This is a genomic window from Roseibium aggregatum (assembly GCF_014692675.1).
Lineage (GTDB): Bacteria > Pseudomonadota > Alphaproteobacteria > Rhizobiales > Stappiaceae > Roseibium > Roseibium aggregatum_C.
The window spans coordinates 115,343-172,169 of record NZ_JABFCZ010000001.1 but is presented as its reverse complement, the minus strand read 5'-3'; the positions used below and the strand labels follow the sequence as shown (position 1 = coordinate 172,169).

The 56,827-nt window shown below is 62.0% G+C and carries 54 protein-coding genes and 1 tRNA gene (2 of these 55 cut by a window edge); 37 read left to right on the top strand and 18 right to left on the bottom strand.

What is annotated here, in order from left to right:
- Positions 1-435, top strand: partial view of a GNAT family N-acetyltransferase gene (locus tag HK439_RS00575; RefSeq protein WP_190289416.1) — the 3' portion only. It extends 105 nt beyond the left edge of the window; 435 of the gene's 540 nt are visible here — the last part of the coding sequence; its start codon lies off the left edge, out of view; its stop codon occupies positions 433-435.
- A gap of 7 nt (positions 436-442) precedes the next feature.
- Positions 443-1,246, top strand: a complete 804-nt coding sequence (gene truA, locus HK439_RS00570) for a tRNA pseudouridine(38-40) synthase TruA (RefSeq protein WP_190289415.1) — start codon at positions 443-445, stop codon at positions 1,244-1,246.
- A 4-nt stretch (positions 1,247-1,250) separates the two neighbouring features.
- Here truA and HK439_RS00565 read toward each other — a convergent pair whose 3' ends face one another.
- Complete coding sequence (locus tag HK439_RS00565; protein ID WP_190289414.1) at positions 1,251-2,069, bottom strand: DUF2189 domain-containing protein; 819 nt, start codon at positions 2,067-2,069, stop codon at positions 1,251-1,253.
- Between the two features lie 213 nt (positions 2,070-2,282).
- Between HK439_RS00565 and HK439_RS00560 the strand changes: the two genes are divergently transcribed.
- The 3 genes from HK439_RS00560 to HK439_RS00550 are packed head-to-tail and all read left to right on the top strand — an operon-like array spanning position 2,283 to position 4,526.
- On the top strand, positions 2,283-2,711 hold the full coding sequence (locus HK439_RS00560) for a DUF805 domain-containing protein (RefSeq protein ID WP_190289413.1): 429 nt from the start codon (positions 2,283-2,285) through the stop codon (positions 2,709-2,711).
- A gap of 39 nt (positions 2,712-2,750) precedes the next feature.
- A complete protein-coding gene (dapE, locus tag HK439_RS00555; RefSeq protein ID WP_190289412.1) occupies positions 2,751-3,932 on the top strand; it encodes a succinyl-diaminopimelate desuccinylase in 1,182 nt (393 codons plus the stop codon).
- 3 nt (positions 3,933-3,935) lie between these two features.
- Positions 3,936-4,526 carry a hypothetical protein gene (locus tag HK439_RS00550; protein WP_209011473.1) on the top strand — a complete coding sequence of 197 codons (591 nt, stop codon included), beginning with the start codon at positions 3,936-3,938 and terminating at the stop codon, positions 4,524-4,526.
- Here HK439_RS00550 and HK439_RS00545 read toward each other — a convergent pair.
- Positions 4,492-5,361 carry a LysR family transcriptional regulator gene (locus HK439_RS00545; protein WP_190289411.1) on the bottom strand — a complete coding sequence of 290 codons (870 nt, stop codon included), beginning with the start codon at positions 5,359-5,361 and terminating at the stop codon, positions 4,492-4,494. The two genes, HK439_RS00550 and HK439_RS00545, sit on opposite strands and share 35 nt — an antisense overlap.
- Positions 5,362-5,455: 94 nt before the next feature.
- Between HK439_RS00545 and HK439_RS00540 the strand changes: the two genes are divergently transcribed.
- The gene (locus HK439_RS00540) at positions 5,456-6,067 is read left to right on the top strand and encodes a cysteine hydrolase family protein (protein WP_190289410.1); all 612 of its coding nucleotides are present in this window, start codon (positions 5,456-5,458) and stop codon (positions 6,065-6,067) included.
- A 55-nt stretch (positions 6,068-6,122) separates the two neighbouring features.
- Here HK439_RS00540 and dapD read toward each other — a convergent pair whose 3' ends face one another.
- Together dapD and HK439_RS00530 are read right to left on the bottom strand one after the other, a co-directional pair.
- On the bottom strand, positions 6,123-6,971 hold the full coding sequence (dapD, locus tag HK439_RS00535) for a 2,3,4,5-tetrahydropyridine-2,6-dicarboxylate N-succinyltransferase (RefSeq protein ID WP_190289409.1): 849 nt from the start codon (positions 6,969-6,971) through the stop codon (positions 6,123-6,125).
- A 179-nt stretch (positions 6,972-7,150) separates the two neighbouring features.
- A complete protein-coding gene (locus HK439_RS00530) occupies positions 7,151-7,345 on the bottom strand; it encodes a hypothetical protein (RefSeq protein WP_190289408.1) in 195 nt (64 codons plus the stop codon).
- Positions 7,346-7,498: 153 nt separating this feature from the next.
- Between HK439_RS00530 and HK439_RS00525 the strand changes: the two genes are divergently transcribed.
- The gene (locus HK439_RS00525) at positions 7,499-8,404 is read left to right on the top strand and encodes an EamA family transporter (RefSeq protein WP_190289407.1); all 906 of its coding nucleotides are present in this window, start codon (positions 7,499-7,501) and stop codon (positions 8,402-8,404) included.
- A gap of 36 nt (positions 8,405-8,440) precedes the next feature.
- Here HK439_RS00525 and HK439_RS00520 read toward each other — a convergent pair whose 3' ends face one another.
- The 9 genes from HK439_RS00520 to rpmH all read right to left on the bottom strand — a co-directional run bounded on the left by HK439_RS00520 (position 8,441) and on the right by rpmH (position 15,510).
- Positions 8,441-8,821 carry a hypothetical protein gene (locus HK439_RS00520; RefSeq protein WP_209011472.1) on the bottom strand — a complete coding sequence of 127 codons (381 nt, stop codon included), beginning with the start codon at positions 8,819-8,821 and terminating at the stop codon, positions 8,441-8,443.
- 120 nt (positions 8,822-8,941) lie between these two features.
- Positions 8,942-9,829, bottom strand: coding sequence for a LysR substrate-binding domain-containing protein (locus HK439_RS00515; protein WP_190289406.1), 888 nt, complete (start codon positions 9,827-9,829; stop codon positions 8,942-8,944).
- Between the two features lie 93 nt (positions 9,830-9,922).
- Positions 9,923-10,669: a pyrimidine 5'-nucleotidase gene (locus HK439_RS00510; RefSeq protein WP_190289405.1), complete on the bottom strand. Its 747-nt coding sequence runs from the start codon at positions 10,667-10,669 to the stop codon at positions 9,923-9,925.
- Positions 10,666-11,553 (bottom strand): acetylglutamate kinase, encoded by an 888-nt coding sequence (gene argB, locus HK439_RS00505; RefSeq protein ID WP_190289404.1) that lies wholly within the window; start codon positions 11,551-11,553, stop codon positions 10,666-10,668. Before argB ends, HK439_RS00510 begins: the two co-directional genes overlap by 4 nt.
- 88 nt (positions 11,554-11,641) lie before the next feature.
- Entirely contained in the window at positions 11,642-12,289 is a 648-nt protein-coding gene (yihA, locus tag HK439_RS00500) for a ribosome biogenesis GTP-binding protein YihA/YsxC (RefSeq protein ID WP_190289403.1), read from the bottom strand.
- A 51-nt stretch (positions 12,290-12,340) separates the two neighbouring features.
- A complete protein-coding gene (locus HK439_RS00495) occupies positions 12,341-12,994 on the bottom strand; it encodes a CatB-related O-acetyltransferase (protein WP_190289402.1) in 654 nt (217 codons plus the stop codon).
- A gap of 70 nt (positions 12,995-13,064) precedes the next feature.
- A complete protein-coding gene (gene yidC, locus HK439_RS00490; protein WP_190289401.1) occupies positions 13,065-14,897 on the bottom strand; it encodes a membrane protein insertase YidC in 1,833 nt (610 codons plus the stop codon).
- A 5-nt stretch (positions 14,898-14,902) separates the two neighbouring features.
- Positions 14,903-15,346 carry a ribonuclease P protein component gene (gene rnpA, locus HK439_RS00485; RefSeq protein WP_209011471.1) on the bottom strand — a complete coding sequence of 148 codons (444 nt, stop codon included), beginning with the start codon at positions 15,344-15,346 and terminating at the stop codon, positions 14,903-14,905.
- A gap of 29 nt (positions 15,347-15,375) precedes the next feature.
- Positions 15,376-15,510, bottom strand: coding sequence for a 50S ribosomal protein L34 (rpmH, locus tag HK439_RS00480; RefSeq protein WP_067220180.1), 135 nt, complete (start codon positions 15,508-15,510; stop codon positions 15,376-15,378).
- A gap of 377 nt (positions 15,511-15,887) precedes the next feature.
- Between rpmH and HK439_RS00475 the strand changes: the two genes are divergently transcribed.
- From HK439_RS00475 to HK439_RS00460, 4 genes are all read left to right on the top strand, one after another.
- Positions 15,888-16,694 carry a TVP38/TMEM64 family protein gene (locus tag HK439_RS00475; RefSeq protein ID WP_190289400.1) on the top strand — a complete coding sequence of 269 codons (807 nt, stop codon included), beginning with the start codon at positions 15,888-15,890 and terminating at the stop codon, positions 16,692-16,694.
- A 59-nt stretch (positions 16,695-16,753) separates the two neighbouring features.
- Positions 16,754-18,184 (top strand): dihydrolipoyl dehydrogenase family protein, encoded by a 1,431-nt coding sequence (locus HK439_RS00470; RefSeq protein WP_190289399.1) that lies wholly within the window; start codon positions 16,754-16,756, stop codon positions 18,182-18,184.
- Positions 18,185-18,229: 45 nt separating this feature from the next.
- A complete protein-coding gene (locus HK439_RS00465) occupies positions 18,230-19,696 on the top strand; it encodes a sensor histidine kinase (protein WP_190289398.1) in 1,467 nt (488 codons plus the stop codon).
- A 231-nt stretch (positions 19,697-19,927) separates the two neighbouring features.
- Positions 19,928-20,004: transfer RNA gene (locus HK439_RS00460), tRNA-Arg, on the top strand.
- A gap of 544 nt (positions 20,005-20,548) precedes the next feature.
- On the opposite strand, the gene HK439_RS00455 is transcribed toward HK439_RS00460, so the two are convergent.
- Positions 20,549-21,730, bottom strand: coding sequence for a 4-hydroxybenzoate 3-monooxygenase (locus tag HK439_RS00455; protein ID WP_190289397.1), 1,182 nt, complete (start codon positions 21,728-21,730; stop codon positions 20,549-20,551).
- A gap of 750 nt (positions 21,731-22,480) precedes the next feature.
- On the opposite strand from HK439_RS00455, the gene HK439_RS00450 reads away from it, so the two are divergent.
- From HK439_RS00450 to HK439_RS00405, 10 genes are all read left to right on the top strand, one after another.
- On the top strand, positions 22,481-23,599 hold the full coding sequence (locus tag HK439_RS00450) for an HD domain-containing phosphohydrolase (RefSeq protein WP_190289396.1): 1,119 nt from the start codon (positions 22,481-22,483) through the stop codon (positions 23,597-23,599).
- Positions 23,596-25,320 carry a hypothetical protein gene (locus tag HK439_RS00445; RefSeq protein ID WP_190289395.1) on the top strand — a complete coding sequence of 575 codons (1,725 nt, stop codon included), beginning with the start codon at positions 23,596-23,598 and terminating at the stop codon, positions 25,318-25,320. The genes HK439_RS00450 and HK439_RS00445 overlap by 4 nt, the downstream gene beginning before the upstream one ends.
- Positions 25,321-25,498: 178 nt before the next feature.
- A complete protein-coding gene (locus tag HK439_RS00440; RefSeq protein WP_190289394.1) occupies positions 25,499-25,756 on the top strand; it encodes an STAS domain-containing protein in 258 nt (85 codons plus the stop codon).
- The gene (locus HK439_RS00435; RefSeq protein ID WP_190289393.1) at positions 25,753-26,121 is read left to right on the top strand and encodes a response regulator; all 369 of its coding nucleotides are present in this window, start codon (positions 25,753-25,755) and stop codon (positions 26,119-26,121) included. Before HK439_RS00440 ends, HK439_RS00435 begins: the two co-directional genes overlap by 4 nt.
- Positions 26,118-28,226: a chemotaxis protein CheA gene (locus HK439_RS00430; RefSeq protein ID WP_190289392.1), complete on the top strand. Its 2,109-nt coding sequence runs from the start codon at positions 26,118-26,120 to the stop codon at positions 28,224-28,226. The genes HK439_RS00435 and HK439_RS00430 overlap by 4 nt, the downstream gene beginning before the upstream one ends.
- The gene (locus HK439_RS00425; RefSeq protein WP_190289391.1) at positions 28,223-28,735 is read left to right on the top strand and encodes a chemotaxis protein CheW; all 513 of its coding nucleotides are present in this window, start codon (positions 28,223-28,225) and stop codon (positions 28,733-28,735) included. The genes HK439_RS00430 and HK439_RS00425 overlap by 4 nt, the downstream gene beginning before the upstream one ends.
- Positions 28,736-28,761: 26 nt before the next feature.
- Positions 28,762-30,480, top strand: a complete 1,719-nt coding sequence (locus HK439_RS00420; RefSeq protein WP_190289390.1) for a methyl-accepting chemotaxis protein — start codon at positions 28,762-28,764, stop codon at positions 30,478-30,480.
- Between the two features lie 2 nt (positions 30,481-30,482).
- Positions 30,483-30,977 (top strand): chemotaxis protein CheW, encoded by a 495-nt coding sequence (locus tag HK439_RS00415; RefSeq protein ID WP_190289389.1) that lies wholly within the window; start codon positions 30,483-30,485, stop codon positions 30,975-30,977.
- Positions 30,974-31,831 (top strand): protein-glutamate O-methyltransferase CheR, encoded by an 858-nt coding sequence (locus HK439_RS00410; protein WP_328804053.1) that lies wholly within the window; start codon positions 30,974-30,976, stop codon positions 31,829-31,831. Before HK439_RS00415 ends, HK439_RS00410 begins: the two co-directional genes overlap by 4 nt.
- Positions 31,832-31,973: 142 nt before the next feature.
- Positions 31,974-33,059, top strand: coding sequence for a protein-glutamate methylesterase/protein-glutamine glutaminase (locus HK439_RS00405; protein ID WP_190289388.1), 1,086 nt, complete (start codon positions 31,974-31,976; stop codon positions 33,057-33,059).
- A gap of 30 nt (positions 33,060-33,089) precedes the next feature.
- Here the strand turns inward: HK439_RS00405 and HK439_RS00400 are convergent, their stop codons facing one another.
- Positions 33,090-33,872, bottom strand: coding sequence for a FadR/GntR family transcriptional regulator (locus tag HK439_RS00400; protein WP_235987473.1), 783 nt, complete (start codon positions 33,870-33,872; stop codon positions 33,090-33,092).
- 452 nt (positions 33,873-34,324) lie between these two features.
- Between HK439_RS00400 and HK439_RS00395 the strand changes: the two genes are divergently transcribed.
- The 7 genes from HK439_RS00395 (at position 34,325) to HK439_RS00365 (ending at position 42,614) form a co-directional block, all read left to right on the top strand.
- On the top strand, positions 34,325-35,122 hold the full coding sequence (locus tag HK439_RS00395) for a 1-deoxy-D-xylulose-5-phosphate synthase N-terminal domain-containing protein (protein ID WP_190289387.1): 798 nt from the start codon (positions 34,325-34,327) through the stop codon (positions 35,120-35,122).
- Positions 35,115-36,119 carry a transketolase family protein gene (locus HK439_RS00390; RefSeq protein ID WP_190289386.1) on the top strand — a complete coding sequence of 335 codons (1,005 nt, stop codon included), beginning with the start codon at positions 35,115-35,117 and terminating at the stop codon, positions 36,117-36,119. The genes HK439_RS00395 and HK439_RS00390 overlap by 8 nt, the downstream gene beginning before the upstream one ends.
- A gap of 29 nt (positions 36,120-36,148) precedes the next feature.
- Positions 36,149-37,054 carry an NAD(P)-dependent oxidoreductase gene (locus HK439_RS00385; protein ID WP_190289385.1) on the top strand — a complete coding sequence of 302 codons (906 nt, stop codon included), beginning with the start codon at positions 36,149-36,151 and terminating at the stop codon, positions 37,052-37,054.
- 39 nt (positions 37,055-37,093) lie between these two features.
- The gene (locus HK439_RS00380) at positions 37,094-37,954 is read left to right on the top strand and encodes an enoyl-CoA hydratase/isomerase family protein (RefSeq protein WP_190289384.1); all 861 of its coding nucleotides are present in this window, start codon (positions 37,094-37,096) and stop codon (positions 37,952-37,954) included.
- Positions 37,955-38,119: 165 nt separating this feature from the next.
- A complete protein-coding gene (locus HK439_RS00375) occupies positions 38,120-39,205 on the top strand; it encodes a C4-dicarboxylate TRAP transporter substrate-binding protein (RefSeq protein ID WP_190289383.1) in 1,086 nt (361 codons plus the stop codon).
- An 88-nt stretch (positions 39,206-39,293) separates the two neighbouring features.
- The gene (locus tag HK439_RS00370) at positions 39,294-41,246 is read left to right on the top strand and encodes a TRAP transporter large permease subunit (protein ID WP_190289382.1); all 1,953 of its coding nucleotides are present in this window, start codon (positions 39,294-39,296) and stop codon (positions 41,244-41,246) included.
- Between the two features lie 9 nt (positions 41,247-41,255).
- Positions 41,256-42,614: an amidohydrolase family protein gene (locus HK439_RS00365; protein ID WP_190289381.1), complete on the top strand. Its 1,359-nt coding sequence runs from the start codon at positions 41,256-41,258 to the stop codon at positions 42,612-42,614.
- A 78-nt stretch (positions 42,615-42,692) separates the two neighbouring features.
- Here HK439_RS00365 and HK439_RS00360 read toward each other — a convergent pair whose 3' ends face one another.
- Positions 42,693-43,103, bottom strand: coding sequence for a DUF5615 family PIN-like protein (locus HK439_RS00360; protein WP_190289380.1), 411 nt, complete (start codon positions 43,101-43,103; stop codon positions 42,693-42,695).
- Positions 43,100-43,744: a DUF433 domain-containing protein gene (locus tag HK439_RS00355; RefSeq protein WP_190289379.1), complete on the bottom strand. Its 645-nt coding sequence runs from the start codon at positions 43,742-43,744 to the stop codon at positions 43,100-43,102. Before HK439_RS00355 ends, HK439_RS00360 begins: the two co-directional genes overlap by 4 nt.
- A 625-nt stretch (positions 43,745-44,369) precedes the next feature.
- Here HK439_RS00355 and HK439_RS00350 point away from each other — a divergent pair.
- The 8 genes from HK439_RS00350 (at position 44,370) to HK439_RS00315 (ending at position 55,158) form a co-directional block, all read left to right on the top strand.
- On the top strand, positions 44,370-45,692 hold the full coding sequence (locus tag HK439_RS00350; RefSeq protein ID WP_190289378.1) for an enoyl ACP reductase FabMG family protein: 1,323 nt from the start codon (positions 44,370-44,372) through the stop codon (positions 45,690-45,692).
- 261 nt (positions 45,693-45,953) lie between these two features.
- Positions 45,954-47,390 carry an NAD-dependent succinate-semialdehyde dehydrogenase gene (locus tag HK439_RS00345; protein WP_190289377.1) on the top strand — a complete coding sequence of 479 codons (1,437 nt, stop codon included), beginning with the start codon at positions 45,954-45,956 and terminating at the stop codon, positions 47,388-47,390.
- 232 nt (positions 47,391-47,622) lie between these two features.
- On the top strand, positions 47,623-48,738 hold the full coding sequence (locus HK439_RS00340) for a LacI family DNA-binding transcriptional regulator (RefSeq protein ID WP_209011470.1): 1,116 nt from the start codon (positions 47,623-47,625) through the stop codon (positions 48,736-48,738).
- Positions 48,735-50,081, top strand: coding sequence for an ABC transporter substrate-binding protein (locus tag HK439_RS00335; RefSeq protein ID WP_190289376.1), 1,347 nt, complete (start codon positions 48,735-48,737; stop codon positions 50,079-50,081). Before HK439_RS00340 ends, HK439_RS00335 begins: the two co-directional genes overlap by 4 nt.
- A 352-nt stretch (positions 50,082-50,433) precedes the next feature.
- Positions 50,434-51,654 carry a carbohydrate ABC transporter permease gene (locus HK439_RS00330; RefSeq protein ID WP_190289375.1) on the top strand — a complete coding sequence of 407 codons (1,221 nt, stop codon included), beginning with the start codon at positions 50,434-50,436 and terminating at the stop codon, positions 51,652-51,654.
- A complete protein-coding gene (locus tag HK439_RS00325; RefSeq protein ID WP_190289374.1) occupies positions 51,651-52,853 on the top strand; it encodes a carbohydrate ABC transporter permease in 1,203 nt (400 codons plus the stop codon). The genes HK439_RS00330 and HK439_RS00325 overlap by 4 nt, the downstream gene beginning before the upstream one ends.
- A gap of 5 nt (positions 52,854-52,858) precedes the next feature.
- Positions 52,859-54,112, top strand: coding sequence for an MGH1-like glycoside hydrolase domain-containing protein (locus HK439_RS00320; protein ID WP_190289373.1), 1,254 nt, complete (start codon positions 52,859-52,861; stop codon positions 54,110-54,112).
- The gene (locus tag HK439_RS00315) at positions 54,112-55,158 is read left to right on the top strand and encodes an ABC transporter ATP-binding protein (protein WP_190289372.1); all 1,047 of its coding nucleotides are present in this window, start codon (positions 54,112-54,114) and stop codon (positions 55,156-55,158) included. Before HK439_RS00320 ends, HK439_RS00315 begins: the two co-directional genes overlap by 1 nt.
- Here the strand turns inward: HK439_RS00315 and HK439_RS00310 are convergent.
- On the bottom strand, positions 55,155-56,117 hold the full coding sequence (locus HK439_RS00310) for an acyltransferase domain-containing protein (protein ID WP_268956855.1): 963 nt from the start codon (positions 56,115-56,117) through the stop codon (positions 55,155-55,157). The genes HK439_RS00315 and HK439_RS00310 overlap by 4 nt on opposite strands.
- Between HK439_RS00310 and HK439_RS00305 the strand changes: the two genes are divergently transcribed.
- Positions 56,116-56,827 carry the 5' portion of a 4'-phosphopantetheinyl transferase family protein gene (locus tag HK439_RS00305; RefSeq protein ID WP_190289370.1) on the top strand. Its footprint extends 98 nt past the window's final position, so the window shows 712 of its 810 coding nt (coding positions 1-712); the start codon lies at positions 56,116-56,118; its stop codon lies beyond the right edge, outside the window. The genes HK439_RS00310 and HK439_RS00305 overlap by 2 nt on opposite strands.

The window sequence follows — 56,827 nt, the reverse complement described above, 5'->3', positions numbered from 1 at the left end:
GAGGCGCGGCTCGTGCATACCCTGCGCCATTGCGGCGCGCTGATCCTGGAACAGGTGGCGGTGACGCCGGAAGGCAAGGTGGTCGGTCATATCGCCTATAGCCGTGTCACCCCTGCAGGTGTCGGCGCCGGTCAGGATCTTTCCATCGCCTGCCTGGCGCCCGTTTCCGTCTGGCCGGAACTGCAGCGGCAGGGCATCGGCTCCGCGCTGATCCGGGCGTCGCTGGAAACCATGAAGGACCTGGGCGAAGACCTGGTTCTGGTGCTTGGACCGCCGGCCTACTATCCCCGTTTCGGCTTCGATGCGGACCTGGCCAGAAAGGTTCAGGGACCCTATGCGGGCGCCGCCTTCATGGCGCTCGCCCTGACGGAGGCCGGACAACGGGATCTTCCCGTCGAGGTGTCCTTCGCCACGCCCTTTCAGGAATTCGAGTAGGGCCGGAATGCCGCGCTACAAGCTGACAGTGGAATATGATGGCCGGCCGTTTGTGGGCTGGCAGCGCCAGGCGAACGGGCCGTCCGTCCAGGCGGTGCTCGAACGCGCAATCAAGGCCTTTTGCGGCGAGGAGATCACCGTCGGCGGCGCCGGGCGGACGGATACCGGCGTGCATGCCCTCGGTCAGGTGGCCCATGCGGACCTGACCAAGGACTGGCCGGCCAAGACGGTCATGGGCGCGCTGAATTTCCATTGCCAGCCTGATCCGGTCGCCATTCTGGCCTGCGAGAAAATGCACGATGGTTTCGACGCCCGGTTCTCGGCCATCCGCCGGTCCTACCGCTACAGGATCTTCAACCGCGTGCCGCCGCTGACCCATGAACTGGGCCTGGCATGGCATGTGAAGGCGGAGCTCGACGCCGACGCCATGCATGAAGCCGCCCAGGTGTTCGTCGGCCACCACGACTTCACCACCTTCCGTCATACACGCTGCCAAGCCAAGAGCCCGGAAAAGACGCTTGAAGCCTTCTCGGTGCGTCGGGAGGGGCAGATGGTGATCGCCGAGTGTGCCTCCCGGTCTTTCCTGCACAATCAGGTCCGCTCCATGGTCGGCACCCTTCGCCTTGTGGGCGACGGGCGCTGGACCGCGGAAGACGTCCGCGCCGCCTTGGCCGCGCGCGACCGCACGGCCTGCGGCCCGGTCGCACCCGCCGACGGTCTGTATCTCACCCGGGTCGACTACCGCAGCCCCGAAGAAGACATCGCCCGCGCCCGGCAGGCGAAGCGGGATAAGGCGGAAGCTGAGAGCTAGGCGGCTACGAAACGTCCTCCGGCGGGGCCACGCATTTCTTGTAGAGATGCCAGGTCGTGTGTCCGAGCACGGGAAGGGTGATCACGAGACCGGCAAAGGCCGGCGCGATCGAGATGATCAGGGTCACCGTGACCACAAGCGCCCAGCCGATCATCGGTACGGGAGAGGTCACCACGGATCGCACGCTGGTGATCATCGCGGTAATGAAATCCCGGTCGTCCTCCAGTAGCAGCGGGAACGAAATCACCGTCAGCGAAAACAGGATGAGCGACAGGATCGCGCCGACCGCATGGCCGACGGCGAGGAACAGCAGCCCTTCCGGCGTGCTGATCACCTCGGTGACGAATTCGTTGAAGGAGGCAAACGAGCGTAGCCCCATGAACAGCGCCAGGAGCAGCCGCACCTGATACATCCACATGATCAGGATGAAGAGTACCACGAAGGCCATCCAGGAAATCTCGCGTCCCTTCTGCTGCCACATGACGCCGAAAAAGGAAGACCAGCCGAGAGGCTCGTTTGCCGCAAGCCTGCGGCTGACCTCGTAAAGGCCGACGGCGGTGAACGGGCCGATCAGGGCAAAGCCGGCCGCGAGCGGATAGGAAAGATAGCTCATCTGGAGGGCCGATGCGGTCAGGATGACGAGCATCCCCCCAACGGCGAAGAAGATGCCGATGGCCAGTCCGTATTGCGGAGCGGCCTTGAAATCACGCAGGCCCGCGGCAAGCGCATCGATAACGTCATTTCCGGTGATCCGCCGAACGACAGGATCCTTGCGCAGCACCGGACGCGCCGGTACCGCCGTATTTTGCGTATTTTCTGTCATTTATGTCCTCCCAGGCTTTCGTCCCACGGAAAGCCGGGGAACATCATGACCTGTGAAATTGATCTGTCCAATCGTAAAAACCACTACTTTCCGCAGCAGATTGGCAGGGATCGGGAGATTCGCGCGGCATAACGACTGCTTGATCCGGAGCGCGGTTGCCACTAACTCCTAGGCCACGGCACATCACACAAGACCGATAACCACGGAGCCTTCATGGCGATCAACGACCGCCCCGCAAATCTGACCCCAAGCGTTGCCTGGGCGTTGCTGAGCCCGATCGGGCGGATTTCACGACAGGCCTACTGGCTGGGCATGTTCGTGGTCTGGATTGTCATCCTCATCGCCATGAACATGTGGTGGGGTTCCCTCGATCCGTCCACGCCGCTCAGTGAGGTGGACATTAACGGCTTTGCCGAATCCAATCCGCTGTTTCCCCTGCTCTTTTTCGCCCTGCAGTGGGTTGAGCTGGCTTTGGTGATCAAGCGTTGTCAGGATATCGGCGTGACCGGGTTCGTGGCGCTTTTGATCCTTGTACCCCTGGTCAATGTTATCACCGTGCTTGTTCTGGGTTTTATTCGCAGTGTGCCGGGACCAAACCGGTACGGCCCTGAGCCGAACAGCTACTACCGGCGGAAAGCCTGACCCTCCTTCCGCACCTGTATTCCAAAGACAAAGATCTCAATGACCGACCAGCTTTCCTCCGCCACAGCCATAGCCCGCGATCTCATCCGCTGTCCGTCAGTTACCCCCGCCGAAGGTGGCGCGCTGACCGCCCTTGAGGCGCACTTGAAGGCAGCCGGGTTCAGGGTCGACCGCGTCGTGTTTTCCGACGAGGACACACCGGATGTGGAAAACCTGTTCGCCTCCGTCGGCTCCGGACACCCCCATTTCGTCTTCGCCGGCCACACGGATGTGGTTCCTCCCGGAAACGAGGCCGACTGGGCTCACGGACCCTTCGAAGGGACCATTGCGGACGGTGTCCTTTTTGGCCGCGGCGCGGTCGACATGAAGGGCGGCATTGCCTCTTTCGCCGCCGCCGCGCTCGATTTCGTCAAGGACAGGGGAGCGGACTTCGGCGGAACGATCTCGTTCCTGATCACCGGCGACGAGGAAGGTCCGGCAGTCAACGGCACGATCAAGCTACTGGAATGGGCCGAAGCGAACGGCCACAGGTTCGACGCCTGCATCGTTGGCGAGCCGACCAATCCGGACAGGCTGGGCGATGCGATCAAGGTCGGCCGCCGCGGTTCGCTATCCGGAACGGTAACGGTGAAGGGCACCCAGGGCCATGTCGCCTATCCGCATCTGGCCGACAATCCGATACCCGGCCTGTTGAAACTTCTGGCCGCGCTCGATGCGCTCGTTCTCGATCAGGGCAACGACCGGTTCCAGCCTTCCAACCTGGAGATCGTGACGATCGATGTCGGCAATCCGGCGTTCAATGTCATTCCGGCGCGGGCCGAGGCGCGGTTCAACATCCGCTTCAACGACGAATGGTCCATCGAGAGCCTCAGAGCGAAAATCCTGGAGACGCTTGAAGCAGCGGCTCCGGATGGGCTGGACTGGTCGATCGAGTTCAAGCGCGATGCAAGCGAATCCTTCCTGACCCGCGACGATACCCTGATTAAGGCCCTGAAGGCCGCCGTCGAAGCGGCAACCGGCCGGGTCCCGGACCTCTCCACCGGCGGCGGTACCTCCGATGCCCGGTTCATCAAGAACTATTGTCCCGTGGTGGAATTCGGTCTCGTCGGCCAGACCATGCACAAGGTCGACGAGTGTGTCGCCGTTGACGATCTGGACCGCCTTGCCGCCATCTACCGCCGCTTTCTGGACAGTTATTTTTCAAATACCGGGACGCTCTGAACCATGATCACCGGGCAGGAAATCGCACGGGCTCTGACCGGGTCGTGGCTTTTGTTCCGCAACCGGCCCGAAGGGATGCTCTGGTTCGACCGGAGCATTGAAGGCTTCTGGCGGTCCTTCGGCGTGATTTTCCTGCTCTTGCCGTTTTTCTGGATCAACGAGCTGGCGGAAAAGAAACAGATTCTGGAAAATGCCGAACTCGCGGCGGAGTTTTTTCCAAACGGCACCTTTTGGGCGGTGCAAATGACCACCCTGGCTTTGGACTGGACCGTTTTTCCGATCGTGCTGGCCTCCCTGGCTGGCCCGGTCGGGATATCAAAGAACTACGTATCCTTCATCGTAGTGCGCAATTGGTCGAGCATTCTCGTGTCGATTGCTTACATGCTGGCTGGACTGCTTTACCTTTCCGGTATCGTTTCATCGGAATTTCTGGATCTGATTACCCTGTCTCTTATGGGCGTTGCGCTTTGGTACAGCTTCAACATTGCGCGTATTGCGCTGCAAACGGGTCTCAGCGTGACACTCGGTGTTGTGGTTCTCGAATTAGTGCTTTCGTTTGTTATCTTTGGACTGGTGGTGCGGGTGTTGGGCTAGGTCCTGACCCGGGCCTGCTCAGAATTTCCGAAAGCCAGGTCAGCACTGTCCGGATAACAGGTCTTTCGGTGAGATCTTCGTGAACGGCGATCCACAATTCGCGGGTTGCCCTGACCGTCGGGTCGATCTCTGTGAGATCCGGATCCCCGCTGATGAGCCAGTCCGGCAGCATTGCCGCGCCGGCACCCGCCTTGACCGCCTGCAAAACGGCGGAAAGGGTGCCGAGCCGCAGGCGCGGTTCGCCCTTGAAATGGGACCTGATGGCGGAAATTTCCGGCAGCTTGTCGAGGCCGCTGTCATAGGTGATGAAGTTGGTGAGTGCGCCGGGAGCCCGGTGCCGGCGGCTGACGGCGAGACGAAGGTCGATGTCCATCACCTTCCGGATGATGAGCTTGCCGTCCGTCGGGCGGGCAAGGCGCAAGCCGATATCCGTTTCCCGTTGCGCCAGGCTCGCCGTTCCGGTCGCCGCCGCGCATTCAAGGGTGAGGCCGGGAAAGCGTTCGCAAAATTCCGGCAGCCGTGGCGCGATCAGGTAATCCAGCACGAAGGGAACCGTGCTGATCCGCACATGTCCGGTTTGCGTGTTGCGGTCCGCGGTCTGTTTGAGAAGGGCGGTTTCCATGGCCTGCGCCGCCTGCAGCAGAACCCGTCCGGCTTCGGTCGGCACGAGCTTCCGGCCGTCCCGCCGGAACAGGGTCGCGCCCTGATCGCTCTCTGCTGTCGAAAGCCGGCGCGACACCGTCGTCTCGTTGACGCCTAGTTCCCGCGCGGCCGCACCCAGGGTTCCGGTCCGGCTCAGTGTCAGGACAAGATGATAGGCGTTCCAGTCACTCATGCCTGCGATTATGCAGATTTATCCTGCAATAACGAGCGTTTTTGCAAGATGCGGAGTCGGTTATTGTCCCCGTCAAACGACAGGAGAAAACGCAATGACCGACCCGGATCTCAACCGTCCGAAAACCCTGCTGGAACTCGCCGGTGTGCCCGGCTGGACGACCCCGGCCGCCGGCGAAGCCGCCGTCATTCTGATTGATGCCCAGAAGGAATATGTCTCCGGCGCCCTGCCGCTGGAGGGAATTGACGACGCGCTTGGCGAGGTGAGCCGCCTGCGCGACAGGGCCGACGAACTCGGGCTGCCCGTCATCCACGTCCGCCATGTCGGCCGCTCCGGTGGGCTGTTCGATATCGAGGCGGAGGGCGGCAAGTTCTGCGGTGCCGCGGAGCCGGGGGACGGAGAAATCATTGTCGGCAAGGCGCTGCCCAATGCCTTTGCCGGGACCGACCTTCAAGACCGGCTGACCGGACTGGGTGTCCGCAAGCTGATCGTGGCAGGCTTCATGACCCACATGTGCGTTTCAAGCATGGTCCGGGCCGCCCTCGATCTGGGGTATTCGTCGGCGGTGGTGGCAAAGGCCTGTGCCAGCCGGGCCCTGCCCGTGCCGGGCGGCGGTGTCCTGAGCGGGACGGACGTTCACCGCGCGGCCCTGACGGAACTCGCCGACCGTTTCGCGCTCGTACTCGAAGATGCCCGGGCGGTATGAACAAGAAAGGCCCGCTCCGGCGGAGCGGGCCTTCGAATGATGTGTTGCGAACTGATCAGTCGCGCAGGAGGTCGTTGATCGAGGTCTTGGAGCGGGTCTGCTCGTCGACGCGCTTCACGATGACGGCGCAGTAGAGGCTCGGGCCCGGCGTGCCGTCCGGCAGCGGCTTGCCCGGCATGCTGCCCGGCACCACGACCGAATAGGCCGGAACCTCGCCGATGAAGACTTCGCCGGTGTTGCGGTCGATGATCTTGGTGGAGGCGCCGATGAAGACGCCCATGGAAAGCACAGCGCCCTCGCGGACGACAACGCCTTCCACGACTTCCGAACGCGCGCCGATGAAGCAATTGTCCTCGATGATCACCGGACCGGCCTGCAGCGGCTCCAGAACGCCGCCGATGCCGACGCCGCCGGACAGATGAACGTTCTTGCCGATCTGCGCACAGGAGCCGACGGTCACCCAGGTATCGACCATGGTGCCTTCGTCCACATAGGCGCCGAGATTGACGAAGGACGGCATCAGCACCGCGCCCTTGCCGATGAAGGCAGAGCGGCGGACGACGCAGTTCGGCACGGCGCGGAAGCCGGATTTCTCGAAGTCGACGGCGCTCCAGCCATCGAACTTGGACGCGACCTTGTCCCACCAGACCGCATCGCCGGGACCGCCCTTGATCACTTCCATCGGGTTGAGGCGGAAAGACAGGAGCACGGCCTTCTTGGCCCACTGGTTGACGACCCAGTCCCCGCCTTTCTTTTCGGCAACACGGACCTGGCCGTTGTCGAGCAGGTTCAGGGTCCTCTCGACGGCATCGCGGACATCGCCGGTCGTTTTCGTGTCGATGTTGGCGCGATCCTCGAATGCCGCGTCGATGGTTTCGGCGAGTCTGGCAAGATCGATGGTCATCTTGGGTCTTGTCTCCGGCAAAGGCAGTTGAAACGGTTGCCGGACCTAAGCCGCGAGACGGCGGAGTGTCAAGCTTGCCGAGGTCGAAAACGGCTGTGACCGATTGGCAATAATCCTTCGTCCGGCCTTTTATTGTAGCCGGCCGGTTATCCTGTCGCTCTCGATGAGCAGTCGATCACCTATGCCGCCTCGCAGGCCATGTCCTGACCGCAACACATCGGCGACTTGATCTTGCCGTGGCCGTTCGGGCATTTGGAAATCTGCACGTCCTGGCCGTTGTCCAGGGTTAGCGTGTCGTTTACCAGCTCCGCGCCGCACTTGCCGCAGGTGGCATTGACGCTCATTCCGCAGACCTTGCATTCATATGTTGCCATCTGACCGACTCCGTCTGTTACGGGAAAACACGTATAACGATAACAATCGGGAACCGTTGAGCACAAGTCAATTGCGCCTTCGCGCCGGCGCACTAAACCTTGCACCTGTCTTCAAGGCGGGAAACCGCACAGGAAAAGGTACAAGGCCGCGGAATGGAACTCTGGATCCCGATCACCATCTTTGCCGCCTTCTGCCAGAACCTGCGCTCGGCCCTGCAAAAGCACCTTAAAGGGGCGCTTGGAACCACTGGCGCCACCTTCATCCGGTTCGGATACGGCTTTCCCTTTGCGCTCATCTATGTGACCGGCCTGCACGTCGTCGGCGGATATGAACTGCCGCACATAAACGGGCAGTTCATCCTGGCGGCGGCCTTCGGCGGCCTGGCGCAGATCGTGGCGACCTTTCTGCTGGTCCATCTGTTCTCCTACCGCAACTTTACCGTCGGAACCGCCTATTCCAAGACGGAGCCGGTTCAGGCAGCCCTGTTCGGGCTGATCCTGCTGGGCGAAAGCGTCACGCCGGCTGCGGCCGTCGCGATTGCAGTCGGCGTTCTCGGGGTGGTAATGATCTCTCTTGCCAAGACGCCGTCGAACCTGCGCGAACTCGGGGCCGCTCTGATCGGCAAGCCGGCGCTGATCGGTCTGGCATCGGCCGCCTTTTTCGGCGCCTCCGCAGCCTCCTACCGGGTCGCATCCCTGGCCCTCGGCGGTCCGGGGTTCCTGATGCAGGCCGCCTTTTCGCTTGCCTGCGTGACCCTGTTCCAGACCGTGGTCATGGCGCTCTGGATGGCCTGGCGGGAGCCCACGCAACTTGTCGCCAGCCTGCGGCACTGGAGGATATCGGTCTGGGTCGGCCTGGCGGGAGTGGCAGGCTCGGCCGGCTGGTTCACCGCCATGACCCTGCAGCAGGTTGCCTATGTCCGCGCGCTCGCGCAGATCGAGCTGGTGTTCACGCTCGCGGTGTCCTGGTTCGTTTTCCGCGAGAAGATCAACCGCGCCGAACTGGCCGGTTGCCTTCTGATCGTCGGCGCGATCCTGCTGCTTCTGCTTGGGCGCTGAAGCCCCCGGCAGGTCAGCCCGTTATCCGGGCTGCCGTCAGGGATTGAGGACGATGATCTTCGTCTGTCCGCCGTTGCAGGTGTAGCAGCAGCTCCGGCAGCGGTTTCGGTTGTTGTAGCCGACGCCCCAATAGGAGCGCTGCCGGTTGCGCACCCAGGCGCCGTAGCAGATCTTTTCCCCGGACCGGCAGGAAATCCGGATGGTCTTGGTGCTGTAATCGTTCAGCACGTAGACCTTGTTGTTGCCCGGCCAGACGTGTCCGCGTCTGGATTCGGAATAAAGCTCGACATCCACGACTTTCGGATGCTCGCTCCGGAACTGCCATTCCAGGGTTTCGGCATGCGTGACCGTGACCGGCGCTGTAAAGAACAAGGCAGCAATAAACAGGAAGAGCCAACGGCTCAGGAAATATTTCATGGTTCGCCCCCGCGATTGATCGGAAGCGGTCAAATGTTTCGAAGATTATCGGATGAACGCTTCCACTGCCGAAGACTATGAAATCAAAAACGTAAATGCGCAACAAGGAACCGGGCAGGATTATTCCGGCCCCGGCCGTCCATCCAGCGCAGCACTTTGCAGCCAGTCCCGGAAAGCGGCGACCGGGCGGGACAAGGGCCGCACCGGCGACCGCACGAACCAGTAGCCGGTTTCCAGCTCGATCACCGGCCAGTCGGGCATGACCAGATGGCCGGCTTCCAGCTCCGACATCACGAACCGCTTGTCGATGACGATCGCGCCCATGCCGGCGATCGCCGCCTGGATGGCAAGGTCCCGGCTTTCAAGCAGCGTGCCGGAGGTCATGTCCGGATGGGTAAGGCCCGCCTTTGACATCCACAGCGGCCAGTCGCCACGCCTTGCGGCGCTGTGCAGCAGGCGGAGCCTGGCGAAGGTTTCCTGGCTGAGCACTCCGCCTTCCGGCAGAAGTCGCGGCGCCATGGCGACCGCCAGATGTTCCTGCCACAGGAGCGCGCTTTCCACGCCCTGCCAGTTGCCCTTGCCGAGCCGGATCGCGCAGTCGTAGTTCTCCCGGTCCAGGTCGACCATGCGCGTCGATGCGGACAACAGGATCTCCACATCCGGCTGGATCGACTGGAAGTCGGGCAGCCGCGGAATAAGCCAGCGGGTGGCGAATGTGGAGACGGTGCTGATCCTGAGTTCGGTGCGGCTCCGGCGTTTGAAGCTGTCGACGGCGTCCTCGATCCGCTCGAAGGAGTCTCCCAGTCCGAGCGCAAGCCGCTGGCCTTCCTCGGTCAGGGTCAGCCCGCGACCGTCCCTCAGTACAAGAGTTGCCCCCAGTTCCGCTTCCAGCTTGCGCATCAGATGCGACAGGGCGGACGGCGATACGCCCAGGATCTCGGCCGCAAGCGAGGCCCGGCCATGGCGGGCCAGGAGGGAAAAGGCATGAAGGGCGCGCAGGGAGACCATGGTGCGGATTTGTTCGTTTGAGTTTTTCTCAAACTAGATTCGCGCGTTTCCGGAAGCCAGAAGTTTTTTTATCTAAACAGGTGGGCCTTGTGATCACATCGCCGACAGCTGGCCGTTCACCGCATTCAGGAAACCGGCGAGATCGTCGGTGACGAAATCCACATGGGCGGCGTTGTCGCCCTCCAGCTCCCAGTCGTCGCGGAAAATGTCCCGCGTTCCCTTCGGCACGATCAGCGCGGTGCGCATGCCGAGATGATGCGGCACTTCCAGGTTCCGCTGCAGGTCCTCGAACATGGCCGCCCGGACCGGCGACACGCCGGTCCGCTCCAGGAAGCGGTCGTAGGTTTGCCGGTTCGGCTTCGGCATCAGGTCCGCCGCGACGATATCGAAGATGTCCTCGAAATGATGGGAGATGCCGAGCGCCGCAGCCGTTCGCTCCGCGTGCGGCCGGTCGCCGTTGGTGAAGATGTACTTGCGGCCGGGCAGCGCTTCGATGGCCTTGCCGAGCGCGGGATCCGGCTTGACGTTGGAATAATCGATGTCGTGGACGTAGCGCAGGTAGTCGTCCGTATCGATCTTGTGCTCGATCATCAGCCCGCGCAGGGTCGTGCCGTATTTCTGGTAATACGCCCGGCGCTGGGCAATGGCGTCTTCCTCGCCGACATTCAGCGTCCGGGCGATATAATCCGCGATCTGCCGGTTGATCTGGCTGAAGAGATCGACCTCGGCCGGATAGAGCGTGTTGTCGAGGTCGAAGATCCAGGCCTCGACGCCCCGGAACACCCTCAGGTCCTGGCTGTGCGCATGCGGGCCTTCGGCGGGAAGGGGGATGTCGCTCACGGCCGGATCAGGGTCCCGGCGCCACGGTCGGTGAAGAGTTCCAGAAGAACCGCATGGGGCACCTTGCCGTCCAGGATGACGACGCCTTCCACGCCCTGGTCGAGCGCCTCGATGCAGGTTTCCACCTTCGGGATCATGCCGCCGGAAATGGTGCCGTCCGCGATCAGTTCGCGGGCCTTGGCAACGGTGAGCTGCTTGATCAGGTTGCCTTCCTTGTCGAGAACGCCGGGGACATCGGTCAGGAACAGGAGCCGCTTGGCGTTGAGCGACCCGGCGATAGCGCCTGCAAAAGTGTCGGCGTTGACGTTGTAGGTCTGGCCGTCCGTGCCCGGTGCGACCGGCGCCACGACTGGGATCAGGTCTTCCTTGAGAACGAGCTTCAGGACGGTCGGGTTGACGTCCGCCGGCTCGCCGACGAAACCGAGATCGACCACCTTCTCGATGTTGGAATCCGGATCGACCATGGTGCGGCGGACCTTTTCCGCGGTGACCATGTTGCCGTCCTTGCCGCACAGGCCGACGGCGCGGCCGCCTTCGGCATTGATCGCCTGGACGATCTCCTTGTTGATCGATCCGGCCAGAACCATTTCGACGATCTCGACCGTTGCCTTGTCGGTGACGCGGAGGCCGCCCTTGAATTCGCTGACGATCCCGAGCCGGGTGAGCATCTTGCCGATCTGAGGGCCGCCGCCATGGACCACCACCGGGTGAACGCCGGACTGGCGCAGCAGCGTGATATCGCGGGCAAATGCCTGGGCGAGATCCGCGTCACCCATGGCATGACCGCCGTATTTCACGACAACGGTGCGGTCGTCGTAGCGCTGCATGTAGGGCAGGGCCTGGGCAATGACATGGGCGCGGCTGGAATGCTCCGGAGTGGTCATGATGGTACTTCTACTCGCTCTTGGCTCGTTCATGCGGAAATCAGGCTATACCCTTTTAGGCTGGCCCGCTCAATCGCCGAACGTCGGATCAGTAGGAGGTGAGCCTATGGATTTCGGCCCGCAATTCGTCGAGGCCGATGCCTTTTTCCGATGACGTGGCAAGGATTTCGGGGAAGGCTGCGGGCCGTCTCGACAGGGTTTTGGAGGTTTCCTCCATCAGCCGCGCGAGCTGTCCCGGCTTGATCTTGTCCGACTTGGTCAGCACCACCTGGTAGATCACGGCGGCCTTGTCGAGCAGGTCCATGGCTTCCAGGTCGTTGTTCTTGATGCCGTGGCGGCTGTCGATCAGCAGAAACACCCGTCTGAGGGTCGGCCGTCCGCGCAGATAGGCAAACACCAGCTCGGTCCAGGCGGCCACCAGTTCCTTCGGCGCCTGGGCGTAGCCGTATCCGGGCATGTCGACGATGGTCAGCTCCGTCTCGGGGGCGACGAAGAAGTTCAGCATCTGGGTCCGTCCCGGCGTGCTCGATGTCCGCGCCAGTCCCTTGCGCCCGGTCAGCGCATTGATCAGGCTGGACTTGCCCACATTGGAGCGCCCGGCAAAGGCGATTTCCGTGCGCGTGGCGTCCGGCAGGTTGGACATGTCGGTGACGCTGGTCAGGAAGGTCCAGGGCCTGGCAAAAAGCAGGCGGCCGGCTTCCAGTTCGTCTTCGGAGAATTTTTCTTCGTCGCTCATGGCTGGGCTTTTATCCCGCATCTGGGTCCGCGTCGAGTGTGGTGAAGGGCGTTATCTCTCGTCGCGCCAGGCCGATGCGAGTTCGTCGAGGTCCGCGCCGCGAATGGCGTTCAGGTGCCGGACGATCCTGGTAATCGGCCAATCCCACCAGCCGATCTCCAGAAGCGCATCGATCGTGGCCCGGTCGAAACGATGGCGGATGACGCGGGCCGGGTTGCCGGCGACGATCGCATAATCGGGAACGTCCGACGCAACCACAGCCTTGGAGCCGACAATGGCGCCGTGTCCGATCGTGACACCCGGCATGATCGTCGCGCCGGTTCCGATCCAGACGTCGTTGCCCACAACGGTGTCGCCGCGCAGGCCCTGTGCGATCGTGTCGAAATCGAAGCCTTTCTCCCATCCGTTTTCGAAAATGTGGAACGGGTAGGTGGAAAAGCCGGTCATGGCGTGATTGGCGCCGTTCATGATGAACTCGACCCCGGTCGCCAGGGCACAGAACTTGCCGATGACAAGCCGGTCGCCGAGAAATTCGAAATGGTAGCGGACACATTTTTCCTGAAACCGTTCGGGTTCATGCGTGTCGTTGTAGTAGCTGTAGTCTCCGGCACTGATGTTGGAACCGGAAATCACGTTCTTGATGAATACGGTGTGGGTGGCGGCGCCCGGAAACGGATAACGGGCATCGGGGTCGGGACCGTGCATGGACACCTCCTGAAAGAAAGGGCCCCGCGTGCGGCGGGGCCCTTGATGCGTGGTCTTTTCGGTCTGGCGGTCAGCCCTTGCTCTGGGTCGCCGCCTTTTTCCGTTTGAACGTGCGTCTCAGGTTGTCCCAAAGCTCGATCTTCACGCCCTGGCGGCGCATGATCACATACTGCTGGGTCACCGACAGGGTGTTGTTCCAGGCCCAGTAGATCACGAGGCCGGCCGGGAACGACGCCAGCATGAACATGAAGATCAGCGGCATCCAGGTGAAGATCATCTGCTGAGTCGGATCGGGCGGCGCCGGGTTCATCTTCATCTGGACGAACATGGTGATGCCCATGATCAGCGGCCACACACCCAGCATCAGCATCTGCGGCGGATCCCAGGGAATGAGCCCGAACAGGTTGAAGACCGTGGTGGGATCCGGGGCGGAAAGATCCTGGATCCAGCCGAAGAACGGCGCATGGCGCATTTCGATGGTGACGAACAGCACCTTGTAGAGCGAGAAGAACACCGGGATCTGGATCACCACCGGCAGACAGCCCGCCAGCGGATTGATCTTCTCCTTCTTGTAGAGCTCCATCAGCGCCTGTTGCTGCTTCTGCCGGTCGTCGCCGTATTTCTCCTTGATCTCCGCCATCTGCGGCTGCACGAGCTTCATCTTGCTCATGGAGACGTAGGACTTGTTGGCGAGCGGGAAGAAGATCAGCTTCACCAGAACGGTGACCGCAAGGATGGCGAGGCCGAAGTTGCCGACCAGGTGGTACAGGTGGTCGATCACCCAGAACATCGGCTTGGTCAGGAAGAAGAACCAGCCCCAGTCGATCATCAGGTTGAACTGCTTGATCGACAGGCCGTCCTGATAGGAGTCGAGCAGCGACTTCTGCTTCGCACCGGCGAAGAAGTAGGAGCTCGTGTCCGCGCTGCCGCCGGCAGGAATGGTCACACCGGTGCCGAGGAAATCCGCCTGGAAGTTGTCGGACGCCTGCGTGTACTTGAAGCTCGGCTGGAAGGTCGAACCCGGCATCGGGATCAGCGCCGTCGCCCAGTACTTGTCGGTCACGCCGAGCCAGCCCTGGTCGACCTCGGGAGGCTTGACCTGGTGGTCTTCCTCCAGCGTCGAGTATTTGACTTCCTTGACGCCGTTGTCGCCGAAGACGCCGATCATGCCTTCATGCAGGATGTAGAAGCTCTTCTTGTCCGGTTTGCCGTGGCGGACGACAAGGCCGTAAGGGTAAAGCTTGACCTCCGAGCCGGTGTTGTTTTCGACCGACTGATCGACGGTGAACATGTAGTTCTCGTCGATCGAAAACGTCCGCTTGAAGATAAGGCCGGCGCCATTGTCCCAGGTCAGCGTGACCGGCGTCGACGGTGTCAGCCTGGCGCCTTCGGGCTTCGACCAAACCGTATCGGCTCCCGGTACGACGATGTTGGTTCCCGAACCGGGGGCCCAGCCATAGTCCGCGTAGTAGGCCCTGGGGCTGCCTTTCGGCGACAGCAGGACGACCAGCGGGCTGCTCTTGTCGACGGTCTCGTGGTAGTCCTTCAGGCGCAGGTCGTCGAGGCGGCCGCCGGTGAGGTTGATCGAACCGGAAACGCGGGGCGTGTCGATGTCGACCCGCTCGCTCTTGGCCAACGCTTCCTCGCGCGTCATCGCTGCCGTCTGGCCGGCAGCGCCGGAGGTCGGTGCGTTCGCCTGGCCAGGATCCGTGCCGGCCGGTGCGGGCGTCTTGGCATCCTGGGCCGTGCCGCTTCCGCCTGCCTGAGCGGTCTTGTCCTGCTGGGCCTGGATTTCCGCCTGCTGACGCTCCAGTTGGGGCTTTGCAATGAAATACTGCCATCCCAGCAGAACCACCAGGGACAGGACGATTGCAAGAATCGTATTGCGATTTTCGGAGAACAACTGGATTACCCCTGTTTTCTGCTCGGAACGGTGTCTGTCTGTGCTGCGCCCTTCGCCCGATGCGGTTTCCGGCCGCGATGCGGCGAACCGGGCTTCAGTGCCTGCGGTAGTCCCGATTTAAGGTCCGAGACCAGGTTTTGAAAGGGAAGCGTGAGGGCGGCCTCGCGTCCGATCAGCACAAAATCGGCGAATTCGGGAATTTCCTCCCGGCGAAGGGCTGCGACGGCAGCGCGCAGACGGCGCTTGATTCGATTCCGCACGACGGAGTTGCCGGTCTTTTTCGTGACCGTGTAGCCGATACGGGGTTCGCCGTCGCGTTGGCGCTTGAGGCCCTGCAACACAAAAGCGCGCCGATTCACCCGTCCGCCTTTGGCAACGGCAAGGAATTCGGAGCGCTTTTTAAGTGTTTCCATGAGCGGCGGCGTGGGCTGTGTTGCTGGAACAGACATCACCGGCAGCGCCGCATGCGTTGGCCCGATCAGGCGCTGAGACGCTTGCGACCCTTGGCCCGGCGGCGGGCGAGGACCTGACGGCCGTTTTTCGTCGCCATGCGCGAACGGAAGCCGTGACGGCGCTTGCGGACAAGACGGCTCGGTTGATACGTACGCTTCATTGTTCCTAATCCGCGCAACTGGGCGCGGCCCTTGTTCTTAAAATTCTTTTGGTGGAAGCATTCGAAGCGCCGCCAGAGCGCACCTATTCATAGGCTTGGGTTCGAATGCGTGTCCCGGTCGAGCGCGCTTATAAGGGGGACGAGCCTGCAAGTCAACGATACCCGGCTGCATTTCTCACATGCCTTCGGTCCGCTCCGCCGGGTAATCACATCGAAGTGAGGCCGCGCACCTGGCGGGTCACTTATCGGTGAGACCGGCTTCTTCTTAACCGGGATCATGTACACCTGATTATCAACCGATCCGGTCTGTGCCTGATACAATAGAAAAACAGGTAGGCCGGAACGGTAAGAACAAGGGCGTGGGCAGTGGGAGTGCTATGAAGGAAAACGGCCAGGACAGGCCGGCCGGTGCGCCGGCGGATTCGTCCGCTGAAAATACTTCGACAAATGAATTCAGGCGCTGGATTCCGATCGTCCTGCTGGTGGCGGTCATGGCCATCGGCTATGCCGAAGGCTGGTACAAGTATCTGTCGCTGGCCAACCTGATCCGGGAACGGCAGGACCTGACGGAATTTGTCGACGCCTATCTGCTGCTGGCGCTTGCCGCTTACGTGGCCATCTATGCGGTCTCCGTGGCGCTGTCGTTTCCCGGCGCATCCTTTCTGACCATTGCCGGGGGCTTCCTGTTCGGTTGGCTCACTGCCGGCCTTGCGACCATCTTTGCCGCGACCCTCGGCGCCACAATCGTTTTCCTGGCCGCGCGCAGTTCTCTTGGAACCACTCTGAAGGCCCGCGCCGGTCCCTTCCTGTCCCGTCTGTCGAGCGGTTTCAGGGAAAACGCCATGAGCTATCTGCTGTTCTTGCGGCTGACGCCCGTCTTTCCCTTCTGGCTCGTCAACATCGCGCCGGCGATCTTCCACGTTCCCGTCGGCACCTATGTGTTTTCCACCCTGGTGGGCATCATCCCGGGAACCTTCGCCTTCGCCTTTATCGGCTCGGGCCTGGACAGCGTGATCGCGGCCCAGGAAGCGGCCAATCCCGGCTGCGCCGCCGCCGGCAGTTGCGAGGTGGACGTCGGGGCGTTCGTGACCCCCGAACTTCTTGCCGCCCTTTTCGTGCTCGGATTTGCCAGCCTTATTCCGGTCGTCCTCAAACGGCTGCGGAAAAAAAGCACGACCGGGTAAGCTGTCGGCCGATGATTCTTGTTTGCCCGTGATTCTTTTTTGCAGGGCCGGAGCCTGAAATGACCTCAGTTTTAAAACCGGACATATGCGTCATCGGAGCCGGGTCGGCCGGCCTGTCCGTGGCCGCCGCGGCAGCGGCCTTCGGGGTCGATGTGGTCCTGGTCGAACAGGCGAAAATGGGCGGCGACTGCCTGAACAGCGGCTGCGTCCCGTCCAAGGCCCTGCTCGCTTCGGCAAAGGCGGCCGCCGCCGAAGCGGCAGGAAAGAAGGTCGGCGTCGACCTCGGCCCCGTGGGTGTCGATTTCGCCCGGGCAAATGATCATGTGCATGCGGTCATCGCCGCGATCGCCCCCCATGATTCGGAGGAACGCTTCGAGGGGCTGGGCGTCACCGTCCTCAAGGAGCATGCCCGTTTTACCGCGCCCGACCGTGTCCTTGCCGGAGAGACGGAAATCCGCGCACGGCGGTTCGTTGTCGCCACAGGGTCGCGTGCGGCCGTGCCGCCGATCTCCGGTCTCGACACGGTGCCCTATCTGACCAACGAAACCCTGTTCGACCTGCGCCAGGCGCCTGAGCACCTGATCGTTATCGGCGGCGGTCCGATCGGCATGGAAATGGCCCAGGCGCATCGCCGCCTCGGCAGCAGGGTCACCGTCCTCGAGGCGCAGAAGGCGCTCGGCAAGGACGATCCGGAGCTGGCGGCCGTCGTGATCGACGCCTTGCGCGCCGAAGGGGTCACGATCCTGGAAGACACAAAGGTCGCCGGCGTTGAAAAGACGGGGTCAGGGGTGAGCGTCACCACCGAGACGGCCGACGGCGGCCGGAATTCGGTGGAAGGATCGCATCTTCTCGTGGCCACCGGCCGGACGCCCACGGTCGACGGTCTGGACCTGGAAAAGGCGGGTGTCGCCTATGACCGAAGGGGCATTAAGGTCGACCGGGGCCTGAGGACCGGCAATCGCCGGATCTACGCGATCGGCGACGTCACCGGCGGTCTGCAATTCACCCATGTGGCGGGTTATCATGCGGGCCTGGTGATCCGCTCCATCCTGTTCCGTCTGCCTGCGAAGGAAAACCGGGATCTCATTCCCTGGGTCACCTACACCTCGCCCGAACTTGGCCATGTCGGCCTCACCGAGGCCGAAGCCCGGAGCCGTTACGGCGACAGGATCAAGGTTCTCCAGGCCGATTATGCCGGCAACGACCGGGCGCAGGCGGAAGGCAAGACCACTGGCCGTCTCAAGCTGATTGCCGGGCCGGGCGGGCGGCTCATTGGCGCGGACATCGTCGGCACCCAGGCCGGCGAGATCGTCAACCTCCTGTCCCTTGCCATTTCGCAAAAGTTGACGATGAAGGCGCTCGCCGGATTTGTGGCGCCTTACCCCACACTCGGGGAACTGGTGCGCCGGGCCGCAATTTCCTATTATAGCGAAGCGCCGAAAAATCCCTGGGTGCGCCGGGTCGTGCAATTCCTGAGATTTTTCGGTTAGATAGTAGGCGCGACCGTCCAGCCAGACCGATTGGAAGTTAGCCAGATGAAGCATGAAGGCGTGCCGCAAGGCAAAGCCGAACCGCCTGAAGTACGCGCTAGGAGAGTGCTGTCCTTCTGGGGCAAGGGGTATCGTCTGGGCGGCCTGTCGGGCAAGCTGCTGCTGCTGACGATCGTCTTCGTCATGCTGGCGGAAGTCTGCATCTATGTGCCTTCGGTCGCCAACTTCCGCAACAACTGGCTGCAGGACCGGCTGACCACGGCGGGTGTGGCCGCCTCCGTGCTTGCCGAGACAAACACGATCGCGCCGCGTCTGCAGCAGGAACTCTTGCGCACCACCGGCGCCGTCGCCATTTCGCTCGACCAGGGCAGCCGGCGCAGCCTGATCGCCATGGGCGACACGATCCCGGTGGTCGAGTTCGTCGTCGACATGGGCGAGATGTCGCCGCTGCGGGCGATCCTGGAGAGCTTCCACACGCTCGCCTATTCCGGCGACGGCCTGATGCGCGTGGTCGGCAAGGGCCAGATGGGCTACGTCAAGCGCGTCGACATTGTCCTGCCGGTGAAGCTCCTCCAGGCGGACATGCTCGCCTTCTCCTGGCGCATCCTCGGATTGTCGCTGGTGATTTCGATGATCACCGCCGCGCTCGTCTATGTCAGCCTGCGCGCCCTGTTCGTGCGCCCGCTCCAGCGGCTGACGGAATCCATGGATAATTTCGCCGAAACGCCGGAAGACACCTCAAGGGTTATCAAGATCTCCGGGCGTCAGGACGAGATCGGCGATGCCGAGGTCCGTCTCGCGGCCATGGAAGAGGCGCTTTCGCGCACCTTGAACCAGAAACAGAGGCTGGCCGACCTCGGCCTCGCGGTGTCGAAGATCAACCACGACCTGCGCAACCTTCTGGCCTCCGCCCAGCTCTTCCTGGAGCGCCTGGAGCATGTGCCCGACCCGACGGTCAACCGGCTCGCCCCGAAGATCCTGGCCACCCTCGACCGTGCGGTCGGCTATACCCAGGCGGTCATGGCCTACGGCAAGGCCCAGGAGGAAGCGCCCAAACGCCGGCTCATCGAGCTGCGCCGCGTCGGCGAGGACATCGCCGATGTCCTGGGTCTGTCCGAACACTCGGCCGTCACCTTTGAAAACCGGGTGCCGGAAGGCCTGGAGGTCGATGCGGATCCGGAGCAGATCTTCCGGGTGCTTTTGAACCTGTGCCGCAATTCCCTGCAGGCGCTGGAGGCGGAAAAGGACACGACCCTTGTCCGGCGCATCATCCTTGACGCCAGGCGGGAGGGATCGTCGGTTCATATCACCGTCGCCGACACCGGCCCGGGCATTCCGGAAAACATCCGGAAGGCCCTGTTCAAGGCCTTCCACAGCGGCTCCAAACAGGGCGGCGTCGGTCTCGGTCTCGCCATTGCCGCCGAACTCCTGAAGGCCCATGGCGGCCGGATCGAACTGGACGCAACCCGGCCCGGCGCGTGCTTCAATATCGATCTTCCCGACCGCAGCTGAACGCACGATGTCAACAGGCCGGAACCGGGCGTTTTACCGGTTTCTCGGGCTTGCCGTGCGGCAGATTCAAAAAAAATGAAATTGCCCTTGCATTCCAAAACGGACGGCATTAGGAGTAGCGCCCTGTCCGGGAACGCGACCCACGCGGCCCGCACATGACCCAGCCAGGTCAGGCACGACAGACTGCGCGGCTTATCCGCAAGACCGTCCCCGCCCGACCGTTGGCCTTAAGCACCGGTAGCTCAGCTGGATAGAGCACCAGACTACGAATCTGGGGGTCGGGGGTTCGAATCCTCCCCGGTGCGCCATTCCCCAAAAAAAATCAAATGCTTAGACGGACAGTCGAGCGGATCAACGACACCGCAGAATTGTCCGGCGACGAAGAACTCTGCTCCAAGCACGCCTTGAGAGGGCGTGTTCCAAAAACCGTTTTGCGAATATCGGTCGAGGAAGTGATGTCGTACTGCGGAAAAGCGGCAATGAGAGCAGGACTCATGGAGCGTTCAAGCTGGCCCCGGGAACGGACCGTCGCAAACCTGTCTCAAATCGTCTGGGATCATTCAGGAATGAACATAGAGATCTTGAGCGAGACCGAATTCGAACGCCGGTACCGCGCGCAGCTTTAGCGGCGTTCGTATGCGAAAAGTCCTGCATTATGTTCGTTATTCGACGCGGATCGGGCTTTCGCTGCCGGATGAATGAAAACCGGCTCCGCGGATGAAGATGTCTTTGAGCCCGTCCGGCTCGGAGCTGACATTTGCTGCGCAAAGCGCCAGCGGCGGTTATGGACCGAAAGCCGCGGCTTCAGCCAATAAGAATTGGTCTTTCCCCCATGCCCTGTTGAGGCCGCGATCACTCCTCGAATGGCAAGCCGAGATATTCGTGGGCGAGCGCTTGCTGGGCGGGCTCGGACCCCAGCAATAGATCGTAGTCACTTTCACGTATTTTTTGGTCAAACGGGACTTCATCAGGGAAAACGTGCAACAATTTCGTCAGCCGCCAACTTATGTTCTCCGAGGCCCAAATCCGGCGTAGCGCCATTTCTGAGTAGGTCTCAAGATAGTGATCTGATCCTTCGAGATAGTGAGAGCGCAGGGCCCGACTGAGATAAAAAACATCCGAGAATGCAAGGTTCAGCCCTTTGGCGCCTGTGGGCGGTACGATATGGCCTGCGTCACCTGCCAGAAACAACTTCCCCCATCTGAGCGGCTCGGACACGAAGGAACGGAGCGGAGCCATCGATTTCTCGATAGAGGGTCCCGTCTGGACCTGGCTTGCCAGGTTTTCCGGGAGCCGGCGCAACAAGGTCGCCCAAAAGCGATCGTCCGGCCAATCTTCAATTCGGTCTGAAAGTGGAGTCTGGACATAGTAGCGGCTGAGCATCGGATTGCGTTGGGCAGCCATCGCCATTCCATCCGAATGGTAGGCATAGGTGAAGTTCTCCAACGGCGGGCGCTCGACCATGATGCCTAACCACGCAAACGGATAAACCCGCTCGTATTCGCGTCGAACATCTAAAGGGATAGCTTGACGGGAGGGACCATGAAACCCGTCGCAACCGCAAATAAAGTCGCATTTCAATTGGTGCCGAACACCGTCCTTCACGTATGTTACGGACGGGTCGTCCGTAATATCATGAAGTGCAACATCGGCTGCTTCATGGATCATTTGTGCTCCGGAAGCGGTCAACGCAGCATGCAGGTCTTCCTGAATGTAGGTCTGCCCCCAGGCCCACATCTGCTTTCCCGTCCATTTCTTCAAATCGATGAAGAAGTCCGGACGATTTTCCCACACGATCAGGGCACCATTTTTGGCTTTCCCGTCGCGCAGCATTCTTTCGGCAAGCCCATGCTCTTTCAGGAGTTGAGCCGTTCCATATTCCAACACGCCGGCACGAATGCGTGACGCCACATGTTCCATGCTATGTCGTTCCACCACGGCGTTGTCGATGCCATAGCGGCCAAGAATGTGACTGAGCATGAGACCGGCAGGTCCGCCACCAACAATTACGACCTTTGTCTTGGACGTTTTCATGCGCAGCCTTCGAAATGCCCCTGTAATGCGTGAGTGCCGACCCATTGCAGCTCACGAGAACACATTGGTCTTTTTGATACTAGAAAATTTGCACGGGCCTGCCCGTCTCATCGTCGCAATTCCCAAAATCGTGATCCGTGTCGCTGATCAATGAGATCCGATCGTCGATATGTCTGCTGCAGGCCGCATGATTTGCAGGAACCTGGTTGATTTCGGATTTTTGTTTGAACCGGGTGAATCTGCAGGTGGCAACGATGGCATATCGGTCACGAAATCCGTTTTTATGCCTGCGCGGTGCTTGAAAAACTACTTAAGCGAATTTCCGGATCGGTTAGCGGCAGGGGTCGAAACCAAGCTTTCGCCGAGAGTGACTCTCCGTCAAATATTTAAAATTTTATCTATAGAAATATTTTTGAATGAATAGGGCGTGGAATATGTATCAATGGTTGAGGTGTATGACTCTGTATTTACATATTATAAATAAATATTTCAGTTAAAATTCTATATTATTAAAATTTGTTTCTAATAACGCTGCCAAATTAGACTCAGAGCTTAAATAAGGTTCGTATTTCTCTATTAATGTATTTGGAGGTACAACCGGGCGTTAGGAAAATCTCAACACTATCGTCATCCAATATATTCGCCTTGAGGTGAAAATCTACAGGCTTGTTTGAGTAGGGCGCATCGACACGCAGGGGGCAGCGGATGCGGGCGCAGAGCGAAATATCCCAGGATGCATGGCCGCATTTGATGCGCGTTCTGATCGTCGATGACAGTATTTCTGCATTGGCGTCGATGAAGAATGCAATCGCCGAAGGGCTCGACGTTGACATCGAGACCTGTGCGGACCCTGTAGTCGCCTGCGGGAAATGCGCTGATCAGGCCTATGATCTGGTCCTGGTCGACTACACCATGCCGAAACTCAATGGCATCGAACTCATCACCAGGCTGCGCCGGCAGGAGGGCTACCAGACGGTTCCGATTGTCATGGTGACGTCGGAATCGGATCGCAGCACGCGCCTTGACGCGATCCGCATGGGCGCCACCGACTTTCTCAACAAGCCGTTCGATCCGCTGGAGTTGCAGGCGCGCGCCCGCAACCTGCTCCGGCTCAGGCAGGTGCAGCTGGAGCTGGCCAGGCACAATGACGTTCTCGAAGATGCGGTTGCGCGCGCAACCGAGGAAATCGCCGCTCGTGAGGAAGAAATCATCTGGCGGCTCGCCCGGGCGATCGAAACCCGCGATGGCGGCACCGGGGCGCATGTCTCGCGCGTCGCGCTGATCGCCTGTCTCCTGGCCGATGGTCTCGGGCTGAATCCCAAACATTGCCGGATGATCTACCTGGCAACGCCGCTGCACGATCTCGGCAAGATCGGCATTCCCGACGAACTCCTGGGCAAACCCGGAAAGCTGACCGACGAGGAAATGGCGCGGATGCGCGAACATGTCACCGTCGGCGTGCAGATGCTGGAAAACGGCTCGTCCGAACTGGTCCGGATCGCCGCCATGATTGCAGGTGGCCATCACGAACGCTGGGACGGAAAGGGTTATCCGAACGGCCTTGCCGGCGAAGACATTCCCATCGAGGCGCGGATCGTGGCCGTGGCGGACGTGTTCGACGCCCTGTGCTCGGACCGGCCGTACAAACGTGCCTGGCCTCTCACCAAGGCCTATGACGAGATCGTGGCCAACGCCGGCACCCAGTTCGACCCGTCATGCGTCGCCGTCTTCCGGCAGAGGTGGCTGGAGATCGTCGACGTGATGCGCCATGCGGACATGTCTCCCGTTTTGCCGGGCCTGGAAGGCATCGTCATTCCGGCCGCCGGCCGGGCGCCGGATTTGCAGCCCAAAAGCGGGAGAGCGCATTGAACTTCGTCGCCTCCCACAACAATCAGCTTGCCCTTGCCGCCGACCGGCTCGAGGTGGCGCGGTCCGGGATCGAGGAGCGTTTCCTGAAGGGCGGCGAGGCGCTGATGTCCGTCAACGACATCCTGACCCGCCTGATCGAGGCGATCAGCCAGATCGCGGGCGCGCTCGATGCAGGTGCAGCCGACGGCATGTCGACCGACCTCAAGGCGATGGTGCAGCAGTTGCAGGGGCTTGCCGATGCCGAGCAGGCGCGACAGGACAACCTTGCCGTCATCCTCTCCGAGAGCTCCGCCGCCTATCCCGTCGTCGGAATGATGAACAAGGCGCTCAACTACCTGAGCACCTGTGCGACGGCCACCCGGATAACAGGCGCCGGGCTCGGTGAGCTCACCGGGTTTGCCGACGACATCAGTTCCTATGTTGACTCGGCATCGCAGCAGATCGTGAATTTCTCCAAAAAGGTCGAGCGCCTGAACGGGCAGCTGACGCAGGCCTGTGCCGACGGCCAGCAGATCACCTCGTCCTATGTCGACGTGGTTCCCCATGTTTCCGGAACCCTCACGGCGGCGACCGATTCCATCGGGTCCCGCCGGGCCGAGCTTGCGCAGGTCGCAACGCAGGTCGGAACGCTCGCGGAAGGCATACGCTCCAAGGTCGCGAGAGTCCTGTCGGCCCTGCAGATCGGCGACGTGACGCGCCAGCGGATCGAGCATGTCCAGGCCGGCATCGAAATCATGGAGGAACTCGCCGCGCCGTCCTTCGGCGACGGTGCTTCGGACCACTTCGAGGTCACGGCCCAACGTCTGCTGCTGGCCCAGGTCCAGGCGCTTGCTGCCGACTTCGATCAGCAGACCCGCGATATCGTCGCGATCATTCACGGCTTTGCCGAGGACGGGGACGCGATCCTTGCCCTGCGCGAGCGCGCCGCCGGTGCGGGAGAAAATGCGGACGGCAACATTATGGGCGAGGCCGAAAAGGCGATCGGAACGGCCCGCTCGCTGGTGAAGGATATGGAAGCGACCGGCCGGAAGGCGCGCGAGGCGCGCACCGCGACGCTCGAGATTGTGTCCGATCTTCTCGGCAATGCCGGCAGCATCGGCAATCTGCGCGATGTGAGGGACGATATTCGCTGCCTGTCCATCAACGCGTATCTGCGTTGCCACCGTCTGGGATCCCAGGGCCGGTCGGTTGGCGTGATTGCAACGGAGATCGGCCTGTTCGCCGAGAAACTCGGGACCTTCGCAGACGACATTCTCCGACAGCTCAGCGGGATGGAGCAATCCGCCAGCCGGCTTGAGGATACCGATACGGACGAGCGCGGCGCCCTGAGCAACGGGCTCGATGAGGCGATCGTCTTTCTGCGCCGGGCAAACGAGAAGATGGAGCACCATCTCGCCGAACTCTCGCGCCACGGCGAGGCGGCTGCCGGGACAATCAGCCGGATTGCCGGAGAACTCGACTTCAACAGCGACCTGGGCACCTTGCTGCAGGAAACCGCGACATTTCTCAAGCCGCAGTCCGGTTCGGCAAGCGCGTGCGAGGCGGAGGCTGATCCGCGCCTTGCCGAATTCTCCGAACGTCTCTTCGCCCTCTACACAATGGCCTCGGAACGCGACGTGCACCAGTCGGTCATCCCGGTGGATGCGGCTTCAAATCCGGAGCAGGCCGGCCACGGGTCGGAGCAAAGCGATGAGGATCTCTTCGAAGATGCTCTTTTCTGATCGAAAAAGAAAATGGAGTAATATTTGAAATAATAATCTAGATATAATTCTTATATCATTAATAGATATAGGCAATTGTACATATTAAGAATGAAAAGTTGGGTAAATGGGTAGTTAAAATAAAGAAGTTGCAGAAGCAAAACTTCCGGATGCACTGTGCGTTCGTGAAATTGCGGCCGTGCACAGCCTGCTTCTCGATGCCCTCGCCCAGCAGGCGGAGGTGGTTCTCGATATTCCCGACGGCGCGATGATCGATCTCAGCTTTTTGCAGCTCGTCCAGTCGGCAAGGCTCCAGGCAGACCTGTCCGACAATACCATCCGCCTTTCAAAAGGAGCCGGCGATGAACTGCGGTCCGTTCTGGACCGCGCCGGCTTCCTGACAAACATGCGTCCCGAGGACGCGAAATTCTGGCTTCATGAGGAGTTTCAGCAGTGAGCGCGAACATTCTGACCGTCGACGATTCCAGCTCCGTGCGCATGACGACCCGCATGGCCCTTACCGGCGCCGGCTATTCCGTGACCGAGGCCGTCGACGGCAAGGACGGTCTGGAGAAGGCCAAGAGCGGCCGTTTCGACATGATCGTCACCGACCTCAACATGCCGAACATGAACGGCATCCAGATGATCGAGGAACTGCGGCGCACGCCGTCCCAGCTCGGTGTGCCGATCCTGTTCCTGACCACGGAATCGGATTCGGACATGAAGAGCCGGGCGAAAGCCGCCGGCGCCACCGGCTGGCTGACCAAGCCGTTTGAGCCGGATCAGCTCGTCAAGCTCGTCAAGAGGGTTCTCGGCAAATGACCATGCCCGATCCGGTCGAGGTGTTTCGAACCGAAGCTGCTGAACTGCTCGAGCAGATCGAGCAGGGGCTGCTCGATCTGGAGCATCAACTCGACGATGCCTCGCTGATCGATGCGGTCTTCCGTGGCCTTCACACGCTCAAGGGATCGGGAGCCATGTTCGGCTTCGACGCCCTGGCTTCCTTCACCCACCACTGCGAGACGGCCTTCGACCGCGTGCGCAAGGGCATGGCGCCCGCGACGCCGGAACTGGTCCACGCGGTGCTTGCCGCCCGTGACCACATGCGTTCCCTGGTCGAACAGCCGGACCAGGAGGATGACGAAACGGGTCAAAGGCTGCTGACACAGCTGCAGCAGGCCGTCGCCGATGGCGGCGGAGCGCCCGAAGAAACCGCTGAAAGTGCGCCGGAAGCAAATTCCGGGGCGCCTGCGGAAGCTGAAACCGTATCCGCCGCGCCTGCCGCCGAGCCCGTCACCTGGCGTATCCGCATGACCTTGCCGGAAAACGCCATGGCCAACGGCACCAACCCGCTCGCCCTGCTCGACGAGCTGCGCGATCTGGGAGACTGCGAGATTTCGGTCGACACCGGCAACGTGCCGCCGCTCTATCGCATCGAGCCGAGTGAACTGCATCTTTCCTGGAACGTGCGGCTGACGACCGACAAACCGCGTGACGACATCGAGGATGTGTTCATCTTCGTGATGGACGACATGGAACTGTCGATCGAACAGGAAGAACCCGGCGGCGCGCCAGCGCAAGCGACGCCGGCAGAGCCGCAGTCCGCTGATCCGGAACCGATCGCCGCGGCGGAACCCGCCGCCGTCGCCGAGCCAGCGCCTCAGGCCTCTGCGCAGTCACCCGCTCAGGCCCCTGCCGAGGCATCCGCCCCGGCTGTAAACGCACCGGTGCAGGAGACCCGCCAGAAGCGGGCGGCCGAGAACGTGCGCGTTCCGGCCGAACGCCTGGACGAACTGATGGACCGGGTCGGCGAACTGGTGATTGCCAAGTCCCGCCTGTCGCAGATCGCAGGCAACAGCATCGATGTTCAGCTGCGCTCCGTCAGTGAGGACGTCGAAAGGCTCGCCAGCGAATTGCGCGACACCATGATGGTGCTGCGCATGGTGCCGGTCGCCACCCTGTTCGGACGGTTCCGCCGGCTCATTCACGATCTGGGACGGGAAACCAGCAAGCAGATCGAGCTCGTCACCGAAGGCGAGGCGACCGAAGTCGACAAGACCGTCATCGAACGCCTCGCCGACCCGCTGGTGCATCTCGTTCGCAATTCGGTCGATCATGGACTGGAACTCCCGGGCGATCGCGCCGCGGCCGGAAAGGGCGAGGCGGGACGCGTCACCCTGTCGGCGCGCCAGTCCGGCGGCGAGGTCATCATCTCGATCAAGGATGACGGCCGCGGGATCGATCGCGACCGGGTGCGCGCCAAGGCGGAGGCCTCCGGTCTCGTCAGCCCCGGGCAGCAGCTCACCGACCAGGAGGTCATGCAGCTGATCTTCGCTCCGGGCTTCTCGACGGCGAACGCGATCACGAACCTCTCCGGCCGGGGCGTCGGCATGGACGTGGTGAAGAAGACCGTGGAAGCCCTGCGCGGTACGATCGACATCGAGAGCACCCTGGGCAAGGGCTCGGAAATCTCTCTTCGAATTCCGCTTACGCTTGCAATCATCGACGGCCTGCTCGTGCGCGTCGGCTCCGGGCGCTACGTCATCCCGCTTTCGGCGGTGGAAGAGTGTCTGGAATTGTCGAGCGAGGACGATGTCCGCTCCGAAGGGCGCAGTTTCATCTCCTTGCGCAACAGCCTCGTTCCGTTCCTCCGCCTGCGCGAACTCCTCAGCACGGGAACCGAGCCCGATCCCTACCAGAAGATCGTGGTGGTCTCGACCGGTGTGGAACGCGTCGGCCTGGTCGTCGACCAGATCATCGGCGACCACCAGACGGTGATCAAGTCGATGAGCAAGCTTCACAACGATGTGGCGACCTTTTCCGGCGCCACCATCCTCGGCGATGGCAGCGTCGCCCTCATTTTGGACGTCGGTCACCTCGTGGCCGCCGGCCAGCAGCAGGAGGCGCAATTGCGCAAGGCAGGATGAGCGCACTCGCAACCGAACAGGCCGTCGGCCACTGGAAACATGCCGACGAAATCGAAGTGCTGACCTTCGACATGGGCAGGGAAACCTTCGCTCTCGAAGCCGTTATCGTGCAGGAGATCCTTGACCTTCTGCCCGAAACACCGGTTCCGGGCGCAAGGCCTTTCGTGGCCAGCGTCATCAATTTCCGCGGCAAGGTCATCCCGCTTGCAGACCTGCGTCTGGCATTCGGCATGCCCGCGGCCGAGGCCACGATCGACAGCCGTATCGTCGTTATCGAGTTGCTGCTGGACGGAGAGCCGACCCTGGTCGGCCTGCGTGCCGACAAGGTGAACGAGACGACGACGCTGACGAAGGAGGCGAGCGAGCCGCCGCCCAGCCTCGGTATGCGCTGGCGGCCGGACTACATCGACTGCGTCGTCAAGCGCGGCTCGGATTTCATCATCATCCCGAATTTGAAGGCCCTGTTTTCCGGAGCGGATTCTCGCGCTCCGGCGGCAGAGGCGAACTGAATTTTCTCCAGAAGGAGGCTTTAGTAATGCGTGCCACAATCAAACTTAAACTCGCCGCCACATTCGGCTTTCTGGTCCTGATGCTGGTCGGCCTTGCCGGCTACGGCATCTTCAACCTGGCAGGTCTCAACGACAGCCTCAGCCAGGTCCTGAACGGTCCGGCCAAGCGGCTGGAACTGGCACAGGAGCTGGATATCGCGGCTCTCGAACAGATCCGGCAGCAAAAGGAGCTGATCTCGGCCGAGAGCACCAGCGAAATGCAGGGCTACATCGACAAATCCGATGAAGAACGCGAAGAGTTCGACAAGGTCTTCGATCGGGTGCTGCAACTGGCGACCGCGGAAGGCAAGGCCCTGTGGGACAAGCTGGGTGCGGCGAGCAAGGAGTTCCGTCGTGAGGACGATCGCATCCGTCAGATGATGCTCTCCGGCGACACGCAGGGCGCCGAACGGACGTCCAAGGTCCGGGCCGATCGGATCGCCAATGAGATGGACGAGATCCTGGCCGAAGTTATCAAGCTGGAGGCCGCCCGTCTCGACCAGGCCGATGTTCAGGCCGAAGCGCAGTATCAGGAAGCCCGCACCGTCAGCCTGGCGATCGCGTTCGCAGCCCTCATCGTCTCTGTCGGTGCGGGGTTCTGGATCGCGCTCACGATCAGCAAGGGACTTAAGACAGCCATTGGGGCGGTTCAAAGGGTCTCCGAAGGCGACCTGACGTCGATGGCCGAGATCAAGACCCGTGACGAGATCGGTGAACTGCTCGGTCATGTCAACACGATGATCGAACGTCTGCGCGGCATTGTCGGCGACGCGATTTCGGCCTCCGACAACGTATCGGCCGGCAGCCAGCAGCTTTCCGCAGCTTCCGAGCAGATCGCCCAGGGTGCGACCGAACAGGCTTCCTCCGCTGAGGAAGCTTCGGCCTCGATGGAGGAGATGGCCTCCAACATCAAGCAGAACGCCGACAACGCCGCCCAGACCGAAAAGATCGCCCGCCAGTCGTCCAAGGATGCCGAGGCAAGCGGCGATGCGGTCGCCAGCGCGGTCCAGGCGATGCGCACCATCGCGGAAAAGATCTCCATCGTGCAGGAGATCGCCCGCCAGACCGACCTGCTCGCCCTGAACGCCGCGGTCGAGGCCGCACGTGCCGGCGAGCACGGCAAGGGCTTTGCGGTCGTGGCCTCGGAAGTGCGCAAGCTCGCCGAACGCTCCCAGGCGGCTGCGACCGAGATCAGCGCCATGTCGAGCGACACGGTGGCGTCGGCCCAGGACGCCGGCGAGATGCTGAACCGCCTGGTGCCGGACATCCGCAAGACGGCGGAACTGGTCGCGGAGATTTCCGCGGCCTGCCGCGAGCAGGACATCGGCGCCACGCAGATCAACGAGGCGATCCAGCAGCTCGACAAGGTGACCCAGCAGAACGCCGGGGCATCCGAAGAAATGTCGGCCACCTCGGAGGAACTCGCCGCCCAGGCCGAGGAACTCCAGGCGTCCATTGCCTTCTTCCGGGTCGATACGTCCGGCGACGGCATGATGCGGACCGCGGTTGGTGCCACGCCGGTTGCCCGTCCCGCGGCGCCGAAGGCCGGCGCCGGCAAGCCGGTCAACGGAACGGCGGCATCGGCCAGGCCGGCCATGAAAAAAGCTTCGGTCGCCGAACAGCAGGAAATGGCGCGCGGCTTCGCCCTCGATCTGTCCATGGGCGGACCGGACGCCGAAGACGAAAACTTCAAGGCGAGTGCTTGATCATGGCCACATCTTCAACCGAAGCCCAGTACGTCACGTTCAGCCTCGACAAGGAAGTCTTCGCGGTGCCTGTCACGGTGGTGCGGGAAATCCTCGATCACGAGGAGAGTTTCCGCATCCCCAACGGCCCCGCCTACATGTTGGGATTGCGGGATGTGCGCGGCCAGGGGGTGCCGGTCATCGATCTGCGCCTGCGTCTCGGCATGACGGCAACCGTCGCCACGCCGAACACCCGGGTGCTGGTGATCGACATCCCGCTTGAAGAGCGCACGTTAACCCTCGGTCTTGTCGCCGATCGGGTGTTCGAGGTCGCCGCCTTCAACAGCGATGAAATCGAATCCGCTCCGGAAATCGGCACACGCTGGCAATCCGGCTATATCGAGGGCGTCGTCAGGCGCGACGGCGGTTTCGTGGTCATCATCGACCTGGCCCGCCTGCTTTCGGAAGGCGAGATCTCCACGCTTGCCAATACCGCCAGGGATACCGCAGCAGCGTGACCAGACAGAAGATTGCTCCTCCCCAGACGGCGTTCGATCATCTGGAGCCCAGGGAATTCGAGCGCCTGGCGGCCTATATCAACGATTACAGCGGCATCAAGATGCCGCCGACCAAGAAAACCATGCTGGAGGGACGCCTTCGCCGCCGCCTGCGGGCGACGGGTATCGCGACCTTCTCCAACTATTGCAGCTACCTTTTCGACGAGGACGGGCTGGAAAGCGAAGCCATTTTCCTCATCGATGCGGTCACCACCAACAAGACGGACTTCTTCCGGGAAGCCAAGCACTTCGATGTACTCCGCGAGGTCATGGTGCCCGATCTGGCGGAGCGCGGCGTTGAGGATCTCAGGATCTGGAGCGCGGCATGCTCGACCGGAGCCGAGCCCTATACCATGGCCATGGTGCTGGAGGAGACCGTCGAGGACCGCATGCTCCGCAGCTATTCGGTGCTGGCCACGGACCTCAGCACCGATGTTCTGGCGGCCGCGCGCAAGGGGATCTATCCGACAGGCATGCTGAGGCCGGTGCCGGCTTCGCTGCGGCGCAAATATGTGCTCGAACCGAAGGATCCGGAAATGGATTGCATGCGCATCCATCCCCGGCTGCGCTCGCGGGTCGGCTTTGCGCGCATGAACCTGATGGATGACGCCTATCCGGTGACCGAGCCGATGCACGCAATCTTCTGCCGCAACGTGCTCATCTATTTCGATAAGCCGACGCAGGCAAAGGTGCTCTCCAGGCTCGTCGACTGCCTGGCTCCGGGCGGATATCTCACGATCGGCCATTCGGAGACGATTTCGGGTTTCGGCCTGCCGCTGCGCATGATCTCCAATACGGTCTTCCAGCGGCTGTGATCCATGAGGCTTCCGTGTGCGTCATTGCCCGACGATGTGCTGCGGTCTATTTGATAAGATGATTCCGAATCGCCCGTTCCGAAGCCGGACCTCCGGGTCATGGTCCTTGCGGGGTGAGGCAGTCCTGCCGCGAGTGTCCTGAATGCCCAAGTCCGTCCGCGTCCTGATCATCGATGATTCCGCAAGCGTCCGGCAGACGATGACGGCCGTGCTGGAGAGCGATCCGGACATCCGGGTCATCGGTGTCGCGTCCGATCCTTTCGTCGCCGCCCGCCGCATCCAGGAAGAGGTTCCCGACGTTATCACCCTCGACGTGGAGATGCCGCGCATGGACGGCATCACCTTCCTGCGCAAGCTGATGGCGCAGCGGCCCGTTCCCGTGGTGATGTGCTCCTCGCTGACCGTCGAAGGCTCCGAGACCCTCATGCAGGCGCTTGAGGCGGGTGCGGTCGACATCATCGTCAAGCCGAAGATCGGCGCCGCCGACCATCTTGCCGAATCCGCGCTCAGGATCTGCGACGTCGTCAAGGCGGCAGCCCAGGCCCGGGTCGGCGGCCGCCGGCCCCGCGCAGGTATGGGGTCGGGCGCGGACGACGGCAAGAAGCTGACCGCCGATGCGGTCCTGCCGCCGCCGACCGGCCGGGCGATGGCAAAGACGACCGAGATGGTGGTCTGCGTCGGCGCCTCGACCGGCGGGACGGAAGCCCTCAAGGATTTCCTTGTGACCCTTCCGGCCAACGCGCCGGGCATCGTCATCGTCCAGCACATGCCGGAGAAATTCACCACCGCCTTCGCCCGCCGCCTCGACGGCCTGTGCGAGGTGACGGTCAAGGAGGCGGAGAACGGGGATCCGGTCCTGCGCGGCCATGTGCTGATCGCGCCCGGCGACCGGCACATCATGCTGGAGCGCCAGGGCGCGCGTTACCACGTGTCGGTGAAGACCGGCCCGCTGGTGTCGCGCCATCGTCCCTCCGTCGATGTCCTGTTTCGCTCCGCGGCCCGTTCGGCCGGCGGCAATGCGGTCGGCGTCATCATGACCGGAATGGGGGATGACGGTGCCCGCGGCATGCTGGAGATGAAACAGGCCGGCGCGTTCACCATCGCCCAGGATGAAGCGAGCTGCGTCGTCTTCGGCATGCCGAAGGAAGCGATCGCGCGCGGCGGGGTCGACCGTATCAGCCCGCTCGATCAGATCGCGCGGGACGTGCTTTGGGCCGCAAATCGTTGAACGGCCGGTCACAGGTATCCGTGCTGCGATCTATTCGGAATGGCTGGCGATCAGGTGCTGCGCCATGACGTAGTGATGGTGCAGGACGGCGATCTTGCCGGCTTCGGCATCCCGGTTCTTGAATGCCTGCAGGATCGGTTCGTGGATGGCGGTCACGGCGGCGGCTTCCGTTTTCCGCAGCCATTTGGGGACCGTGCCCTTGTCGACCCAGACCCGGTATTCGTACTCGATCAGCGTGGTGTGCACGCTTTCGAAGATCGACGACAGATAGGGGTTATGGGAAGCGCGCACGAGCGTGGAGTGGAACTCGGTGTCGGCGCTCATCCAGGCGGAAATGTCGCCGGTGCTTTCCTTCAAGAGCTCAAGGGCTGCTTCTCCGGCCGCGATTTCCGCGTCCGTTCCCCGTTCCACCGCCTCGACAATGCCCATGGTTTCAAGCCACAGGCGCAGGTCATTGAGGTGGTGCACCGAATCCCGGTCGAGATCCAGCATCAGGTTGACCGAAGCGGCCAGGCTCTCCTGGGGCCGTCGCGTGACGTAGGATCCTGAGCCGCGCCGGGACTGGATCAGGCCCTTGACCACGAGGATCCGGATCGCCTGGCTGACCGTCGGCCGGCTGGTGCCGAACATCTTGGCGAGGTCGCGCTCCGACGGGAGCCTTGCGCCTTCCGACAGGTTCTGCGCGATGATGAAGTCCTGGATCTGGGATGCGAGGTCTTCCGCCGCCAGGGGATGTCCGTTTTCGCGATCCGCCGCCATCTCCGGTATGGCGTTCCATAGGTGCTTGTCCTGAAGCAGCTTCGTGCGTGCCATCGAATTCCCCGGTATGGCTCCTAACCTGTTCTTATGCCGGTATAGTCGGCTGCCGACCAATGTCAATGTGGCTTGGCCGGTATCGATCTCACTATATGGCATCTGTCCACATAGTGAATCTACGTAGATTGGGGCGCTCCATACCTGACTTCAGGCAAGTTTTCAGGCCCGAATCCGACCTCTTGATCGCCGAAAAGTCGACATTGGATCACAATTGGCCTGTCCGATTAAGCAAAATCGGTCAACTCGATGGTCGGGACAATACCGGTCGCGGAACCGGAAGAATTCTCGTGCGTAATTTTTGATAGCTAAAAAATAGCAGAAAGCAGCCAATAGTATTCAATTCCAGCGGAAATACCGCACTGCGGGATTGAATGCCGATTGACAGCCGAAGCGCAGGACGATTATCAAAAAAGAAAAAGTGGCTAATCCACTTTGAATGGGAGGATATCATGATTCCGAACAGGGATCTCGGTCGCTTTGCGGACCGGCTGCGCTTGCGCGCGGTTCGAATGGTTGCGCCGCACGGCTTTGGATACCTCGGCCAGGTGCTGTCGTCGGCCGAACTTTTCGCAGCCCTTTATGCCCGTCATTACCGGCCGGACACCGACAGGATCGTGATCTCGCCGGGCCACTACATCATCGCGGCCTTCGCCGCCGCCGCCGAAATCGGCCAACTGGACGAGGCGCTTCTGGAAACCTACGGCCATGACGGGTCCCGTCTGGAAGCCATCGGCACGGAAAAGTCGCCGGCGGTGGATCTGACCGGCGGCTCGCTGAGCCAGGGTCTGTCGGGCGCCTGCGGCTTTGCCCTGGCCCTGAAAATGGCGGGCAATACGGACAGCCGGGTCTTTGCCTTCATCAGCGACGGCGAACTGGAAGAAGGTCAACTCTGGGAAGCCGCTCTCTTTGCCGCCCACAACAAGCTCGACAATCTGACCGTCCTTCTCGACGCCAACGACAGTCAGGTGGATGGCCCGGTGTCATCCATCACGACCCTCGAGCCGATCGCAGCGAAATGGGAGAGTTTCGGCTGGGCGGCGTTCGATGTGGACGGACATGACGCCGATGCCGTCGACGGGGCGCTGGGCCAGGCGGTTCAGGCCGGCAGGCCCGCGGTGGTCATCGGCCGGACCTCCACCGTACACGGTCTGTCGGTCTTACCCGAAGGCGCGGACGGGCATTTCATCAAGCTGCCGGAAGAACTTGCCGAGGCGGCCGTTGCGGAACTGGAGGCCCGTCTTGCGTAATCGTCCCTATGCAACGGTATTGAAGCCCTACGGCCAGGCGCTGGTCGATCTGGCGCGCGAGCGTACCGAAATCGTCTGCCTGACCGGCGACCTGACCCGCCAGTGCGAGATCGACCTGTTCCAGGACATGTTTCCGGAACGGTTCATTCACGCCGGCATGGCCGAGGCCAACATGGTCAGCATGGCCGGCGCGCTGGCCCGCTGCGGTCACATTCCCTTCGTGCATTCCTTCGGCGTCTTTTCGACACGCCGGCCGCTCGACCAGATCGTGAACTCGGTTGCCTATCCGAACCTGCCGGTTCGCATCGTCGGCTTCATGCCGGGCGTCTCCAGTCCGGGCGGTCCGAGCCATCAGGCCATCGAGGACGTGGCCCCGATGCGGGCGATCCCGAACATGACCGTTGTCGACGTGGCGGACGCGGTCGAGATCCGCAAGGCTCTGCCGGCGATCGTCGATCATCCGGGCCCGGTCTACCTGCGCCTGAAGCGCGGCGAGATCCCGGTGATCTTCGATGACGACCACGAATTCTCCATGACGAGGGCCCAGATCATCAAGGAGGGCGACGAGGCCTCCATCCTCGCCAACGGCATGATGTTGTCGGCGGCCATCGCAGCCGCCGAGGCGCTCGATGCCGGCGGCGTCTCGACCCGGGTCGTCAACGTACCGGTGATCAAGCCGCTCGACAGCGGCACCGTCCTGGATGTCGCGCGTCGCTCGAAGCTCGTGGTGACGGCGGAAAACCATACGATCGTCGGCGGGCTCGGATCGGCGGTCGCGGAAGTCATGGCGGAGGCCGGCATCGGTTGCCCGCTGCGGCGGATCGGCCTGCGCGACACCTTTGCGGAAGGCGCACGCACCGCGCCGCCGCTCTTCAAGAAATACAAGCTTGGCACGCAGGACATCATCGATGCGGTCTGGTCCGCTTTGTCCCGGCCGGGTGCGGCACCCGCCGCACCGGTCGTCGACGCGGCTCCGGGCGAATACGCGCCGGTTTGAGCCGGCAGGCGAATGGCACAGAAAAGGAAATGGCGGAGATGAGTTCCGAACTAACACTTGGCTGGCTCGGCACCGGGCGAATGGGCGCCGCGATGGCCGGCCGGCTGATCCGGGCAGGCAATGACGTCACGGTCTGGAACCGGACCCGGTCCAAGACCGACGATCTGGCCAAAGCCGGGGCGAAGGTCGCCGACACGATCCACGATCTGGCGGCGGCCGACGTTGTCTTCATTATGGTGTCGACGACGAAGGATCTGGAACAGGTCGTTGCCGGCGACGGCGGGTTGCTCACCGCGCCGAAGCTGCCGCGGATCATCGTCGACTGTTCGTCCGTCAGCGCGGAGGCTTCGGCGGAGATGCGGCGGCTGACCCGCGAAAAGGGCGTCGAATTCCTGGCGTCGCCGATCAGCGGCAATCCCCATGTGGTGGCGGAAGGCCAGTCGATCCTGATGTCCTCCGGCCCGAAGGCGACCTATGAGGCCGCACGGCCATACCTTGATGCCATCGGCAAGACCTCGGTCTGGGTCGGCGAGGGCGAGCAGGCGCGCGTCGTCAAGATCTGCCACAACCTCTATCTCGGCATGATCGTGCAGTCCCTGAGCGAGGTGACGGCTTTGGCGGAAAAGTCCGGCGTGCCGCGCTCGGCATTTCTGGAATTCCTGAACAACACGGTGCTTGCCAGCGACTGGGTGCGCAAACGCACGCCCGACATGCTGTCGCTCGACTGGACCCCGACGTTCACCACCGAACTCCTGCGCAAGGATTTCGACCTCGGGCTTGCCATCGCGCGGGAAGAGGAGATGCCGATGCCCGTCGGGGCGGGCGTCATGCAGCTTATCCAGAACGCCATCGGACGCGGCCACCGCGACGACGACTTCCTGTCCCTGTTCCAGGTCCAGGCCGAGTCCGCGGGCATGACCATCAAACCCGAATGATCGCCCACGGCAACAGGTGAGAAAAGACAGGAGGAAACAGTGTCTCTTCAGCAGTTCGTATCCACACCCGACTTCGACGAATACAAGGAGACCTTCAAGGACTTCTTCAAGATGAGCCGCCGCGACGACGGCGTCCTGCTGGTCGAGGCCCATACGCTCGGCGGCCCGATCCAGCTCAGCGTGGAAAACCACCGGGCACTCGGCCAGATGCTCAAGGTCGTCGGCGCCGATCCGAAAAACGAGATCACGATCCTGACCGGTTCCGGCGAGGAATTCATGATGGATTCCGATCCGAACGGTTTTGCGCTGGAAGAAGAGGACATGGAATACTGGGCGTATGAATATGCCTACAAGGACGGGCGCATCAACGTCAGCTCGCTGATCAACGATCTGGAGATCCCGACGATCGGCCTCATGAACGGCCCGGGCTTCCACTCCGAAATCGTCCTGATGTGCGACATCTCGCTGGCTGCGGACGATGCCACCATCTTCGACCTGCACTATGACATCGGCTCCTGCCCGGCGGACGGCATTCACAACTGTTTCCAGGAACTTCTGGGCGTGAAGCGGGCGGCCTATGCGCTCCTGACGGGCCAGGCGATCACGCCGCAGCAGGCGCTGGAATGGGGCATGGTCAACGAGGTCCTGCCGCGCGACCAGCTGATCGACCGGGCGTTCACCATCGCCGACCACATCATGACCCAGCCGCGGACCACCCGCCGTCTGACGACCCAGATCGTGCGCCGTCCGTGGAAGCAGCGCATCGTCAACGATCTCGACGGCGGTTTCGGCATCCAGATGTTCGGCCATGTCGCCAAGAAGAAGGCGATCCATACCAAGCAGGGCATCGCCTCCGTCGTCGACTACGTGCGCCAGGGACGGCCGAACAATTTCGACTGAGGCGTAAGCACTTCGAACCGAAGGCGTCAGGGCAGCCGGAATTCAATTGGCATAACCGCTCTTGACGCTTCGGCAGGTTGATTTCATTCTGGACTAGCCAATTTGGAAGGTGGGTCTCGTCAGAACTACGGAGGAATAAATCTAAAATTCTGGGAGGAACAGGAAATGAAGATTACGCGAAGGACCGCTGTCACGGCGATGATCTCGGCAACAGCACTACCGCTTCTGGGAGGGAGCCGGGCGTTTGCGCAAAAGACCATTCCGCTGACGATCGCATCCAGCCATCCGCTGATCATTCCGTGGGTCGGCCCGTTGAAAACGGTCATCGTCGACAAGTCGAACGCGCTTCTGGAGGAGAGGGGCTCCGACTACCGGATCGACTGGACCGAAGCGTTCGGGGGCACGCTCTACAATTTCAATGAAACCCTCGAGGCAGTGACGACGCAGCTCACCGACATGGGCTGGATCGGCTCCCTGTTCGAACCGGCGAGCCTGCCCCTGCAGAACATCATGTATTCGACGCCTTTCGCCACCCAGACGGTGGCGCAGGCGATCAACACCATGAACCTGCTCAACGCCGAACAGCCGGCGATGAAGGAGGAATGGGCCAAGCAGAAGATCCGTTTCTTCGGCTCCTGCTGCTCCGACGGCTACAGCCTCTACACCAAGAAGCCGATCGAAAAGCTCTCCGATCTGGAAGGCCTGAAGATCCTCGGCGGGGTGTCGCTTGCGCCCTGGATCGAACCGCTCGGTGCGTCCCTGGTCGCAACCGGCATTCCCCAGATGTACAGCCAGGTGCAGACCGGTGTGGGCGATGGCGTGCTCCTGATCTCCACGGGCGCCTATCCGCTGAAGCTGCATGAGGTTGCGCCCTATGTGACCCGGGTCGACACCGGCCCGCTGACCTTCGGCGGCTTCGGCATCAATGCCGATACCTACGCGTCGCTTCCCGAAGACGTGCAGCAGGTGCTGGCGGAACTCGGCGGCGAATACTCCGAGGAAAACGCCCGCCTGATCGTCGCGCGCGAGAAGCAGGTCTTCGAAGCCTTCGAAAAGGAAGGCGCGCATGTCTCCGACATGCCCATGGAGCAGAAGAAGGAGTGGGTCGACCGCATGCCGGACCTGGGCAAGGCCTGGGTCGAGGCCACGGAGAAGCCCGGCGTACCGGCGCGCGACATCATGAAGGCCTTCATGGAAACGGTGAAGGCGCAGGGCGCCGAGCCGCTGCGCGACTGGTCGGCTAACATTTAAGGCTTGCCGCAGACATCGCGTCCCCGTCCAAGCGGACGGGGACGCCGTCTTCTCTAATCGGACCCCGGGCAGATGCGTTCCACGATCCATGACCTGTGAAAACACCGAGGCCGCCGGCAAAGGGGGCTCCCTCTGGAAAAAGGCGGACGATGCGCTTGCCGCCCTGTCCACGGGCTTCACCGCCGTGGGCTCGACCGTCGTCGCCAGCTTCATGCTGCTCATCTTCGTCGACGTGATGGCGCGGAAGTTCCTGTCCCTGCCGCTCAACGGCGTGGCGGAGTTCGTCGCCTATTCCATCGTCGCCTGTATCTTCTGCCAGCTTGGCGCCGCCATCCGCAACGGCAAGATGATCGCCACCGACTTCATCATGGGGGCATGGGAGGAGCGGAGGCCGGTTCTCGCCGAGGGCACCAAGGCGATCTACTATTGCATCGCCTTCCTGCTTCTGGCGCGCATCGTCACCTGGCTCGGCGACGATGCCTGGTCCGCCTGGGCAGACGGCGAATATTCTGGTGCGGTCGGCGCCTTCCAGATGCCGCTCTGGCCTTTCAAGCTCGTGACCGCGCTCGGAGCGGTCGTCGCGGCCGCGGAGGCGTTCCGGGTTCTTGCCGTCAACACTGCGGGGCTGATCCGGTCCCTCTCCGGCGATCGGGCCCAGCGGCAGGGGCTCATCGGCCTGCTGGTTTTCATCGCCGTCTGCATTCTGTTCCTGCTGGCCATGGCCTATGGCGACCTGACCCGCATCCAGCTGGGCTTTCTGGCCTTCGCCGGCCTGTTCGCGCTGGTCGCCTGCGGCATGCCGGTCGCGTTTTCTCTGATCGCCATGTCGTTCATCGCGATCTGGGCGATCCGCAGCAACATTTCCATCGCCGACAACGCCATGGGTCTGGCGGCGTCGGGCACCGTGCGCTCCTTCGAATTCGGCGTCGTGCCCCTTTTCGTCATGATGGGCCTCGTGCTCGACCGGGCCGATGTCGGCCGCGACGCCTTCCGGGTCGCGGTCTTTCTTTTGAGCGGGATCCGCGGCGGTCTTGCCAATGCGACGGTGGCCGCCAACGCGGTTTTTGCCGCCATCACCGGGTCGTCCATTGCGTCGGCCGCCGTCTTCAGCCGCATCGCCGTGCCGCCCATGGTGGAAGGCGGCTACAGCAAGCGCTTCGCCGTCGGCGTCGTCGCCGGCTCCTCCATTCTCGGCATGCTCATCCCGCCGAGCATCCTGCTGATCATCTACGGCCTGATCGCCGAGGCCTCGGTCGGAGCGCTGTTTGTGGCTGCCATCGTGCCCGGCGTCCTGCTTGCGGCATGCTTCTGCCTTCTGAACATTGCGCTCGTCAGCTTCTTCCCGAAATTCGTCGGCGACCCGATGCCCGGTCTTGACGGCGAGCGCATGTCGTTCGGTGAAATCTGCCGCAACCTTGCCCCGGTCGTCTTCCTCATCCTGCTGGTCATGGGCGGGATCTACGGCGGTGTGTTCAGCCCGACCGAGGCCGGGGCCATCGGCGCGCTGGGCGCCTATGTGATTGCGGCCGCGCGGCGCAGGCTGACCTGGGAAACAGTGAAGCGCGTGGTGCTGGAAACCGGCTTCATCACCGCCGGCATCCTGTTCCTGATCATCTCCGCGAGCCTTTATTCGCGGATGCTCGCCCTGTCCTCGATCCCCAATTCGATGACCGAGTTCATCAGCGCGCTCAACCTGTCGCTGATCGGCTTCTGCCTCGCCTACATGGTCTTGGTCATCCTGCTCGGGATGATCCTCGATTCCGTCTCCATTCTCCTGATCGTGCTGCCGATCGCCCTGCCGGTCATCAGCGCCTTCGGCGGCGACCCGATCTGGTTCGGCATCATCAGCATCATCGCCGTGGAGGTGGGCCTGCTGACGCCGCCGTTCGGACTGTCCGTCTTCGTCGTCAAGGGCTCGCTGCCCGACGGGTTCGCCAGCCTGGGCGATATTTTCGCCGGTGTGGCGCCCTATGTCGTTACCATGATCCTATTCATTATCCTGCTCATCCTGGTTCCCGGGATTGCGCTTGTTCTTCTGTGAGGTTGCCCGATGACGAAAACGCTGATCCGGGATGCCATCGTCGTCACCATGGACGACACGATCGGGGATCTCACCACCGGGTCGATCCTGATCGAGGACGACCGGATCCTGGAGGTCGCCCCGCATATCGATGTTTCCGAGGAAGTCAGGGTCATCGACGGCGCCGGCCGGATCGCGATGCCGGGCTTCGTCAACGCGCATATCCACACCTGGCAGACGGGCTTGCGGGGTGTGGCGGCCGACTGGACGATCTCAGAGTACCTGCGGGCCATGCACGCGGGACTCGCCGGGTATTTCCGGCCGGACGACATTCGCATCGCCAACCATTTCGGCGCCCTGAACCAGATCTCGTCGGGCACGACGACCCTTGCCGACTGGTGCCACAACAACCCGACGCCGGACCACACTGACGCCGCGATCGACGGACTGGTCGCGTCCGGCATCCGGGCCGTCTTCCTGCACGGATCGCCCAAGCCCGATCCGAAGCCGGGGCAGAAGCATTTCTCCGAACTGCCAATGCCCGTCGCCGAAGTCCGGCGCCTGCGCGAAGGCCGCCTGTCTGACGACGAGGCCCTGGTGACCATGGGACTGGCGATCCTCGGCCCGCAGATGAGCGTCTGGGAGGTCTGCGAAGCCGATTTCCGTCTTGCGAAGGACATGGGGCTCGTCGCCTCGATGCATGTCAGCGGCAAGTTCCTGACACCGGACGGTTTCGAACGGCTCGCCGACCTGGACCTGCTCGGCCCCCATATCAACATCGTCCACGGCAATATCCTGAACGACGACCTTTTGAAGCTGCTGGTGGATCGGGGCGTCAGCTTCACGCTGACGCCGGAGGTCGAGTTGCAGATGGGCTTCGGCGACCCGCTGACCACCCAGCTGCGCAAGGCAGGCGGCCGGATCTCGCTCGGCTCCGATATCGAAAGCTCCATGACCGGCGACATGTTCTCCGTCACCCGCGTGGCCCTGCAGGCGGCTCGCCATTGCGACAATCTCGTCTCCCTGGCCGAAAAGGGAACCTGCCCGGACAGCATCACCGTGCCGAGCCGCGAGGCGTTGCAGTGGGCGACCATCGACGGCGCGCGCATGCTCGGGCTGGACCACCGGATCGGCTCGCTGACCCCGGGCAAGAAGGCCGACATCGTCCTTCTGGACTGCGGCCGGCTCAACATGTTCCCGGTCGTGGACCCCGTGCCCGCAATCCTGTTCCACGCCGGCATCGCCAACGTGGACACGGTCCTGATCGACGGCAGGATCCGCAAATGGGACGGCCAACTGGTCGGCGCCCCGGCGCGCACCCAACGCGACGCCCTGCAGCAGTCCGGCCGCCGGATCTGGCAGGAGTTTCGTGCGAATGCGGGGCGGTGAGAGGCGGGGGAAGCGCCTAAAAGCGTCAGCTAAAATGATTTGGTTTTCAGGCTGTTAAACTACCAAAAAGAGGTGTTGTCATCTATTGGTAAGTATGCTGTGAGCGGCTATGTCTACCCACATTCTTCTTGCTTTCTTTAATATAGAAAAATCCCATTCGTGTTCAATCAATGACATTGCTTGAGAAATTCTTTTTGAAGCAAGTACTTCATTACAGCGAAGTCGAATTATGCTCAAATTCGCAAATCTCTTTCCTCTTGCGCTTTGGCCGCCGTATTGCTTTGCGAACTGCTTCATGTCGCCATCTACAGCGACCAAAATAGCGTTGTTACTTAGCGCAGCTGCGCATACGACATCATCAGGTGTTTTTTCAGCAAGAACATCATTGTGGTAAATAACGAAATGCCCTGCATCAATAAATGCTCTCCCGACTGATGCGGGAACGCCAGCATCTAACAAAACGCGTAGGGTTGTTTTAGATCCCGTCAAGCCGCTTCTTCATATTCTATTGCAGCTTTTACGTCTTTTTCTGTGAGCGTGGGATATTCCCTCAGGATTTCAGCTACGGAATATCCAGCTTCGGCAAAAGCTTTTATACTGCGGACCGGAATACGAGTGCCCGAAATGACCAATTGATTCCTCGCAATTCCTTTTTTCTTTTCAAAATGGCCTATGTCGGAATCGTCACGTTTCCTTGATTGTAAGACGGCATTTTTCAGGTCTCCGGTGACGATTTTTAGAGGTATTTGAAACACGCCTTGTCCGGAAACAACCTCTTCTTTCGCGGATGTCTCTGGGTTATCGATCACGACCTTTTTGTTGAGGACATAAAGAGTCGTCTTTAACCAGAGGTCATCGCCTAAATGTGAGAGTTTATCCTTGACCCCTCGCAAATGGGCTAAAGACACCTTGGCCTCATTGCGAAGTCTATCCAAAACTTTGAGGCATACGATATCGCGAAAAGAATAAATGCGACTATAGGGCAAGTTGCGGTCTTCGAAGCCCATGCTGGGAGCGAAGAAATTTATTCGGTCCCAATAACGTAGTTGACGCTTACTGATCCCAGTAAGACGTTCAACTTGCTCTTCGGTAAACGCTGAAACGATCGTCTCAGAATCGCGCTTGTCCATCAATCACTCCCCAGAAGATGTTAATCCTTACAATGGAAAGTGCAAGTCTCATCATCTCAACCACTGATAATCGAGGGCTTTCATTTCAAAACTGTTGCCCTGTAAAAACTACTGATTCGTCGCAAGTGCAGAATTGCTATGGCTAGCAGTAAGCTGCGACCAAGCATATTTGATATGCTCATTCAGAGATATGGGATTATCGCGTGCTCATACCACCCAACCAGCGGCGCGCACAAATTTCTATATAAGACACTGGGGCGTCAGCTGTAAGCCTTCGCACGAATATCTTGAGCCTTTCCTGTCATAAATCCTTGATAAGCCGCGATGTATCAGAGCGCATGTCATTTCCTGCGCCGGCGAAATACAGATACCGACATCCCGTGTCTCCGGCTGTTTCAGCCTGCAATCATTTTTGATTGGTAAAGTGCTTGCGGCGGTCGGTGACTGTGCATACACGTCGGAAGCTTTTTCGTCCGTGGGTCAAAGGCGTAAAAAAGACTTCTGAAATGAAGCCGGCAGCCGAACGCAGGGGATGAGACATGTCGCGCCTGGATTGAAGAGATCATCTGTCGATTGATTTTCTCATTCCCGGGTGACAACTATTGGTCTTCTAAAGGAATCAATGATGGGTCAAAGAGTTTCACTGAGAAATCTTCCCGGGGCAGGGCTTTTCAAAAAGGGAGACGTCTTTGTTCTGTTCGGCGAACTTTTTGATCGTGGATACGCGAACGGCCTGGTCGATGAAGCCCGGGCCGCGGGCATGGAGATCATCGGCTTTACGGTCGGGCGGCGTACCGAGGACAACAGCCTCCGGCCGCTGACCCCGGAAGAACTGGAAGCCGCCGAAGCGCATCTGGGCGGACGGATCATCAACGTGCCGCTGATGGCCGGCTTCGACCTCGATGCGCCGGACGGCGGGCTTACGCCGCGCGATGTCATCAACCAGCTTTCCATGAACACCTGGTACGACGAAAAGTTCGACTGGGACTATCTCGGAAAATGCCGGCAGATCGGCGTGGATCGTTTCAAGTCGGCGGCCGAGCAAGCCTTTGCCCAGCTGAAGGACATGATCCCCGAAGGCCGGAACGTGTTCTTTGCCCACACCATGGCGGGCGGCGTGCCCAAGGCGAAGATCTTCCTGGCGCTGGCAAACCGCATCTACAAGGGCCGGGGCGACCGGTTCCTGTCGTCCGACGACTTCATTGCCAGCGATCTCGGCAAGCTGATCCTGCAGAATTTCGAGGAAGTCACCGCCAACACCTTCCAGCACCTGATCGAGGGAACGGAAGAAATCCGCGACCGGATCGTCGGAAACGGCAACCATGTGCACTATTCCGCCTATGGCTATCACGGCACGGAAATCCTGATCAACGATGCCTATAAATGGCAGACCTATTCCAACTACACGCAGGGCTACGCCAAGAAGAAGCTGGAACAGATCGCCTCCGAAAGCTGGGAAAAGGGTATCAAGGCCTCCGTCTTCAACTGCCCGGAAATCCGCACCAATTCCTCCGACATCTTCGTCGGCGTCGAACTGCCCCTGTTCTCGCTGCTGCTCGCCCTGAAAAAGGAAGACGGCGGCGCCTGGGCCGATGCCCAGTGGGCGCATTGCGGCAACCTGCTCGATGACGTTCCGCTGGAAACGGTGTTGCAGAAGATCCAGGACCTGAACAACAGCAAGGTCATGGAACGGACCCGGGATTTCGACAGCTGGCCGGCGCCGAACGCGCCCGATCTCGCCGAGATCGTGATCACCGCCTCCCAGGAAATCACCAAGATGCACAAGGACAGGAACGCGCTCATCACCGACCACCTGAGCGCCCTGGTCGTCGAGGCAACGGGAACGCTGATCTTCCGCGAAATGGCGGATCCCACCGGCCCGGTCCTCTGGCTCAATCACGACATCGTCGCCAGGCAACTGAACGAGACCAGGCCTTCCATGTCGTGAGGCCGGTGGCCCCGACCCGGTAGCGGGACCTGTCGCCGGTCGGGAACGGAGCTTCAGACGCGCTTGGCCGTGTCGGCCTTGCGCTTTTGTCAATGCACTGTCCGAAAATCTGTTAGGCTCGATGGGTTGATTATCAGACAGGCAGAAGTCTGTAATAGCGGCCGTCTGCCGGATTCGGTTTTCGTGATCGATCGGCCCCCGGATTTTCCTGAAAGGCGCTGCCGTCCGGCAGCGCGCGTTCCAAAACACGGTTGTTCCAAGATGCAGTCCTATCCTGACGTTAAGCTTTTCATCGATGGCGAATGGTGCGATGCCGCCGAAGGCAAGACCATTCCCGTTCTCGACCCGGCCACCGAGGAAGAGATCGGCACGATACCCCACGCGACCAAGCCGGATCTCGACCGTGCCCTGGCCGCGGCGGAAAAAGGCTTTGCGGTCTGGAGCCAGACCTCCGCTTATGATCGCTCCAAGCTGATGCGCAAGGCGGCCGACCTGCTGCGCGAGCGCGCCGGCGACATTGCCTGGATGATGACGCGCGAGCAGGGCAAGCCGTTGGGCCAGTCCAAGATGGAAGTGCTTGCCGGCGCCGACGTCATCGACTGGTTCGCCGAGGAAGGCCGCCGCACCTACGGCCAGGTCATTCCGGCCCGCGCCCCCGGCGTGCTGCAGATGACTGTCAAGGTTCCCGTCGGTCCGGTCGCCGCCTTCACGCCGTGGAACTTCCCGATCAACCAGGTCGTGCGCAAGCTCTCCGCCGCGGTCGCGACCGGGTGTTCGATCATCGTCAAGGCGCCGGAAGAAACGCCCGCGTCTCCGGCGGAACTGATCCGCTGCTTCGTCGATGCCGGCATTCCGGCGGGCGTGGTTGGGCTGGTCTTCGGCGTGCCGGCTGAAATCTCCGAATACCTGATCCCGCATCCGGTGATCCGCAAGGTGACCTTCACCGGGTCCACGCCGGTCGGAAAGCAGCTCGCCGCGCTTGCCGGCCTGCATATGAAGCGCGCCACCATGGAGCTTGGCGGCCACGCACCGGTCATGGTGTTTGACGACGCGGATGTGGACAAGGCCGTGAAGATGATGGCGACCCACAAGTTCCGCAACGCCGGCCAGGTTTGCGTGTCGCCGACCCGGTTCCTGGTGCAGGACGCCATCGCCGACCGGTTCATGGAAGGCTTTACCGAGGCTGCGAAGGCGGTGAAGGTCGGCAACGGCCTGGAAGACGGCGTCGACATGGGCCCGCTCGCCAACGAGCGCCGCATCCCGGCCCTTGAAGGCCTGATCAACGAAGCGGTCGACCGGGGCGGCAAGCTGACCACCGGCGGCAATCGCATCGGCAACCAGGGCTATTTCTTCGAGCCGACGGTGCTGACCGACGTGCCGACCGAAGCCCGCGTCATGAACGAGGAGCCCTTCGGACCGCTCGCCGTGATCAACCGCTTCTCCACCTTGGATGACGCCATCGGCGAAGCCAACCGGCTTCCCTTCGGCCTTGCGGCCTATGCCTTCACCGGCTCGACCGATGTCGCGCAGGCGCTGGGCTCGCGGGTCCTGGCCGGCATGCTGACCATCAACCACCTCGGCCTCGCGCTGCCCGAAGTGCCTTTCGGCGGTGTCAAGGATTCCGGCTACGGCACCGAGGGCGGATCGGAGGCGCTCGAGGCCTATCTCGACACCCGCTTCGTGACGCAGAAGTCCTGACCTTTCCGAAGTCTGCAAACCCCGGGCGTTAACCGCCCGGGGTTTATTATTTCGCCGCGAGATTCTGTTGCGGCGCGAGCCTGCATCAGGGCCTCCGCATCCATTCCCTGACAATTGAAGATGATCGCAGCGGATCCGTCCGAACGGGCGGCTTCGCGCGCAAAGATCAATAAAAGGGTTGCCGAAACCGGTTTCGGAGCTTTCACTTGAAGGCAACGGGAGGAAAACGGCTTTGGAACCGAACGCCTTTAAGGTGCGAACAGCGCTGCGCAGACAGCGGGTCACGATCATGGATGTGGCCGACAGTCTCGGCATGACCAAGAGCACGGTCAGCCGCGCGCTGAACGGCTATCCGGATATTTCGGAATCGACCCGTCTGAAGGTACGCGATGCGGCCGAGCGCCTCGGATACCGCCCCTTGAGCAATGCCCAGGCGATCCGCACGGGCCGGGTCCGTTCCATCGGGCTGATCATCCAGATCAGCGAATACGACCGGCACCGGCCGTTCCTGGCCGACTTCCTCGACGGCGTCTCTGAAGCGGCTTCCGCCGCCGACTGGACCATGACCGTGGCAACCGCGGCAAGTGACACCGATACCTTCCGCCTGCTGTGCAAGCTCGCCGACGAACGCAAGGTCGACGGCTTCATTCTACCGCGCACCCTGGTCGACGATCCGCGCGTCCATCTGCTGCGCGAGGCCGATGTTCCGTTCGTTCTTTACGGCCGGACGGCGGACGACCACGGCTGCGCCTGGTTCGACATCGACAGCGAAACGGCCATGGCCGATGCGGTCATGCGTCTGGCGGAACTCGGCCATGAGCGCATCGGCTTCATCCCGGCGGGCGACCGCTACATGTACGCCCGCCTGCGCTCAGAAGGGTATCGCGCCGGGCTGAAGGCGGCGAAGCTGCCGTTTGCGGCCGAGCTGGTCGCCCCGCCCGCGCTGAGCCGGCAGGAAGGCGCCAATTCCGCGCGCCTGATCCTGAACCAGGAGAACCCGCCGACCGCCATCCTGTGTGCGGTCGATCGCGCCGCGATCGGTGTCTACGACGCGGCGAAGGAACTGGGCCTGCAAATCGGCCGGGACCTCTCGCTCATCTCCTATGACGATATTCCCGAAGCCGAACTGATGACGCCGCCGCTGACGACCTACGCCGTCGATACGCGCCGCGCCGGCGCCCGGCTGACCGACCTTCTCATCCGCAGGATCAAGGGCGAAGCCCCGGAAAAGCTGCGCGAACTTGACCGGGCGCGGTTTGTCGCCCGCGGGTCCCACGGCTTCGGACCGTCCGCCGGTCCGGCGAAAGAAATCAACGAAACCGTATCCAAATCGGGAGGAAAAGCATGACCTACTACAGCAGACTATTCGCCTCGTCGGCGCTTGCGCTGACACTGACGGCCTTCGCCGCCCAGGCCGGCACGATCCGCTTCTGGACCACCGAGGAGCAGCCGGAGCGGCTGGCCAAGCAGCAGCAGATGGCAGACGAGTTCAAGGCGAAAACCGGCACCGAAGTGGAGGTCATTCCGGTCACCGAAAAAGACCTCGGTACCCGCGCAACGGCAGCTTTCGCGGCCGGTGATCTGCCCGACGTGATCTATCACACGCTGCAGTATGCTCTGCCCTGGGCGGAAGCCGGCATTCTCGACACCGAGGCCGCGACCGAGGTGATCGACGAACTCGGCAAGGGCACCTTTGCGCCCGGCGCGCTTTCCATGGCGACCTTCGAGGGCGAATACGCCTCCGTGCCGGTCGACGGCTGGACCCAGATGATCGTCTACCGCAAGGACCTGTTCGACGCGGCCGGTCTCGCTGCACCGACCTCCTATGCCGCCGTGGAAGCCGCCATCAAGAAGCTGAACAATCCGCCGGAAATGTTCGGATTCGTGGCTGCCACCAAGGTGGACGAGAACTTCATGAGCCAGGTGCTGGAGCAGGTGTTCCTTGCCAACGGCGTGTCTCCGGTCGGCTCCGGCGGCTTCAAGCCGCTTGATGAAGCCAAGACCACCGAGGTGCTGAACTTCTACAAGACCATTGCCAAGGCCTCGCCCCCGGGCGACCTCTACTGGAAACAGTCGCGCGAACTCTATTTCTCCGGTAATGCCGCGATGATCATCTGGTCGCCCTTCATTCTCGATGAGCTGGCCGGCCTGCGCGACAGCGCCCCGCCGACCATCAACGACGACCCGACCTCGACCGAACTGGCGTCGAAGACCGGTATCGTCACCAACTTCTCCGGACCGTCCAACCCGGACGGAGCGGCCTGGGCCGATATCCGCTATTTCGGCATCACCTCCGATGCGGACACGGATGCGGCGAAGGAATTCGTCAAGTTCTCCATGGATGAGGGCTACACCCAGACCCTGTCGATCGCGCCGGAAGGCAAGTTCCCGGTCCGTCGCGGTACCAAGGACAATCCGACCGCCTTCACCGACGCCTGGGCGAAGCTCCCGGTCGGCGTCGACCGCAAGGCCCCGCTCGGCGACCTCTACTCCCAGGACATGATCGACCAGATCGTCGGCGGCCTCGACGTCGCCCAGCGTTGGGGCGTCAAGGACGGCCAGCTCGCGCTTGCCTCCAAGATGATCAACAGCCAGGTCATCAACCGGGTGGTTCGCAAGTTCATCGACGGCGAGATCGACGCGCCCGCCGCCGTCGCCGAGATGAACGACGAGCTTTCCAAGATCAAGTAAGCTGCAAAGACAGCAGACCGTCCCGGCGCCGCACAGGTGCCGGGGCGGTTCAACCTGGCAAACGATCCTATGGCTGTATCTCCTAATCCGCTCAACACCCATTTTTCACATTCCGTACGTCCTGCACCGGTTCAAACAGGCGTCAGGGCAGGAGAATGGCGTGGTGCGATGTGGGTCATCGGACAAGCCGTTCGACGCACACTGCCGCCTGTTTCAACCGGCCCGAAGGGTAGCATTTTGGCGGCCACCTGCAGGCGAAAGCCGCTTGACCATAGCGTCGGCTATGCTCTGCGCGCCTTTCACCCGCATTCGGCTCGCCAAAATGCGATGCAGGGCATACGGAATGTGAAAAATGGGTGTTAACGGCACCACTCCGCTTGCCCGGCGCGAAGCCCGGCTTGCCTGGGGGTTGCTTGCGCCGACGCTGATCAGCGTCGCGTTGGTGGTGATCCTGCCGTTGCTGGCGATCTTCTGGATCAGCTTCAAGCCGGTCGGCCTTGCGGATCTCCGCCCGCCGGCACCGATCCTGCGCGAGGCGGTCCGGGGCAGTGGCGACAAGCTGCGCATCGAATACCGCCTGCGCAATTCCAGTCAGGACAGGCCGATCGCCGATGTGGTCCTGACCGACATGCTGCCGCCGATGGTCGACCTGAAGGGCGATCCGCCCAAGCCCTGCACCCTGTCGGGCCGGACGCTCACATGCGATTTCGGCACCATCGAAGGCGGCTACAACGAACGCCTCCGCATCCCGATCACTGCTTCCGATGAAGATGCGGCGGAAGAGGCGGCCGAAGGCAGCGATCCGGTTGTCACCGGCACCGCCAGCAGCGTGCTGACCGACGCCACCTTCACCCTGGAAAATTTCAAGAGGATCTTCGAAGGCGCCGAATTCTGGACCGTGCTCGGCGTAACGGTCTTCTACACCGTATTCGGCACGCTCGGGGCGCTCATCGTCGGCCTGTTCGCGGCCATGCTCCTCAACAAGTCCTTCAAGGGGCAGGGCATCCTGCGCGGGCTCTATCTGTTTCCCTATGTGGCCCCGGTGATCGCGGTCGCCTTTTCCTGGCTGATCCTGTTCGACCCATTTTCCGGCAGCGCGAACGCGCTTCTGGTCCAGATGGGCGTCACGAACCAGGCGATCAATTTCTTCGGGGACCGGCCGCTGGCGCTTGTCATGGTGACCACCTTCGAGATCTGGCGCTACTTCCCGCTGTCGTTCCTGTTCATCCTGGCACGAATGCAGAGCATCGACACCGAGATGTATGAGGCCGCCGACATGGACGGCGCCAGCCCGTTCCAGAAGTTCTGGTACCTGAGCCTGCCGCAGCTTCTCGGCATTCTCTCCGTCCTGTTCCTGCTGCGCTTCATCTGGACCTTCAACAAGTTCGACGACATCTTCCTGCTGACCGGCGGCAACGCCGGGACCCGGACGCTGACCGTCAACGTCTACGAACAGGCCTTCGCCGTTTCCAATATCGGCGCAGGCGCCGCGGTCGCCGTGGTGATCTTCTGCTGCCTGCTTGTGTTCTCGTTCTTCTTCTTCCGCTTCATCAGCCAGGAGGAAGGACTATGAGGGCACTGCGCTTCGGATATGTCACCGGCCCGGTTCTGGGCGCGCTCTGGATCTTCGTCATCGCGACGACGGTGGCCGTCACCATGAGCTTCGTCACCGGCGCTCCCTTCCGGCCGTCGTTGGCATGGTCCGCGCTGTGGGGCGTTTTGGCCGGGGCGGCAGCACTATACGGGTCAGTCTCGGCCATCGCGGTGGCCGTGGTGCTGGGCGCTATCGGGATCGTCGGTTTCGGTCCCATCCAGTCGATGGACACCGGCATGATCGCTGCCGTCATCGGCCATGGCGCCGTCGGCATCTTCGGCCTGCTCGGACTGCGCCTGATCCTGAAGGAATGTCCGGCCGGCGCCCTGTCGCGCCATGAGTTCGAAGAGGCGGTGATCCGCTTCCTGACCGGCTTCGGCTACATCTTCTTCACCGCGATCGTGCTGATCCCGTTCTACGTCATGGTGATGACCAGCCTGAAGAACCAGGCGGAACTCCTGCAGAACCCGCTCGACTTCACCATCGATCTGTCGAAGGGCGCAGGATTGTTCCGCTCCTATGTCGAACTCTTCGCCGATTTCAATTTCGGCACCTACCTCTTGAACTCCTTCGTCATCTCGGTCGCAACCGTGGTGATCACCCTCCTGTTCAGCATCCCAGGCGCCTATGCCGTCGCCCGCCTGCGCTTTCGTGGCCGGGCCTCGTTCTCGCGTTCGATCCTCTTGATCTACATGGTGCCGATGATCGTCCTGGCGCTGCCAATCTACATCGCCTTTTCGATGACCGGCCTGCGCAACTCGATCCTCGGCATCGTGATGATCTATCCGGTCACCACGATCCCGGTCGCGCTTTACATGCTGCAGGGCTATTTCCGCGGACTGCCGGGCGAGGTGGAAGAAGCCGGGCTGATGGACGGCCTGTCCCGTCTGGCGGTGATCTGGAAGATCACTCTGCCGCTCTCCCTGCCGGCGCTCGCCTCCGTGTCGCTCTACGTTTTCATGATCGCGTGGAACGAGTTCCTGCTCGCCTTCATGCTTCTGGACGACCCGTCGAAATTCACGCTCACGCGCGGGATCGCCAGCCTGAATTCCTCCGAAATTCCGCGCCAGCACCTCATGGCGGGCGCCGTGATCGCCACCGTGCCGATCATGGCCCTGTTCCTCGGGCTGGAACGGTTCATGACCAAGGGCCTGACCGCAGGCTCCGTTAAAGGATAATCCCGATGACCTCACATACGAGCCTCGATCTGGAGGCGCGTAACATCCTCAAGCAGAACGACCGCGGCGGCTACACGATCCCCACGGCCGGCCTCTATCCCTACCAGTGGAACTGGGACAGCGCCTTTGCCGCCATGGGCTTTGCCCAGTTCGATATCGCCCGCGCCTGGCAGGAACTGGAAACCCTGTTCTCGGGACAATGGTCCGACGGTATGGTGCCGCATATCCTGTTTCACCAGCCCGATCCGGGCTATTTCCCGGGACCGGACGTCTGGGGCTGCGAGGGACCGATCCCGTCCTCCGGCATCTCCCAGCCGCCGGTCGCCGCAACCATGGCCCGGTTGATCCTGCAGAAGGATCCGGAAGCGGGCAGGGCAGCCATGGGCCGGCTCTTCCCGAAAATGCGCGCCTGGCACAAATGGTTCATGGACTGGCGCCTGGACAGGGGTGCGGTCTGCGTCACCCACCCCTGGGAAAGCGGCCGGGACAATGCGCCCGAATGGGACGGCGCAATGGCGCGGATCGACCCGTCGGACGTCGGCGAATACACCCGCCGCGACACCTCCCATGTGGACGGCTCGATGCGGCCGACCAAATACGATTACGACCGCTACATCTGGCTGGTGCAGCTGGGCCGCAGGCTCCACTGGGACCAGGCGGCCATGCTGGAGGAAAACCCCTTCCGCGTGGCGGACCCGACCATGACCTTCACCCTGCTGCGCGCGCACCGGGATCTGATGGTCATGGGCGAACTGCTCGGCTTGGATACCAAGGGAATGGCGCAGGAAATCTTCCTCCTGGAGAAAGGCGCCCAGACCCTGTGGAACGAAGAGCTTGGCAGCTACGACGCCCGGGACGCGAAGACCGGCGAATGGGCCGGCTGCATTTCCAGCGCCTCCTTCCTGTGCTGGCTTGCGGGGCTTCCCTCCGACCGGCAGGCGGAGCATCTGGAACGCATTCTGGATGCGACGAACTTCGGCGTTCCGAGCCACGATCCGGCAAGCGACCGCTTCGATCCCAAGCGCTACTGGCGCGGGCCGACCTGGGCCGTGGTCAATATGCTGATCGGCCTCGGGCTCGAGGATGCCGGCCATCCGCTGGGCAAGCGGGTGCGCGAACTCACCCGGGAGCTGATCACCCGCTTCGGCTTCGCCGAATATTTCGACCCGATGACGGGCGAGGCGGCCGGCGGCAAATCCTTTACCTGGACCGCCGCCGTCTGGCTCGGCTGGGCCAGCCCGGCGCGAGGGAGGACGTAATGGGCGCGATCAAACTGAACGCGGTGGAGAAATGGTACGGCAAGGCCCAGGTGATCAAGGGCGTCGACCTTGAGATCGCCGATGGCGAATTCATCGTCTTCGTCGGCCCCTCCGGCTGCGGCAAGTCCACCCTGCTGCGCATGATCGGTGGGCTTGAGGACATTTCCCGCGGCACGCTCGACATCGACGGCAAGGATGTGACCGCCGAGCCGCCGTCCAAGCGCGGCCTGTCCATGGTGTTCCAGTCCTACGCGCTTTATCCGCACATGTCGGTGCGCGACAACATGGGCTTCGGCCTGAAGACCGCCGGCGCGCCCAAGGCGGAAATCGAGCAGAAGGTCGCCGCCGCCGCGGAGGTTCTGAAACTGGACAGCTACCTGGACCGGCGCCCCAAGGACCTGTCGGGCGGCCAGCGCCAGCGCGTCGCCATCGGCCGCTCCATCGTCCGCGATCCGACCGCCTTCCTGTTCGACGAACCCCTGTCGAACCTGGACGCGGCACTCAGGGTGGAGATGCGCTACGAGATCGCCAAGCTGCATGAGAAGCTCAGCACGACGATGATCTACGTGACCCACGACCAGGTGGAGGCCATGACGCTCGCCGACCGGATCGTCGTCCTGGAATTCGGCCGCATCGCCCAGGTCGGTACGCCGCGCGACCTCTACGAACGCCCCGCCAACCGCTTCGTGGCGCAATTCATCGGCAGCCCGAAGATGAACATCCTGCCCTGCACCGTGAAGGACGGCGGCTATGCGCTCGAAGGCGCGCGCGGCGGCAGCTACGACGGTTCCGGAAACCCGGTCGAAGTCGGCATCCGCCCCGAACATGTCACGCTCGGTTCCGCCGGCGACGGCCAGTGTGACGGTGTCGTCGATTTCATCGAGTATCTCGGAGCCGACAGCTTCCTGATCGTGGACTGCGGTCCGCTCGGCAAGGTCAACACCCGCTACGTAGGCGATGCGCCTTTCCAGCAGGGCGACAAGGTCGGCCTTGTCTTCGATCCCCAACGGACGCACTTCTTCGACGCCGAGGGCGAACGCGTCTAGGCCTGGAAGATCTGCTCCAACCGTTTCAGGTTATCACCGAACGGGGAGAGTAGGGGAGTGATCGTTGAGGGCGAATTCTCGGTTAGCTCCTGCCGCAGCACCGCAGCCAGGCTGGCGGTGGGGCTGAGATCCAGATAGCGCGCGCCGCCAGTAGCCTCGATCGCGGCAAACGTCTTTCGCAATTCCATCGGCTCGCGGACGATCCGCCAGAGCAGGTTCCCGTCGGCCGCCTCGAGCGGTGTGCCGAGGCAGGACGACCAGACCGGCCAGAATGGTGTTTCAAACGACAGCGCCGAGACCGCATCGAGATAGGTCTGCCGTGCCGGTTCGATCCAGCGTGAGTGAAACGCGAAGGGAACCGGCAGCCGCTGGAAGGCCACGTCCAACCGCCTCAATTCCGCGATCACCTGTTCGGCATCCGCTTCCAGGCAGGCGAGCACGCAATGGCGCTGCGCATTGGTGCCGGCAATCTCGGTCAGTTTGGCAAGAGCTGAGCTTTCCGCGCGAATGCTCACCGGCGCAAGCGCTGCTATCAGCGCCCCGGCGGGGGAGGTCTTGCGGAAGACCGCTGGCTGGTCGGCGACCGCCCTGAGCGCGGTTTCGAACGGGATCATGCCGGAAACGCTCATGGCGACGAATTCGCCGAGGCTGACGCCGAGCAGCCCGTCCGGCTTCACGCCCTGGCTCTGCAGTAGCTTGGCGAGCGCGAACTGGGTCATGAACAGGGACGGATGGGACTGTTCCAGCCGGTCGAACGGATCGCTTAGGGACTTGTCCGCCGCATAGATCGCCTCCAGAGGCGAAAAACCGTGGAGATTTCGCACGATCCTGTCGCCAATCTCCATCCATTGTCGGAAGACGGGATAGGCGCTCATGAGATCCGATGCCATATGGTAATACTGTGATCCTTGCCCGGCGAAGCAGAAGAGGATGGGACAAGACTTGGATTCGGAAGGCATGAACAGGACCTTGGGAAGCGACCGGGCGAACGCCGGCTTCTTGTCGCACGGGCCGGCGGGCGGCGGCAAGACGCTGATCGGCCATGACCGTGTTGCCGCATGGTGGCTGAGCCTCGACCGGATCGGCGAGGAGGACTGGGCCGGGCTTGAGGCGCTTCTGATCGACGAGGAACTGGAAAGGGCCGACCGTTTTCACTTCCACCGCGACCGGGAGGTCTATATCGCCGCCCATGCCATCTGCCGGGGCCTGCTCAGCTACTGCATCGGCGAAGCACCGCAAAGCTGGCGGTTTTCGGTGGAAGACCACGGCAAGCCGGAACTGATCTCGCCCGCAGGCGGTCCCCGCATCCGGGTCAATATTTCCCACACGCGCGGGCTCGCCGCCGTGGCGCTCACCGTCGACCATGACATCGGCGTCGATGTGGAATGGCTGCAGCGCGACGCGCCGACGGAGAAACTGGCCGAACGGGTGTTCGCCGAACCGGAGCGAAGAACTCTGGCCGCCGCGCCGAACGCGTCGAAGATCGATACCTTTCTGACCTTCTGGACCCTGAAGGAAGCCTATGTGAAGGCCATCGGCAAGGGCCTGTCCCAGCCGCTCGATGCCTTTTCCTTCGACCTGGAAAGCCTGCGCATTCACTTCGACGACAGCCTGGCCGACGATCCGGCCAGATGGCATTTCGAGCGCTATCGCCTGAGCGCGGATCACC

What these genes read in the sequence shown, in the direction of transcription:
- truA (WP_190289415.1), top strand. Translation starts at nt 443, where the DNA reads ATGCCGCGCTACAAGCTGACAGTGGAATATGATGGCCGGCCGTTTGTG.
- HK439_RS00565 (WP_190289414.1), bottom strand. Translation starts at nt 2,069, where the DNA reads ATGACAGAAAATACGCAAAATACGGCGGTACCGGCGCGTCCGGTGCTG.
- HK439_RS00560 (WP_190289413.1), top strand. Translation starts at nt 2,283, where the DNA reads ATGGCGATCAACGACCGCCCCGCAAATCTGACCCCAAGCGTTGCCTGG.
- dapE (WP_190289412.1), top strand. Translation starts at nt 2,751, where the DNA reads ATGACCGACCAGCTTTCCTCCGCCACAGCCATAGCCCGCGATCTCATC.
- HK439_RS00550 (WP_209011473.1), top strand. Translation starts at nt 3,936, where the DNA reads ATGATCACCGGGCAGGAAATCGCACGGGCTCTGACCGGGTCGTGGCTT.
- HK439_RS00545 (WP_190289411.1), bottom strand. Translation starts at nt 5,361, where the DNA reads ATGAGTGACTGGAACGCCTATCATCTTGTCCTGACACTGAGCCGGACC.
- HK439_RS00540 (WP_190289410.1), top strand. Translation starts at nt 5,456, where the DNA reads ATGACCGACCCGGATCTCAACCGTCCGAAAACCCTGCTGGAACTCGCC.
- dapD (WP_190289409.1), bottom strand. Translation starts at nt 6,971, where the DNA reads ATGACCATCGATCTTGCCAGACTCGCCGAAACCATCGACGCGGCATTC.
- HK439_RS00530 (WP_190289408.1), bottom strand. Translation starts at nt 7,345, where the DNA reads ATGGCAACATATGAATGCAAGGTCTGCGGAATGAGCGTCAATGCCACC.
- HK439_RS00525 (WP_190289407.1), top strand. Translation starts at nt 7,499, where the DNA reads ATGGAACTCTGGATCCCGATCACCATCTTTGCCGCCTTCTGCCAGAAC.
- HK439_RS00520 (WP_209011472.1), bottom strand. Translation starts at nt 8,821, where the DNA reads ATGAAATATTTCCTGAGCCGTTGGCTCTTCCTGTTTATTGCTGCCTTG.
- HK439_RS00515 (WP_190289406.1), bottom strand. Translation starts at nt 9,829, where the DNA reads ATGGTCTCCCTGCGCGCCCTTCATGCCTTTTCCCTCCTGGCCCGCCAT.
- argB (WP_190289404.1), bottom strand. Translation starts at nt 11,553, where the DNA reads ATGACCACTCCGGAGCATTCCAGCCGCGCCCATGTCATTGCCCAGGCC.
- yihA (WP_190289403.1), bottom strand. Translation starts at nt 12,289, where the DNA reads ATGAGCGACGAAGAAAAATTCTCCGAAGACGAACTGGAAGCCGGCCGC.
- HK439_RS00495 (WP_190289402.1), bottom strand. Translation starts at nt 12,994, where the DNA reads ATGCACGGTCCCGACCCCGATGCCCGTTATCCGTTTCCGGGCGCCGCC.
- rnpA (WP_209011471.1), bottom strand. Translation starts at nt 15,346, where the DNA reads ATGTCTGTTCCAGCAACACAGCCCACGCCGCCGCTCATGGAAACACTT.
- rpmH (WP_067220180.1), bottom strand. Translation starts at nt 15,510, where the DNA reads ATGAAGCGTACGTATCAACCGAGCCGTCTTGTCCGCAAGCGCCGTCAC.
- HK439_RS00475 (WP_190289400.1), top strand. Translation starts at nt 15,888, where the DNA reads ATGAAGGAAAACGGCCAGGACAGGCCGGCCGGTGCGCCGGCGGATTCG.
- HK439_RS00470 (WP_190289399.1), top strand. Translation starts at nt 16,754, where the DNA reads ATGACCTCAGTTTTAAAACCGGACATATGCGTCATCGGAGCCGGGTCG.
- HK439_RS00465 (WP_190289398.1), top strand. Translation starts at nt 18,230, where the DNA reads ATGAAGCATGAAGGCGTGCCGCAAGGCAAAGCCGAACCGCCTGAAGTA.
- HK439_RS00455 (WP_190289397.1), bottom strand. Translation starts at nt 21,730, where the DNA reads ATGAAAACGTCCAAGACAAAGGTCGTAATTGTTGGTGGCGGACCTGCC.
- HK439_RS00450 (WP_190289396.1), top strand. Translation starts at nt 22,481, where the DNA reads ATGCGCGTTCTGATCGTCGATGACAGTATTTCTGCATTGGCGTCGATG.
- HK439_RS00430 (WP_190289392.1), top strand. Translation starts at nt 26,118, where the DNA reads ATGACCATGCCCGATCCGGTCGAGGTGTTTCGAACCGAAGCTGCTGAA.
- HK439_RS00425 (WP_190289391.1), top strand. Translation starts at nt 28,223, where the DNA reads ATGAGCGCACTCGCAACCGAACAGGCCGTCGGCCACTGGAAACATGCC.
- HK439_RS00420 (WP_190289390.1), top strand. Translation starts at nt 28,762, where the DNA reads ATGCGTGCCACAATCAAACTTAAACTCGCCGCCACATTCGGCTTTCTG.
- HK439_RS00415 (WP_190289389.1), top strand. Translation starts at nt 30,483, where the DNA reads ATGGCCACATCTTCAACCGAAGCCCAGTACGTCACGTTCAGCCTCGAC.
- HK439_RS00405 (WP_190289388.1), top strand. Translation starts at nt 31,974, where the DNA reads ATGCCCAAGTCCGTCCGCGTCCTGATCATCGATGATTCCGCAAGCGTC.
- HK439_RS00400 (WP_235987473.1), bottom strand. Translation starts at nt 33,872, where the DNA reads ATGGCACGCACGAAGCTGCTTCAGGACAAGCACCTATGGAACGCCATA.
- HK439_RS00395 (WP_190289387.1), top strand. Translation starts at nt 34,325, where the DNA reads ATGATTCCGAACAGGGATCTCGGTCGCTTTGCGGACCGGCTGCGCTTG.
- HK439_RS00385 (WP_190289385.1), top strand. Translation starts at nt 36,149, where the DNA reads ATGGCGGAGATGAGTTCCGAACTAACACTTGGCTGGCTCGGCACCGGG.
- HK439_RS00375 (WP_190289383.1), top strand. Translation starts at nt 38,120, where the DNA reads ATGAAGATTACGCGAAGGACCGCTGTCACGGCGATGATCTCGGCAACA.
- HK439_RS00370 (WP_190289382.1), top strand. Translation starts at nt 39,294, where the DNA reads ATGACCTGTGAAAACACCGAGGCCGCCGGCAAAGGGGGCTCCCTCTGG.
- HK439_RS00365 (WP_190289381.1), top strand. Translation starts at nt 41,256, where the DNA reads ATGACGAAAACGCTGATCCGGGATGCCATCGTCGTCACCATGGACGAC.
- HK439_RS00355 (WP_190289379.1), bottom strand. Translation starts at nt 43,744, where the DNA reads ATGGACAAGCGCGATTCTGAGACGATCGTTTCAGCGTTTACCGAAGAG.
- HK439_RS00350 (WP_190289378.1), top strand. Translation starts at nt 44,370, where the DNA reads ATGGGTCAAAGAGTTTCACTGAGAAATCTTCCCGGGGCAGGGCTTTTC.
- HK439_RS00345 (WP_190289377.1), top strand. Translation starts at nt 45,954, where the DNA reads ATGCAGTCCTATCCTGACGTTAAGCTTTTCATCGATGGCGAATGGTGC.
- HK439_RS00335 (WP_190289376.1), top strand. Translation starts at nt 48,735, where the DNA reads ATGACCTACTACAGCAGACTATTCGCCTCGTCGGCGCTTGCGCTGACA.
- HK439_RS00330 (WP_190289375.1), top strand. Translation starts at nt 50,434, where the DNA reads ATGGGTGTTAACGGCACCACTCCGCTTGCCCGGCGCGAAGCCCGGCTT.
- HK439_RS00325 (WP_190289374.1), top strand. Translation starts at nt 51,651, where the DNA reads ATGAGGGCACTGCGCTTCGGATATGTCACCGGCCCGGTTCTGGGCGCG.
- HK439_RS00320 (WP_190289373.1), top strand. Translation starts at nt 52,859, where the DNA reads ATGACCTCACATACGAGCCTCGATCTGGAGGCGCGTAACATCCTCAAG.
- HK439_RS00315 (WP_190289372.1), top strand. Translation starts at nt 54,112, where the DNA reads ATGGGCGCGATCAAACTGAACGCGGTGGAGAAATGGTACGGCAAGGCC.
- HK439_RS00310 (WP_268956855.1), bottom strand. Translation starts at nt 56,117, where the DNA reads ATGCCTTCCGAATCCAAGTCTTGTCCCATCCTCTTCTGCTTCGCCGGG.